Raw genomic sequence first — 57048 nt, forward strand, 5'->3', positions numbered from 1 at the left:
AATTCTTTCCTTAATCTCTGGATAAGCAGTGATTAGCAGGGCGATATTTGTTAAAGGAGCCATCGGTACGAGCGTAATCTTCTCCTCCGAAGAACGGATAATATTCAGCATAAATTCCACAGCGCCTTCTTCTACAGGCCGGAATTTACTTGGTGGCAACATTGGGCCGTCCATGCCTGATTCACCATGTGCTTCCTCACCAGTAACAAGCTTGCCGAACAGCGGACCCGCAGCCCCCTTGGCTACAGGAATATCAGCATTCACAAAGCTGATCACTTTAAGTGCGTTTTCTGTAATTTTATCGAGGATCTGGTTTCCACCAACCGTTGTAATCCCGCGCAGATCCAGCTTCTCCGAATTTGCTATTGCAAGCAGGATAGCGATTGCGTCATCATGCCCTGGATCGCAGTCAATAATAATAGGTGTTCGCATAGTCATTCACTCCTTAGTTGTATAAATCCTCGTTATTTCTATCGCTATTTCATTAGCGGGCTCTTTAGCTTTTTGTTCTTCTTCCGTGTCTCAGATACGGCATAGATCACTAGTCCAATTACCGTTGCTACATAAGGAAGCGTGCCGATTAGCTCCGCAGGAATTTTCAGCACCTGAAGCGCATTCGACAATGCATCTGCGGTACCAAATAAAACAGAAGTTAACGCCGTACCTACTGTCGTACTTCTCCCCATAGACTCTGCCGCAATGGCAATCCAGCCCCGACCAGCGATCATATCGCGAGTGAACAGTGACAGGTAACCCATCGACATGTATGCCCCACCCAAACCAGCGAAAAATCCACTAAGCAGCAAAGCCATATACTGTATTTTCACAACACTTACACCTACAGATTGAGCTGCGTGTGGATTTTCACCCACTGAACGAATGCGCAGACCAAGCGGTGTACGGTTTAAGAGATAGTAGACAACAAACACAGCAATGATAGATACATAGGTCAAAATGTGATGCCCTGATAAAATCGGCCCCAGCACCGGAATATCCTTCAGCAAAGGAATCTCTACACTAGGTAGCACTTTACTCGCCAGAGAAGTAGAAGATCCCTTGTCTCCACTAAGTAGATAAAGAATAAACACGGTTCCTCCCGAGGCGAACATATTAATAGCTACACCACCGAGTATGATATGTGTTTTGAATTTCAGTGTGAAAAAAGCTAAGATTCCAGCGATCAATGTTCCGGACATCACGGCCCCGAGTAAACCTACCCACGCGCTATGCGTGTAGCTGCTTACAATGACACCGGCTAACGCCGCGACAAGCATTATGCCTTCCATACCAATGTTGATGATACCAGCCCTATTAGAGATTAACGCTCCCAATGCGGCGAATAGAATCGGTGTCGTCACCCGAAGAACAGAAAACGCAAAGTCAGTCGTAAAAATTACATCAAACAAGCTGTTCACGCTTCCTTCGCCTCCTTCAAGAGCATCCGATTTTTCCAGAACTTCAGAAATTGCTCTGCTGAAATCAGAAGAATGATAATCGCCTGTATAATAGAAATCATCTCTGAAGGTACATCAGACAGACGTGCCATCATATCGGCTCCGATCCGGATATACGCAAGGAATAATGCTGCACCGATTACGGATAGCGGATTATTCTTGGCTAACATCGCTACAAGAGCACCATCTAAACCATAACCTGGTAACGAGGTCCATTGGAATCGGTTGTACATCCCTAGCACTTCTACGGAACCCCCCATCCCCGCGATAAAACCAGCAATCAAGTGAACCAGTATAATAACCTTCGCGGTCTTCATGCCTGAATAACGTGCAAAGTTCCGGTTGATGCCTGTCATTCGCAGCTCATATCCCCATTTAGTCTTGTATAGGAATAAATGTGCTGCAATAATAAGCACGATAACGATAATAAGTCCGGTATGAATACGGGTGCCAGGTACCATTTTACTCAGCAGTGCCGTTTTCTCGAATTTGTAGGATACATTGGCAAATGCTTTTGCATCACGTAAGTGATAGTTCAATAGATATAAACCTACTCCAAACAAAATATTATTGAACATCAAGGATGTAACCAGCTCATTGGCATTCCATTTGGCTTTGAGGATGCCGGGTATTGCCGAGAGCAATGCTCCTACAATAGAACCCGCAGCAATAGCTACGATCGGATGAAGCCACCCGTCCAGCGTTAAATGAATAGCCAACACGGAAGTCACAACACCGGAGAAATAGAAAATCCCTTCAGCTCCCAAGTTGAACATATTTGCCCGGAACAACAAAGAAACTGCTAATCCAGTGAACATGAGCGGAATGGCCATCTCAATCACATTACCGATATGGCCTTTACTGGATAGCGGCTCAAATAGGAATATCCCAATTGTCTTCACCGGCTGATTACTGACCAATGAGATGATCAGAAAAGCAATAGCGAGTGCAATTACGATGACTGCCGATGTTCGAATGTATTCAAAATATTTTACTTTAAACATGATTTACGGCCCTCCTGATTTGCTCCTCGTCCTGTCGATGAATCCCTAGCATATAAAGCCCTAATTCTTCTTCACTAACCTTGGAAGGCTCCTCGAAAAAGGCAACAATCTTTCCTTCATACATCACTAGTAGACTATCGCTGATCTCCAAGATCTCATTTAAGTCTGCTGACACTAGCAAAATAGCGCAATCGTCTGAGCGCAGCTCCAACAGCTTTTGATGTATGAACTGCGCCGCGCCTATATCTACGCCCCTTGTCGGCTGCTCTGCAATAAGCAGTTGCGGTTCTGTAGAACACTCTCTTGCCACTACTACCTTCTGCATGTTACCACCTGATAACATTCCTATTGGCTGAGAAGGTCCCGAACAGCGGACTTTAAATTCTTCTACAAGTGATACTGCAAGCTTGGCAATTCGTGATCCATTTAAAAAGGGACCTTTATTCATAGCTTTTGTACGATACTGAGTAGACAGCAGATTATCCGCTATGCTCGCATCACTGGCTATCCCTTGATGCATCCGATCCTCTGGGATATAGGAAACGCCTAGCTTACGAATATCCAAAATATCCGATTCACGAATATCTTTTCCCTTCACTAGCACAGAGCCTTGGCTTGAGACCCCTCTTAGGCTACCCGTAAGAGCCTCAATGAGCTGTGTCTGCCCATTCCCTTCTACACCAGCAATCCCGATAATTTGTCCCCCGCGTACTGCAAAGTTGATATCTGTTAGCAACGCTTTGCCGTGTGCATCATTTACACCTAGAGCTTGCACAGTGAGTACCGGCTCGCCAATAGACAGAATCTCCTTGTCGTATTTCAACACGACGTCTCTGCCCACCATAAGGCGTGAGATTTCTTGCTCCGTGACATCCTTCGTTTGGAAAACACCTTCACTACGTCCACTACGCATGATCGTAATTCTGTCGCAGATCGCTTTCACTTCTTTCAATTTGTGTGAAATAAAAACAATCGTATGTCCCTGCTCTCTTAACTGCTTAAGCTCCCGGAACAATTCCTCTGTTTCCTGCGGGGTCAACACTGCGGTCGGCTCATCCAGAACGAGGATTTTTGCACCTCGCAGCAGCGCCTTCAGAATTTCAACCTTTTGCTTCATACTAACCGTGAGATCCTCCACTTTTGCTTTTGGATCCACTGCCAAATTGTATTTCTTCGCAGTCTCTTCGGTCATGCGTACAGCTTCTGCATAATGGATGCCAACCCCCTTACGGGGCTCCATACCCAGCACCATGTTCTCTGCTACCGTAAAAGAAGGGACCAGCATAAAATGCTGGTGGACCATACCAATTCCTCTATCAATGGCATCCTGAGCAGATTGCAGCTTCACTTTTTCACCCTTGATAAAGATTTCACCTTCACTAGGCTCTTCCATGCCGAACATGATCTTCATTAAAGTTGATTTACCAGCGCCGTTTTCGCCCGCAATCGCATGAATTTCTCCCTCACGTAAAGAAAAATGCACGTCTTTATTTGCAACGACACCATTGGGATACACCTTGGTAATTCCCCGCATTTCCAGCAGAGCTTTGTTCATAGGTCTCAACGCCTTTCGACTTGGAGGTCTGCAAAAATATACAGCTGGAATTCTTCTGAAAGAAGAATCTCCAACTGTAGGTTTATCACTTTATAGCTATACTTAAGGCTTAACTGCGTTACGAATGGCTTCTACTTCAGAGGTTTCCATTCCCATAGCATTATCTACTGTAATTTCTTTGTTGATCAGCTTTTGCTTCACTTCTTCAACTTTAGCCTGAAGATCAGCAGGGAAGATATTTTTATAGATATCATTTTCTGCAATGCCCACACCATCATCTACAAAGCTCAACACATCACGTTTACCCATTTCAAGCGTACCCTCTTGTAATTTCTTCACGGCACCCAGAATAGCCATATCAATCTTTTTAATAGAAGAAGTAACAATCAAGTTTGCTTTTTCGCTATCTGTTGTGTTAAGCAACATCGCCTGATCGGAGTCTACGCCAATAGCGTATTTCTTCTTCTCTTTAGCTGCATCAAAGATCCCAAGACCTGTACCGCCAGCTACGTTAAAAATAACATCTACACCGGAGTTGTATTGAATCAACGAAAGCTCCTTACCTTTAGCCGGGTTAACGAAATCACCAGCATAGGATACAGCGACCTTCACCTCAGGATCAACATATTGAGCGCCCTGAATGTAGCCTACCAGGAAAGCGTTAATTCCTGGAATGTCCATGCCGCCTACAAATCCGATCACATTCTCAGGATTAGCATTAGCCATATCAGATTGAGTAGCTAGTGCTGCTACAGCACCTGCCAGAAAAGATACTTCATTTGTCGCATAAGACATGTTGTACATATTCTCTGGTGCTTCATCTATATCGGTATCATAGTTAATGAATTTTTTGTCTGGATATAATTCAGCCGTTGCATTAAACATCTCTGTAATTTCTGATCCGCCAGAAATAATAACATCCCAGTCCTCAGCGGCGATATCGTTAAACGTAGGCTCCCATTTCGTTTTATCGACACCCATTTCTACAACCTTTGTTTCTGCACCAAGTTCATCCTTAACCTTTTGCAAACCGCTATTCGCAGAGTCAAAGAATGATTTATCCCCAAGCGTACCTGGAATCAGAAGTACAACTTTGAGTTTATCCCCTGAACCCGGTTCTCCACCTTCAGCTGCATTAGATCCTGCATCCGTGGAAGACCCATTACTCGACGTATTATTTCCACAGGCTGTGACCATTACCATTACTACTAGTAACAACAAAGAAAGAACTTTCTTTTTCACTTTTCTATTCCCCCTATTTATAGTTGGTTAGTAATTTGAGAGATTCTCCTTCTTAGTCCATTGCATGTTTCACGATTTAGATGGAAACTCTCATATTGCAGGTTACATTGTTAATAATTCAATGATTTTAACGAATAGACTCTAAAATAGAGATAAAATTATCATTTTCACAAATAATCCGACTAATTCCCGAACGAGATGGCCAGTCAGGTTGCTAATTTCCGGATTTATTGATACGATCATATCAAATATTAATGAAAATAATTATATGATTTCGGTCATATTTTTGTACGATTCGGCTAAAACATAATTAATGGAGGGTCATCATGGATCGTGTTCTATATATTGTAAATGCAGCACATGAGGTTAATACCTATATTCCACCACACCAGCATGAATGTTATGAACTAGTCTATTATTTAAACGGATTAGGAACTACTAATGTAGGTTCGCGAAGTTATCATTTTCGTTCTTCTTCATTCGCGCTGATACCACCCAATCATAAACATGACGAGAATCATCGCGAGGATGCTACTATACTATTTGTAGGCTTCCATTCAAATCACCCAAATATGGAGAATTTGCAAGGCGTATATGAAGATGATAAAGACCATACTGTTCTAGAGATCTTGCTTCGAATGAAAGCAGAGTTTACGCGCAAACAAGATGGATTCTCTGAACTATTGAACCTGCAAATGAGCGAAATCACTGTTCATCTGATACGGCTTCTTAGCGCATCTGGATTTCAATCGCCAACGGAAGACAGAGTCCAATATGTTCTAAACTATATGAATGAGCATTACCGCCATAAGCTATCGGTCGCAACACTTTCTGAGATGTCTGGATACAGCTATGATCGTTTCCGCCATTTATTTAAAGAGCGATTCGGTGCTTCACCTCTACGCTATCTACTATTGAAACGTCTGGATTATGCAAAGTCTCTCTTGCAACATACCCAAATGCATATCTCTGAAGTATCAGCTGCTGCTGGGTTTGTGAATGACGCCCAATTTTGCAATATGTTTAAACGTGAAATTGGTCTCACTCCACGAGCATTCCGCCTAAGCAGTCAATAAAACAACACTCCACACAAAAAGGCCGTTGAATTAGAGACGCCTCTAATTCAACGGCTTAAGAATAAAAGCTCAAAGACAAAGAAAAAAGGTTTGTAAAGTTGCTTATACAAGCGACTTTACAAACCTTTTTGATATACCGGCGAGAGGACTCGAACCTCCACGGTTTCCCTCTCGATTTTGAGTCGAGCGCGTCTGCCATTCCGCCACGCCGGCACATATGAACTTAATGGAGGCGCCACCCAGATTTGAACTGGGGATAAAGCTTTTGCAGAGCTTTGCCTTACCACTTGGCTATGGCGCCATGTAAAATATGGAGCGGACGACGGGAATCGAACCCGCGACCCTCGCCTTGGCAAGGCGATGCTCTACCGCTGAGCCACGTCCGCATAAAATGGCTGGGGATATAGGATTTGAACCTATGCATGACGGAGTCAAAGTCCGTTGCCTTACCGCTTGGCTAATCCCCAATAACATTTTAAAGTAAAATGGGGCGACTGATGGGTCTCGAACCCACGAATGCCGGAACCACAATCCGGTGCGTTAACCCCTTCGCCACAGTCGCCATATTAAACTGAAATTCGTTGCCATTCTTCTTTGTTAAAGTAAATGGGGCGACCGATGGGTCTCGAACCCACGAATGCCGGAACCACAATCCGGTGCGTTAACCCCTTCGCCACGATCGCCATATTAAACTTTAGAAAGAATTTGGCAGGGGCAGCAGGAATTGAACCCACACCAACGGTTTTGGAGACCGTTGTTCTACCTTTAAACTATGCCCCTAAAACTGGTGGAGGATGATGGATTCGAACCACCGAACACTTACGTGAGCAGATTTACAGTCTGATGCGTTTGGCCACTTCGCTAATCCTCCAAGGATGGTGCCGGCGAGAGGACTTGAACCCCCAACCTACTGATTACAAGTCAGTTGCTCTACCAATTGAGCTACACCGGCATGGCACTCATTCTATTGTGAAAATCATGGTGGCTCGAGACGGATTCGAACCGCCGACACGAGGATTTTCAGTCCTCTGCTCTACCGACTGAGCTATCGAGCCAAGGTAAAAATGGCGGAACCGACGAGATTCGAACTCGCGATCTCCTGCGTGACAGGCAGGCATGTTAGGCCAACTACACCACGGTTCCAAAAGATATAATTTCTTGATGAAAATTGGTTGCGGGGGCAGGATTTGAACCTGCGGCCTTCGGGTTATGAGCCCGACGAGCTACCGGGCTGCTCCACCCCGCGTCGTTCTTAAATGAATATGGTGGAGGCTGAGGGGATCGAACCCCCGACCCTCTGCTTGTAAGGCAGATGCTCTCCCAGCTGAGCTAAGCCTCCATAAACAACAATTGTTATTGTACCAAAGTCCACTATGTAAAATCAAGTGAAAATTTGGTGACCCGTATGGGATTCGAACCCATGTTACCTCCGTGAAAGGGAGGTGTCTTAACCCCTTGACCAACGGGCCATACTAAGTAAAAATTTGTGGCGGAGAGAGAGGGATTCGAACCCTCGAGACGCTTGTGGCGCCTACACGATTTCCAATCGTGCTCCTTCGGCCAAACTCGGACACCTCTCCATATGGCTCCCCGAACAGGACTCGAACCTGTGACAACTCGATTAACAGTCGAGTGCTCTACCAACTGAGCTATCAGGGAATATTCATACCAGGCTTGATGCCTGAAAACTGAATCCGAATTGAATTTGCGTTTTAAGTATAGGATAAGCCCTCGACCGATTAGTATTGGTCAGCTCCATGCATTACTGCACTTCCACCTCCAACCTATCTACCTCGTCGTCTTCAAGGGGTCTTACTAATTGGGAAATCTCATCTTGAGGGGGGCTTCACGCTTAGATGCTTTCAGCGCTTATCCCGTCCGTACGTAGCTACTCAGCCATGCTCCTGGCGGAACAACTGATGCACCAGCGGTACGTCCATCCCGGTCCTCTCGTACTAAGGACAGCTCCTCTCAAATTTCCTGCGCCCACGACAGATAGGGACCGAACTGTCTCACGACGTTCTGAACCCAGCTCGCGTACCGCTTTAATGGGCGAACAGCCCAACCCTTGGGACCTACTTCAGCCCCAGGATGCGATGAGCCGACATCGAGGTGCCAAACCTCCCCGTCGATGTGGACTCTTGGGGGAGATAAGCCTGTTATCCCCAGGGTAGCTTTTATCCGTTGAGCGATGGCCCTTCCATGCGGTACCACCGGATCACTAAGTCCGACTTTCGTCCCTGCTCGACTTGTAGGTCTCGCAGTCAAGCTCCCTTATGCCTTTGCACTCTTCGAATGATTTCCAACCATTCTGAGGGAACCTTGGAACGCCTCCGTTACTCTTTAGGAGGCGACCGCCCCAGTCAAACTGCCCGCCTGACACGGTCCCCGTACCGGATTACGGTACTAGGTTAGAACCTAGATACGATCAGGGTGGTATCCCAACGGCGCCTCCACCGAAGCTTGCGCTCCGATTTCTACGGCTCCCACCTATCCTGTACAGATCGTACCCAAATTCAATATCAAGCTGCAGTAAAGCTCCATGGGGTCTTTCCGTCTTGTCGCGGGTAACCTGCATCTTCACAGGTATTAAAATTTCACCGGATCTCTCGTTGAGACAGCGCCCAAGTCGTTACGCCATTCGTGCGGGTCAGAATTTACCTGACAAGGAATTTCGCTACCTTAGGACCGTTATAGTTACGGCCGCCGTTTACTGGGGCTTCGGTTCATAGCTTCGGGTTACCCCTAACCACTCCCCTTAACCTTCCAGCACCGGGCAGGCGTCAGCCCGTATACTTCGCCTTGCGGCTTCGCACAGACCTGTGTTTTTGCTAAACAGTCGCTTGGGCCTTTTCACTGCGGCCCCCTCGTGCTATTCACACTACCGGGGCACCCCTTCTCCCGAAGTTACGGGGTCATTTTGCCGAGTTCCTTAACGAGAGTTCTTCCGCGCGCCTTAGAATTCTCTTCTCGCCTACCTGTGTCGGTTTGCGGTACGGGCACCTTCTCCTGGCTAGAGGCTTTTCTTGGCAGTGTGAGATCATGACCTTCGCTACTGTAATTTTCGCTCCCCATCACAGCCCAGCCTTAACGATGTGCGGATTTGCCTACACATCAGCCTCACTGCTTAGACGGACATATCCATCAGTCCGCGTCACTACCCTCCTGCGTCACCCCATCGCTCATAGCGGATTACGGTGGTACAGTAATTTCAAACTGTTGTCCTTCGACTACGCCTTTCGGCCTCGCCTTAGGTCCCGACTTACCCTGAGCGGACGAGCCTTCCTCAGGAAACCTTGGGCTTTCGGCGGATCAGATTCTCACTGATCTTTTCGTTACTCATACCGGCATTCTCACTTGTATGCTGTCCAGCGCTCCTTACGGTACACCTTCAACCCACATACAACGCTCCCCTACCCCAGATACATAGTATCTAGCCATAGCTTCGGTGGTGTGTTTAGCCCCGTTACATTTTCGGCGCAGAGTCACTCGACCAGTGAGCTATTACGCACTCTTTCAATGGTGGCTGCTTCTAAGCCAACATCCTGGTTGTCTGTGCAACTCCACATCCTTTCCCACTTAACACACACTTGGGGACCTTAGCTGATGGTCTGGGCTGTTTCCCTTTTGACAATGGATCTTAGCACTCACTGTCTGACTCCCGGCAATAAGTATATGGCATTCGGAGTTTGACTGAGCTTGGTAATCCTTGCGGACCCCGCACCCAATCAGTGCTCTACCTCCACTACTCTTATACCGAGGCTAGCCCTAAAGCTATTTCGGGGAGAACCAGCTATCTCCGAGTTCGATTGGAATTTCTCCGCTACCCCCACCTCATCCCCGCATTTTTCAACATGCGTGGGTTCGGGCCTCCAGTGCGTGTTACCGCACCTTCACCCTGGACAGGGGTAGATCACACGGTTTCGGGTCTACGTCCACATACTCATTCGCCCTATTCAGACTCGCTTTCGCTGCGGCTCCGTCTTCTCGACTTAACCTTGCATGTTAAACGTAACTCGCCGGTTCATTCTACAAAAGGCACGCCATCACCCATTAATAGGGCTCTGACTTTTTGTAAGCACACGGTTTCAGGTTCTATTTCACTCCCCTTCCGGGGTGCTTTTCACCTTTCCCTCACGGTACTGTTTCACTATCGGTCGCCAGGTAGTATTTAGCCTTAGCAGATGGTCCTGCTGGATTCATACGGGGTTTCACGTGCCCCGCACTACTCGGGATCCGTCTCGGAGAGAACACAGTTTAGGCTACAGGGCTTTTACCTCTATCGCGGGCCTTTCCAGACCTCTTCACCTACCATATTCCTTTGTAACTCCATGTGAGACGTCCCACAACCCCTAAGAGCAAGCTCTTAGGTTTAGGCTGTTCCGCGTTCGCTCGCCGCTACTGACGGAATCACTATTGTTTTCTCTTCCTCAGGGTACTTAGATGTTTCAGTTCCCCTGGTCTGCCTCTACATCTCCTATGTGTTCAGAGATGAGTAACTGCGAATTACCACAGCTGGGTTTCCCCATTCGGACACCCCCGGATCAAAGCTTGCTTACAGCTCCCCGAGGCAGTTTCGTTGTTCGCCACGTCCTTCGTCGGCTCCTGGCGCCTAGGCATCCTCCGTGTGCTCTTATTAGCTTAACCTTGATTTTTCCTAAGAAAAATCTCACTAATAACATTTACTTGTTTGCACAAGTTGCTAAAAGATGTTCTAAAACGCAAATTCGTTTCGGTATCCAGTTTTCAAGGATCAAGTCTTACTTGAGAGCTTAAACTCTCAAAACTGAGCAACGAGTGAGTAACAGGCCTAAACCTGAGATTGTGGAAGTTTAACTTCCGATTTGAATGTCTCCATTGCAGGAAACGATTCTCCATAGAAAGGAGGTGATCCAGCCGCACCTTCCGATACGGCTACCTTGTTACGACTTCACCCCAATCATCTACCCCACCTTCGGCGGCTGGCTCCCTTGCGGGTTACCCCACCGACTTCGGGTGTTGTAAACTCTCGTGGTGTGACGGGCGGTGTGTACAAGACCCGGGAACGTATTCACCGCGGCATGCTGATCCGCGATTACTAGCAATTCCGACTTCATGCAGGCGAGTTGCAGCCTGCAATCCGAACTGAGACCGGCTTTGATGGGATTGGCTTCACCTCGCGGCTTCGCTTCCCGTTGTACCGGCCATTGTAGTACGTGTGTAGCCCAGGTCATAAGGGGCATGATGATTTGACGTCATCCCCACCTTCCTCCGGTTTGTCACCGGCAGTCACTCTAGAGTGCCCAACATTACTTGCTGGCAACTAAAGTTAAGGGTTGCGCTCGTTGCGGGACTTAACCCAACATCTCACGACACGAGCTGACGACAACCATGCACCACCTGTCTCCTCTGTCCCGAAGGCCGCCACTATCTCTAGTGGATTCAGAGGGATGTCAAGACCTGGTAAGGTTCTTCGCGTTGCTTCGAATTAAACCACATACTCCACTGCTTGTGCGGGTCCCCGTCAATTCCTTTGAGTTTCAGTCTTGCGACCGTACTCCCCAGGCGGAGTGCTTACTGTGTTAACTTCGGCACCAAGGGTATCGAAACCCCTAACACCTAGCACTCATCGTTTACGGCGTGGACTACCAGGGTATCTAATCCTGTTTGCTCCCCACGCTTTCGCGCCTCAGCGTCAGTTACAGCCCAGAAAGTCGCCTTCGCCACTGGTGTTCCTCCACATATCTACGCATTTCACCGCTACACGTGGAATTCCACTTTCCTCTTCTGTACTCAAGTCACCCAGTTTCCAGTGCGACCTCAGGTTGAGCCCAAGGTTTAAACACCAGACTTAAATGACCGCCTGCGCGCGCTTTACGCCCAATAATTCCGGACAACGCTTGCCCCCTACGTATTACCGCGGCTGCTGGCACGTAGTTAGCCGGGGCTTTCTTCTCAGGTACCGTCACTCCGATAGCAGTTACTCTACCGGACGTTCTTCCCTGGCAACAGAGCTTTACGATCCGAAAACCTTCATCACTCACGCGGCGTTGCTCCGTCAGACTTTCGTCCATTGCGGAAGATTCCCTACTGCTGCCTCCCGTAGGAGTCTGGGCCGTGTCTCAGTCCCAGTGTGGCCGTTCACCCTCTCAGGTCGGCTACGCATCGTCGCCTTGGTGGGCCGTTACCCCACCAACTAGCTAATGCGCCGCAGGCCCATCCCTCAGTGACAGATTGCTCCGTCTTTCATTCTCTCTTCAGGAGAAAAAAGAAATTATCCGGTATTAGCTACCGTTTCCGGTAGTTATCCCAGTCTAAGGGGCAGGTTGCCTACGTGTTACTCACCCGTCCGCCGCTAAATTACTTTGAAAGCAAGCTTTCAAAGTAATTCCGCTCGACTTGCATGTATTAGGCACGCCGCCAGCGTTCGTCCTGAGCCAGGATCAAACTCTCCAATTAGTATTGAAAAGAGCGATATGCTCATTTTGAAACATCTGACGAGAAAATTAATTCTCTTTTTTTTGGATTTCACTTTTGTGATTTCCTACTCACTCGTTGTTCAGTTTTCAAAGATCAAGCTGTTTGTTTCGTCGTTGTGTTGTTCAGCAGCGACCTTTATAATATATCACAGCGTCCTCGTTTTAGTCAACCTTTTTTTTAATTTCTTTTTTCGGTTGTCTTTCGAATGTTTTCGAAAGCACATCTCTGTGTCAGAGGGACGAGTTATAATTTAACACATGAACTATGAAAGAGTCAACCATAAATTTATTAGAATAAATATGAGCGTTTCATAATAGCGTGCAAACAAAAAAGAGAGTGCTTAGCCTCTCCCTATCCCTACTTATTTTATCTATAGATTACCGGCAAATCCTGCATCTAATTTCTTCTCTATAAGGTATATCGGATCGCATGACCCTCTCCCCCATGACCGTCAGCCCATAAAGTAATCTCACGGATTAGCGATCGAGAAACAAGCTTTCGTAAAACTAGGGGCAACTCAGCCTCTAATTGACACAGGCCAGAATGCTGTAGTAATTCTTTTATACTCCACGCTTCCTTACGGCTATTCAGAATATTAAAAAGCAATGCACAACAATCCGTCATTTTGGACATGATCCCAAATTCACACGCTAGAAGTACAAGCTCTACTCTTTGTTCTAAGGTCTCCGTGCTGATGGTTAGTTCCTCATATAGTTTATGGACTGAGGTGTTCATACTTTTAACCTGCTCCCAAATAGCCGGCTCTGGAAATGAACCAGATTCACTCACTTCTATTCTTGCCCAATGATATAGTGCCATCAATACACAGTTATACGAATCCATAATGTAGCCAGCTTCTATATACCGTTTAGATTTCATATACAAATGCAAGAATCGTGCAAACTCCATGAACTCCACTCGTTCCTTAAGAGGCCCTTCAAATTGTAAAATCTCCCGTCGCATATCCCCTAGTATTCCTTTGGGATCCCAAATCACTTCCCCAATCATCAAACTAGTAAGGAGCTCGTTATTATCTCCCGCCATGACAGCCCTCTCCAAAGCGGAAAGGCCAATATGGACTGACTGGGTCCGTGTGTCACCGGCAATGGTGTGGCGAACAATACGTTCTAAATCCTGTTCCTCATGTAAAACTAACACAACCATATCAAAATCGTGAAGTAGTGCGCTTTGAAAAGGAGTACTCCCTTTCTGCCGCAAAGCGACAGCTCCTAAAACATTTTCTTCAAACGTTTCTCCACTCAACAAAGTTACATTGGATAATTCCATGCTTCCCTCCATTAAATTTGGCGAATTTGCGTCCAGTCAGTTATAATTCAGTTATAATTATTATTCTACATATGAAAGACAGTTCCTTCTGGACAACCCAACTATATTTAGTTAGGAGCAAACACTCATGAAGTTTAAAACGGCTAAGATCAACGCTTTTCGCACATGGGGATTACTGCTCACAATGCTCGGAATGGGACTTATGGTTTTGGGTACAGCAGGCATCGTATTCTGGGGATCAACCGGGAAAGTATTCGCCGGAATCGGACTTGTAATCGGTTTAATTTCCATGATGGCAAGTCTTGCGATCTATTTCTGGGCTGGTATGCTCTCAACGAGTGCTGTTCAGCTAGAGTGCCCTGAATGTCACAAGCTGACCAAGATGCTCGGTAAAACAGACCGCTGTATGTTCTGTCACACCATTCTTACTATGGATCCTGCTGAGGCCACCATTACTGCGGATCAGCTTGAGCATCAGCAACTAAACCGCTAAACACACCTTACAGAGGCTCATTACTAACTAGTTAAAATGCACTCAAATATTTGCTAATACAACAAAGAGGCCCCCGATATGGGAGCCTCTTTGTTTGCTATAAATAATTATGATTACTTATGAATCTCTTGTAATGCTTCCCATGCTGACGGATTGCTAAAGCTCCGATTCCATGATCCGATGCCTCCAAGCCCCATGGACTCAGCAAGCTCAACTCTTGATTTTAAGCTCACCTTATCTTCTATCCATATTTTCTTAAGAGCGCCATCTTCCTTGTACTCTACGTAATTCTGCCCAGCATCCTTATCAAATGTAGGAGTTAGCTTCTTCTCTTTGATAATTTTTTCAACGGCATTCATACTAACCGATTTGGAGCTTACCTTTGTCTTACCATCTACTTGTGCCTCAGTCCAGATGCGGGTGTACAATGGGATCCCCAAAATCACCTTCTCAGGCGGCACATTGTCTTCCTCTATGATCCGGCTTATTGAATTCTCTACCCAAGGTAAGGAGGCAACAGAGCCCGCGATAGGGCTAGCCGCCCAATGTTCATCATAAGCCATCACGATTAGATAATCGACTAATGACCCCAGAGCCTTACGATCAAGGAATGCTGACCACATCTCGCTATTAGATTTAGGTGTCACGTCTATGGAGACGATTAGATTCTTAGCCTGAGCCATCGGTTTTAGCTCTCTCATAAATTGAGTGACATTCTCTCCGTCCTTCGTATACACATTCTCAAAATCGATATTAATTCCATCCAAATTATATAAATCCGAATACTCTAAGATCTGCACGATTGCATTCATCCGTTTCTCATAGGTGGACAATGCCTCAGTAGTCATGTCTGGCTCGAAGCTATTGCTAAGCAACCCCCATACCTCTAATCCGCGCCCATGCGCCCACTGCACATACGCACTGTCGGCCTGACTGCGCACATTGCCATCACCATCTATAATACTAAACCAGGTGGGGCTAGCCACGTTAACGCCTGGTAGCTCACCGAAGGTTTCTGGGTTAGGTTTGCGTTGGTAAACAGCCTCCCAATACAAATTCACTGACTTCCCTTTCCAGTTACGTTCAGCACGTGTTGGTGTGGATTTTTTCGGTTCCACTGTCTTTTGACCATCCCGAACAATGTCACTTGCCTTGGCATAACCTGCATACCCGCTGCTTAATTGTACAAATAGCCAGTCCTTATTTTCTTCATTCCAAATATTCACGACTGCCCCTGGAGACATATCCGCAACTATAGGTGCGTGAATGGATGCCTCATTTCGTAGAGCTACTGACTTGTCGCCTTTTTCACCTTTAACTTTTCCTAGCGAGACAGACTCTCCTGCCGTCATTAGTAATATTGCTCCGGTATTTGTATCCTCCTGTATTTCAAACCCATATAGATCTTCTAATACATCCGCAGGAAGGTAGGTCACTTTCTCCTTTACTTCAGGCGCTAACCGCAGCTGCAACGGACGATTATTCAGACTAGCATCAGTTTTATCCTCCTGCATGTAAAGGAGCTCACTATCCGTTGATAAAATGACCGATTTGGTCTTCTCTTCATAACGAATGGAAGGATCCACATACTCTTGCAACAATGGTAATGGTAATAGCATGCTATCCCCAGTTCCAGAGGCAGAATAACCTGTATGCTCTCCTTTTACAAAGATGGGATGCGCTTGAGCTTTCCAATCTACATCTATGTGCTGACGATTTGGCAATACATAAAACACTACCCAATATGCTGCTGCTACAATGATTAAGAGTCCAAATAAACGCCTAAAAAAACCTCCGCGCTTTTTGACGCGCCTCTGTCCCAGTCTTCTGTCCAAAATATATCCTCCAGATAATAATATGATTTTTAATAGATTCTAACATTACGATTATAACATCCACTTGGTTTCGTATAACCAGTAGAAAATAGTCATTTATCCTACAAATTGTTATATTCAAGTAGAAACGACATTGTCGTCTTTATATTTTTATAAAAATAAAAACGTGAGTCCTCCGCTTTCGGATTTCGCACGTTTATTGTGGCCACTTGGTATATCACCTTGACACCGTTCTATTCTAGTCTTAATACTGCTTCTCTTTACAACTTTCGCAAAATCCATGCAGTTCCATACGCAATCCTGTAATCTTAAAGCCTGTAGCTTGCTCAGCATGCAGCTCTACATCCCTAAGCGAAGGATAACTGAAATCCTCAATCTTACCGCATTGTTGACAGATAACATGATAATGATCAGACACATTGGCATCAAAACGGCTGGAGCTATCCCCATAGGTCAACTCACGAACCATGCCAGCTTCCATAAACATCTTGAGATTATTATATACGGTTGCCACGCTCATGCTCGGAAATTTAGGCTCTAATGCCCGATATATATCGTCAGCTGTAGGATGATTCATTGCTTCCATCAAATACGTAAGAATCGCATGACGCTGGGGCGTTATACGGACACCTGTTGTTTTTAATTGTTCCAATGCATGTTGTACGCCACTCCCCATGACTGTCACCGCCTTTTAAATTTAAAAATAAAAGAAATATTTCTTATAATTGTAAGACTGGGTTTTCAATCTTGTCAACGAAGTCGATACATTATATTCATTATTATATAAGAAAAATTACTTTTTTCAATAACCTCTCACATTTAAGTTGCTGTTTCCCTCAACCTGAATCTTGAACTCACCTGTGCCCACTTCACCAGATATCTTCTTCTTATCAATGGTTAAGATAGGTAAATCTGAAATAATATCGCCATATCCACTTGAGCCATTCAACTTATAGTTCCCTAACTGCGGCAAATACAATTGAATATCGCCAACTGCACTATAAATGTCCCAGTCTCCTCCGACTTCATGTGAACGAACATCAATGATGCCATTCAAGGATTCTGCATGCAGCTTCGACCTAGCTCCATCAATCTCTAAATTACCATTTTTGCTAGAAATATCGATCTCGGCTTCATTCCCGGATGCACCGATATTGCCAACAGCCGTTGATAATTTCAAGGCTCCTGTGACATTCCATGCATTCATATTGCCACCGCTCGTTGATAAATCAACACTGCCCTGGACGGATCTCGCACGCACAGCTCCATTCAGTGATTTGCCTTTCACATTACCAAAGATACGATGAAGAATAAGTTCTCCATTCCCCGTTTCCAGCGAAATATCTTCGATCGCTTCTATGTTCTGCAGGGTGATCCCACCATTCATAGTACGAACATCGAGGTTAAACCGGCGGTCCTCCGGCAAAGAAATGTCCAAATCCATTCGCGGCTGACGCTTACCTGATTCTCCATAAGCCTTGCTGTTTGAAGTGATTTTTATGGTTGGTCCTTCAACAACGTCCACAAAGGACTGCTCCGAAATGGCTTCAGCCATCGGACCCTCCAATTGATCTACCCAAACTGTAGTAGTAATTTGAATATTATCTACAGGTGCCCGATGCAATAAAATATCCCCATTAATACCATCAACGGATATTTTAGCTGTATTTAACTTCACTGGAACAATAAGCGGAGCTTTCTGAAATTTGCTTCCCTTCGCCTCGCCATAGTCGACTGCAGCTGCTGTAAGGTTGAGACTCACATTTTTCCACAGATATAAATAATGTTCTTGTTCGGCAACGATAAACACACTCGCAGCAAGCAATATAGCAGATAAAAGGCCGCGTAAATCTAATCTGATTCTTGTTCCCTTCTGTACAGAGCCTGAACGACCAGAGAAGAAATACATGAACAGGAACTCAATCCCCCATAACACTGGGATGACCGGCCACCACTTCAAGAGTAAAAGCATATAATCCGACCCGTCTCTCCAATCCAGAAACAACGGGATGGCAATAGCAATAAGCAAGACCGATGCCGTATATCTTCCTACACGCCGGTTATGAGACTCATTTTTTTTGCGCGAAACGATTCCTCTGACAATTTCTCTTACTCCTATATATATACCACCACATAATAAAACGGCAGACACGGCCACTTCGGAGTAATGCTCAATAAAAAATTGCAGCCATGCCGGCTTTTGGCGAAACAAAATGAGAACTGCTCCCCCTAAAAGAAGTAGAAATCCAAAGGATACGCCAGGTTCACTGACGATACTACGACGCTTAGGAGGTGTATTTATATTTGCCATAGGATCATCAAGCTCTTGATCTTCAGGGTAACGAAGAATCTTGTCCGCTGATTGCAGTACATCATACACATTATAGAAATATATCGCCGGAATAATTAGTGCAAGTAAAATCAGCAATGGAACATTAATCTGCATTCCAATGGATGAGAAATATATTAAAGCTGAGATATCCAATAGTATCAAGAATATAAAGGTAATTCCTTTGCGGAGAAGCCCAAAGTATAAGTGCCCAGTTCCCGGGATGAGAGCTGCCAATAGTCCAGCGATAAATTTGCGTTTGCGGCGGCGCCGCTTTGGACGTGGAGGGATTATCTTCTTCTGAATCTCACTCTCCGTAGTCTCAAGAACGGCTGAACCCCGCTGCTCTTCCTGCGCTGAGAGCATTGCAGAATCATTTGTCATATCTCGGCTCCTCCTTTCGTAAACAACGATCTGTGTAAATGCTTCTTCAAAGTGAACCACTCCGATAAAAATCAATCAATTCCACACCGGGAGCAACTTCCTGCGATCCCATAGGTACAAAACCATGCTTGCTGTACAAAGATACGGCAGGCAAGTTTAGCTTCCCCGTAGATACGATATATTGCTCCATCCCTGAAAAATGTTCAAATACATATTCCAAAAGACTGCTTGCAATCCCTCTACGGAAAAAGTCCGGTCCCACCATCATCCGCGTAATCGTGAGTTTACCCGGGGATTCTTCTTCTATAGCAATAGCACCCATCAGTTCTTCATCTTCATCAAAGCAGCCGTAAAAATCCTCTTTAGAGTGGCTGAGCATCTCTCTCGTCTCCATAAGCGGTGGGATCTCACGGAACCCTATTAATTCAGCTTCTAGTCGGTAGGCCTTATGCTGGAGGCTCCATAGTTCATTAATGGTACTATCATCCTGGAGGTTTAGCTTAATAATTGTATTCATCCCTACTAGTCCCCTTATATGCCGCTAAGGGCCTGCCGTTGCCGACAAGCCCTTAGCTTATTACATAAGTATTTTACCCCAAGTCTAAACACCTTTGGCGTCCTTTTATGGACGGCAAGCGTTTATACGAGAAATATAAGGTTTAGCTGCTCAATACCTCGATCAGAAGTTTATTCGCAAGACCTGGATTTGCCTTACCTTTACTTTCTTTCATAACTTGTCCTACGAGGAAACCGATTGCTTTCTGTTTACCTGCTTTATAATCTTCCACTGATTGTGGATTAGCAGCTACGACAGCTTCCACAATTCCTTTAATGGCACCTTCATCACTGATTTGTACCAGACCTTTTTCCTCAACGATTGCAGCAGGCAATTTACCGCTTTCTAGCATTTCTTTAAATACCGTTTTAGCGATCTTGTTGCTGATTGTTCCGCCTGCAATGAGGCCAATCATTTCCCCGAGCCCTTGCGGCGTAATTTTGACCTGAGGCAATTCCAGGTTATTACTATTCAAATAAGCAAGCAGTTCACCCATGATCCAGTTAGCTACAGCCTTGGCATCCTGCGTATAAGTAAGACATTCTTCGAAAAAGTCCGCTAAAGGTTTAGAGGAAGTGATCACACCAGCATCATAAGCTGTAAGACCCAGTTCTTCACTGTAGCGAGCTTGTCTTGCATCCGGTAATTCCGGGATCGTCGAACGAATGGATTCTTTCCAGGCATCGTCAATATGCAGCACGATCAGATCCGGATCTGGGAAGTAACGATAATCGTGCGCTTCCTCTTTCCCACGCATAGATAAAGTTTTCCCTTGGGCTTCATCCCAGCGGCGAGTCTCTTGTACAACTACTCCACCATCATCCAGGATCTCAGCCTGACGATATTGTTCATACTCCAGTCCACGCAGCACACCGCGGAAGGAGTTCATGTTCTTAAGCTCTGCTCTAATACCGAATTCCTCTTGGCCTTCTGGGCGTAGACTGATGTTCGCGTCACAGCGCATCGATCCTTCTTCCATCTTCACATCCGATACGTCGCAGTATTGCATAATGGCACGGATTTTTTCCAGATAAGCACGAGCTTCCTCTGGGGAGCGCAAGTCTGGCTCAGATACGATTTCGATAAGTGGAGTTCCCACCCGGTTAAAATCGACAAGCGAAGCAAAACCGCCATCTACGTGCGTCAGCTTACCCGCATCCTCTTCCAAATGTAGACGAGTAATGCCGATCCGTTTGGTCTCTCCATTGACTTCAATGTCAATCCAGCCGTTCAAACCGATAGGTTGATCAAATTGTGAGATCTGATAGGCTTTCGGAGAATCGGGGTAAAAATAGTTCTTGCGGTCAAATTTACTAACATCACCGATGGTGCAGTTCAGCGCCATCGCTGCTTTCATAGCGTAATTTACCGCTTGTTTGTTGAGCACTGGCAATACGCCGGGGTGACCCAGGCAGACAGGACAGGTATGCGTGTTAGGCGGGGCTCCAAATTCAGTGGAGCATCCGCAAAAGATTTTGGAGTTGGTATGAAGCTCTACGTGAACCTCTAAGCCGATGACCGTTTCGTATTTAGACATAAGTAATCCCATTCCCTCCTTTACTACAGCTGTGGACGCTGCTTATGATGATCAGTATTTTGTTCAAAAGCGTGAGCAACACGCAGAATCGTACTCTCGTCAAACTCTTTACCGATTATTTGCAGGCCTACTGGCATGCCTTCCGCAAAGCCGCAAGGAACGCTAACGGCAGGAATACCCGCCAAGCTCACAGGAATCGTAAGAATATCGTTCAGATACATAGTCAGCGGATCTTCCGTTTGTGAACCTAATTTGAATGCTGTAGTAGGCGCTGTTGGGCCGATGACCACATCATATTTTTTAAAGATGTCATCAAAATCCTGTTTAATCAAAGTGCGCACCTTTTGCGCTTTTAAATAATAAGCATCATAATATCCAGAGCTTAGTGCATAAGTCCCCAGCATAATACGACGTTTTACCTCAGGACCAAAGCCGCGACTGCGGGAATTTTGATACAGATCGAGCAATCCTCCACCTTCATCTACACGTACGCCATAACGTACACCGTCAAACCGGGCAAGGTTCGATGAAGCTTCCGATGAAGACAGCAAATAATAAGCCGCTACTGCATATTCCGTATGTGGTAATGAAACTTCCTCCCAGACAGCGCCCATTCCTTCCAGCACCTTAAGTGCGGACAAGACCGTCTCACGAACAGAAGCATCGACACCCGCTCCCAAGTATTCCTTAGGTACAGCGATACGAAGACCGGAAACATCACCAGTCAGCGAACTCAAATAATCAGGAATGTCTACCTTAGCTGAAGTAGAGTCCTGTGCATCATAACCAGCAATCGCTTGAAGAACATATGCAGAATCTTCTACATTACGCGTAAGCGGGCCAATCTGATCCAGAGAGGAAGCAAAGGCTACCAAACCGTAACGTGACACAAGGCCGTAGGTAGGTTTGAGACCTACAACGCCGCAATAGGAGGCTGGCTGGCGGATGGAACCCCCAGTATCAGAACCTAATGAGAAGAACACTTCACCCGCAGCTACGGCTGCAGCAGATCCACCGCTGGAACCGCCAGGCACACGCTCTAGATCCCAAGGATTGCGTACGGGACCAAAGCTTGAGTTCTCGTTAGAACCGCCCATCGCGAATTCATCCATATTCAACTTACCAATGGTTACGGCATCTGCTTGCTGCAGTTTTGAAGCAACAGTAGCGTTGTAAATCGGTTGGAAATTGTTTAGAAATTGGCTGGCACAGGTCGTACGCAGTCCTTTCGTTACAATATTATCCTTAATTCCCGCAGGAAGACCAAAAAGCAACCCACGTGCTGCTCCGGATGCCAGTTTGTCGTCCAAAGCGCGTGCGGTGCTACGAGCGCCCTCCTCGTTCAAGGTCAAAAATGCATTTACTTTCTTATCCCGCTCAGCGATAACCGCCAGCGATTCTTCAGTCAGTTCACTGACCGATACCTCTTTAGCAGTTAACATGCGATGTACTTCAGGCAATCGATTTTGAAACAGGCTCAAGATTCTTCCCCCTTTCTAATTATGTAGTTATTCCAAAACAGCCGGAACCTTGAAATGTCCGTCTTCATCATCAGGTGCGTTAAGAAGTGCTTCCGCTTGCGTTAGGCTTTCCTTCACAACATCCTCACGCATCACATTACTGACCTGCAGTACATGCGTGGTCGGCTTCACATTCTCCGTATCTAGCTCATTCAACTTCTCAGCATATTGTAAAATAGCATTCATTTGTTCTGTAAAGGTTGCCTCTTCTTCCGGGCTCAATTGCAGACGAGCCAGCTTGGCCACATGCTGCACATCTTTAACGGTAATGCTCATAAGATAAATCCCTCCTAATTAAAGGGCTAAAGTGCCCGGATAACGTTTTTAATTATATTGTAGAAGCTTAGACAATTCAATGATGGGGTTATAACAAAAAAGCCGGCTTTCGCCGGCCTTCCTTAAATCCAAGCTCTAAGATTCACTTGTTTAATGAAATCTGCTTGGGACATGCTTTCGCTTGACGTTGTTTCCGTCTCTTCTGTATCCATATCTTCACCGTTCATCAAATGATGGAACAGCTTCTCATTGTACGTGGACAAAGCATAATCAATTAACGCTTCATGCGTTGCTCTTTCAGCCTCAGCTACTAATAAATGTTCTTCCGCCTCAATGTCTTCAGCCGGAACATAAAAGTTCCTATTGGCTTCCGGTACACGTATAACATAGTCAAACGCATTATCGGGATTGCGGTCGTAAGCAATTAGGTAGCCGTATTCCCCGATAGGAAGACTCTGCTCAAAAGCGTCCGCAACAATGACAATCTTTTCTCCTAAACGCAGCATCGCCCTACCTCCTGACCCCAAAATCTATCATGATTTTGCTTGTTTCAACAGTCTACTAAAAAAAGATAGAACTGTCTAGCGGCAGGCCTGACGATCCTGAAAATTGTACCAAGCAATAACGCCTTCGGCGTCCCCTAAGGACGATACGCGTTTATGCGAGAAATAGAAGGATAATGTATAGCGTGAAACTTATACTTTCTTATATTTTAAAATATACTATATTCGATACAGCACAGCTTAATAATCAATTGGGAAGGTTGTTCTTTCTTGTCAAAAGCGCGGCCCCAACAAGGCAAATTAGGATCAATACACCGGCAGAAAGATATGGACCTGCTCTAAAGCCCTCTCCATCTGTAAGAATTCCTGCTGACAGCCCGGAAAGTCCTGCGGGTGTCCAGTCAAACCATGTAGGCAATAAGCTTAAGCCTAATGACAATCCAGCCATTAACGCCAGTGCTAAAAAAGCGGCTACTGGAGGTCTTAAAAAGGCACTAAACAACAACGTAGCCGAGACAACACATAATAACCACAAACCATATACCCCTGAAGCTGCGATAACCCCGCCCCATGATAGCGATCCAATTAGCTGCTCCGTGTAATAAGCTGCACCCGCTGCACCCAATCCAAGCGCAACAACAAGCAGGGTCAGTTGAGCTGTCCATTTAGCGATCACTATGGCCGCGGGAGAAACCGGTCTTACTAGAATTAACTCCATAGTTCCGCTATAGCGTTCTCCAGCTAAAGTATTCATCGAGCCTAGCGCCAATACCAGCATTCCAATTGTTCCATACTGTCCCAGTGCTTGCGCCATCACAACTGCGGCACTCGGTATTTCATACCCTTCCAGCAGACCTGGTGGCACATCCCCGGAGGCTTTTAATATTTCCGGCAAATAATAAGTGGTTAAAGGCTGCATAATGCCTAAAATGATGAACACGACAGGTATCCAGATTAGCTTATAACTGCGAGCCATCTCGAGCATTTCTTTTCGATAAAGGACCCAGGTGTTGCTCATACGCCCACCACCTTCATAAATAAATCCTCTAATGTGGAAGAGCCTGCTTCAAATTGCAGCAATGGAATTTCGAGCTGCGCTGCTTCTTGCAAAATCGTCTGGCGGGCCTTTTCCACATTATTCACATTAAAAACCGCATGATCTCCAAACAACTCCGACTCCAGTACAAACGGCTTGGAGGCAAGAGATTCCAGCCACTGAATGGCTTCTTTGTGCTTCTCGGTACGTAAACGAATAACAGGAAGGCTGTATTGTGAACGAAGCTGCGACAAAGACCCCTGCTCAGCAATGTGTCCATGATTCATTAAAATAATATCGTCACAAATCTCTTCCGCATCATGCAGCACATGCGTGGAGAAAACTACCGTTGTCTCTTCACGTATTTCTCGCAGCAATTCCATCACTTCCCTGCGGCCGATCGGATCAAGTGCAGATACGGGCTCATCCAGTAAAAGCAGTCGAGGGCGATGCACAAGTGCCTGTGCGAGACCCAACCGCTGCTTCATCCCCCCGGAATACCCACCAATCTTGCGGCGTGCATCGTCTTTGAGGCCTACACGCATAAGCGATTCCAAAGCGCTGCTTGTTGCTTCTTTAGCTCCCATTCCACTAAGCTTTGCAGCAAACACAACATACTCCTGTCCAGTCATCCAACCGTAAAAGGCTGGGGATTGCGGTACATATCCTAGTCCTCTGCGATATTCTGATCCAGGACGGCTCCCCTCAAACGAAATCATTCCAGAGGTAGGTTCTAGAAGACCTGCCAGCATACGTAGTGTGGTCGTCTTGCCTGCACCATTGGGCCCTAGTAAGGCAACACATCTTCCTTTTTCAATATCAAAGCTTATATCATGTACGGAAATATGCGCCCCATAGCTTTTGCGTATATTTGTAACTTGAAGGAGTGACATTAGACATCTTTCCTTCCTATCGTGAAATAAGCTACGCTGCCTAATATATTTCCGAAAATAATGACTATAATCCACAACCATTTTGGACCGCGCATTTTATCTGCTTTGGCTAAAGAAATCAAACCGATAATAGCCAGTAAAGCCTGCAAAATGATCAACGGCATAATTAATCCCCATTTTACATCTTCCATGAATTACCACTCCTTTTGTGTTATGAAAGGAACGAGCTCATATCCCGGACCTTTACAACTTCTTTCGCCTACGTCTTTCCGGTAGAATGACAACAAGTAAATAGACCAAAGCAGGTGAAGGAACTGTAGTTATAGCCCATAGACCCCAGAACCAGGCTTTTCTTCCGCGTCGTCTTGCATCCCGGAATAGCAATGTCCCTTGCAGCATTAATGCTATAGCTATGCAAAACCATAACCATAGGGGCACATCCTGCAGCTCATTCATTCTTGCGCACCTTCTCTGTTTCTCCTAATCCTCGCTATTCCTAGAGCACTGAGTCCCGCAATAGGAATAATCGCTTGAATAATCCAATAGATTATCGGTGCAGAACCGAGAATGGATAGAAATACGCTGACCAGGATCAAAGATATGCCCCAGAATAACAGCAGCTCTTTACGTTCCATGCTCTTTCTATGCACAGAGGCATCAACCATTAACCTCTCCAGTTCCTGTAATGAAGGTGGTGTGATGTCATTATATTGTGCATCTAACCGGTCAAGCTCATTTGAAAGCTTGTGCAAATACATCTCAGGCTCCTTATCTTTATCCTTCTCCATCCTCATTCAGCTCCTTTCGTAGTTGGTTAAGACCAAGGGATACACGCGACTTGACTGTACCTGAAGGAACTCGCATGATCTCGCCAATTTCGTCATAACTATAGCCATAGTAATGCTTCAATAGCACAGCCACTCTTTGTGCAGAGGGTAATCTGGAGAGGGAATCCAGCACTTCACTCCACTCTTCCCCTCTGCTCTCAAATCGCCAACGAATCGAACGGATCCCCTGTTCCTGCTGCTCCCGCTGTTTCCATTCCGCTTCACGCTTCCAGCGCCGCTTGCGATCAATAAATATTCTGGTGGCAATTGTGATTAACCAAGAGGAAAAGGAAGAAGTTCCGTTATAGGTGCTGATCTTCTCCATACATCTGACCATGGTGTCCTGTACAAGATCCTCTGCCAGCAACGGGTCCATGGTCACCTTGATTAAATATTTGAATAAAAAAGTATAGTGTTCTCGCAGCAGTGAAGACAATGCTGAAGTATCTCCCTGCTGTGCCCGTCTGATTCTCTCCAGCGACCGATCGCTCATCTGCCCCTCCATTCAAGATTTCGTTTCTATTTGTAGTACGAATATGTATTATGAATCGTTCATTCCACTTAATAATTATTTTTTGAGATCCCACAACTTGCGCCGCCAGGGCTGAATGATCCCTTCCCTTGCCGGAAAATGCCAAAAAAGAGACGTCCTTCTGATCTCGTCTCCTGAAAACACTGATACTCCCCCGTAAACCCCACTGGTCTCCTGAAGCAAGCCATTACGAAGATCCTTATTTTCAAATTGTATGTCTCTACGTTCTTCGGATGCACAAAAGCCAGCCTTTCCTGGACACTCCGAAAAAAATCGGCAATTACTGCTGCAAAAATGGTTCCATTTCTCCTTGGAGTCATACCAACCATAGTCCAGCGGGTAGTATATATTCTTCTCCATTCTACTTCCCTCCATGCTTTTAAGCCTATATGAAGACAAAAAAAAGAACGCAAACCGGGATTAATTCCGCAGTCTGCGTGCTTCGCGAGGTAAAAGTTACATTTAATTAACCTCATTCTAGTCCTTTTGTAGTCTTTTGTCTATTAAAACTTCCTCGTTTTTTGTCGGTTCTACTAGAACCAACGTTTATTGAGGAACATAAGGGTTGCGAATCTTTTCAAATCCAATAGTTGTCCGTGGACCATGTCCTGGATAAACCTTCACTTCATCATCCATTTTGTATAGCTTGCCACGAATAGAATCAAACAGATCTCGTTCCCTACCACCAGGCAAATCTGTACGTCCAACTCCCATTTTAAAGAGTACATCTCCGGAGAATAGATCATTTCCACAAAGGAAACTTACACTGCCTGGAGAGTGACCAGGTGTATGGTATACACGGAAAGTGTGTCCAATGAACTGCAGAACTTGCCCTTCTGCCAGATCATATTCCGCAGGATCTGTAGCTAGAGGAGGTGACACCTCCGACCACATTAGTGAACCGTTCAGCTTGGGGCTGCTTAGCCATTCACTTTCAAGTGGATGTAAATAAACAGGACATTTCTTAGCTTTACGAATTTCATCCACACCGCCCATATGATCAAAATGTGCATGTGTTAACAAAATAGCTTCGATTTCCATTCCTTCGATACTCCGCACTAACGCAGCAGGATTCATACCGGGATCTATGATGATACCCTTCGCAGGATCCGCACCTGTCAGTAAGTAGGCATTCGTCTGAAGCGGACCCAGATTAAATGAACGAATATTTAGCATCTGCCCTAGAATCCGGAAATCAGACTACGCAGTTCTTTGGCAATCACTGTCTGATATTCCGTTCCTTCCCCATAAGCTTGCCCCATTGCTGTACGTGCTTCTGCGATTTTGCTGTCGTAATCAGCGGCCTCACGATCAGGATTCTCACGTTTGAACTCTCTCATTATACTCTGCACATGCTCTGGTCTAGGACCCCAATGTCCGAGCACATATCCGCCAGTGTCCGCAAAAATCACGACGGGTACAGATCTTCCACCCATGGTCAAGAAATTATCCATAAGATCCAGATTCTCTTCCAAAATGAATACCTCTGTCTTCATACCCGCCGTCTCCAGAATACGGAATACAGCAGGAATGTTGCGTACTACGTCTCCACACCAATCCGCTGCCAGGATTAGTACCCGCAAATCGTCTCGGTGGTTCAGACTTTCGAAATATTCCTTATCGTTCTCATCTTCCCAAGTAAACTTCTCATACCAGGATTCAAAGGCCTGTTGGTTCTTCGTCATACTTTCTACGAATTGGCGCGGTGTTAGGCCTTTTCCAAACTTTTGAGCTACATTCTGCTTCATTTTGTAGTCCCCTTTTTCTTGGATTTGTACCATTTAAACACAAAGTAAATGATGATCAGAGCGATCGCTACAAGAATAATTTCGTTGGTATACTTAGCGGCTACTTGGTCAATATCTTCCCATTTATTCCCCAAGGTCATCCCTAGATATACAAACAATGCACTCCATGGAATAACAGCAAGCGTAGTCAACAAAGTAAACTTACCTAAAGGCATACGAGAAATACCCGCTGGAACAGAAATGGCATGGCGAACAATGGGAATAAAACGTGCTGTAAAGATTACGCCCGTCCCGTATTTATTGAACCACTCTTCCGAATGGTCAATATGCTTCTTTTGAATAAAAATATATTTGCCGTATTTCTCGAGAAAAGGTCTGCCACCGTAACGACCAATCCAATATACAAAAATCTGTGCAATGACTCCGCCGATCGTACCGAATAATACGGCACCAAAAAAATTAATATCTCCATTCCATACTAAAAAGCCACCGAAAGCCAGTACGATTTCACTCGGGATGACTTCAATCATAAGTCCGATCATAATCCCAAAATAACCAAGACTTTGAATCCATTCAAACAATGTTGAGATCAGATCAGAAATAATATGCAACCGTGCTCCTCCTCCATTTTCTGCAGAATATGGCTATGTATCAAACATAAACATCTTTGACGACTATAAAGACGCTAGACGTTTAAGCGAGAAATATAAGAAATAAAGTATAGATACTAAACTTTTATTTTCTTATATTTATAGAAGCTTTGCCGCTCTGCTTTTTTTCCAGTTTCTCTTAGCCTATTCTAGCACAAGCAACCTTATCACTTCTACTTACAGGAACAAGGCCGTCACCCTATTTCGATCCTCTCTTAAAAAGAGTTGGAACCATCTGATTAACCCCAAAATGAGGAAGGTACACATTGACAGATAAGAATACGAAGGATTATTATATATTTAGATAATTACCTAAATATCGAAAGGCTGGTGGCATATGAATGAGTCTTTCAAAGCACTAGCTGACCCTACCCGTCGCCAAATCATTCGGTTACTAAGGGAAAAAGACCGCACCGCAGGTGAAATCGCCGATTTCTTCAACATGTCTAAACCAAGTATTTCTCACCATCTGAATGCTCTGAAGCATGCCGATCTCGTACAGGATGAACGAAAAGGTCAATTCATTGTGTATTCCTTAAATACGACGGTTCTGGAAGAGGTTCTTGGCTGGCTGCTCGAGCTAACAGGTACAGGAAAGCAAACGGAGACGAAAAGTAAAGCTTTGGACGGAAAGCAAAGCCGTCAGAATATTGATTCTGAGAAGGAGGCTGATTGACGATGAAGGATTTTAAATGGAGATGGCAAGATACACTAATTGTAATATTAGGTTTAGCTTCACTAGCTTATGCTTTAATCAATTACGGTAAGCTGCCGCAAGAGTTGCCTGCCCAGTTCGGAATTACCGGCAAGGTCAACCGCTATTGGGATAAAAACATAGCTATTCCCATGTGGGGTATTCTGGGCATTGTGCTCCCCCTGATATTGCAGTTCACACGCAGCATCGACCCTAAGCGAGAAAATTACAAGAAGTTCGAAAATGCTTATGCCATGAGCAGACTCACTATTGGGGTGCTTTTTAATCTCATGCTTGTGCTCACAGTTGCTTACGGATTGGGAAAAGATATTAACGTGGGCAAAATTGCTATAGGAGCCGTCGGAGTGATGTTTATTGCGCTCGGCAACTTCATGCCACAGATAAAAGATAATTATTTGTTCGGTGTTCGTACAGCATGGACACTTTCCAGCCCAGAGGTGTGGCGAAAAACACATCGTCTCTCGGGAAGAATGTGGATGATCGGTGGGTTGCTCATTTTTGGAGGAGCCTTTTGGAGCGGAATCTTGTCTCAGGTCCTTATTATTACGGCACTTGTGCTTGCTATTATCGTTCCCGTTCTGTACTCTTGGATCATTTCGCGTCAGTTAAAATCGTGAAGCTAATCCCCTAAGCCGCCGACTCAGGTCGTCGGCTTGTTCTGTCATTTGGAACTTTCGATCATTATGCTGCTCACCTTTTCCAGCCTCGTAGTCTGCCAACACTCTATACTGCCGCAAAAGCTCATTTCCTGAGGCAAAACAGTTTATAGCCTCCACTCGATTCCCTTCCGCTAACTTTTTTCGGCCCATCATTAGCATGCCTTCAATTCCTTTGACCCACTTAGCGTTGTTGTATTTATCCAACCGAATACTTCGATGTATCCAATACAGTGCAGCTCCCGGATCATCACTGTACATCCATCGCCCAGCCATTTCCCAGCTTAAACGTGCATTCCTCGGGGAGTATAGCAAGCTCTGCTGGAGTATTCTCACGCCCTTCTCGTTCGTAAGCAGCCTGGATAATTCTACCGCTGTTCTAGGAGACCGGGGATTCCACGTTAGCGATTGCTGTAGCATATCTATCTTCACCGAGGAATCAACCGTCTGAACTGCTTGCCTGTAGTACCTCTCTCCTTGTGCGGCATGAAGGGACAATACAGATAGCATGAGATAAAGGGAGCAGGCGGCAGTGATGAATAGTCGGCGGGGATATAGATGGGCGAGTTTAGGCGAGGTCGCGGACTCGAGGTGAGTTGACTGTGGGCTCGCGGACGTCGATTGAGTTGGCGGTGGAGTCACGGGTCCAAAATGAGTGGTGAACAAACTTATGGACGTAAAGCGGGTATTCACAGATTGATGTTTCTGCTCATATTCAGACAGGGCAAGTGCTGGCAGCCAAAAAAGCAGCAGCCAGATTAATCCGTAGCTCCAGTCAAAATCGACTGCGCTATGCAAAACGATAACCAAAAATGGCGGCAAGAGACGCAGCGATCTCTTAGCCAGCAACCAGCCTGCTGCCAGCAGCATTAACAGTATGGCTGCGAGGCCGACAAATCCTAGGTTCAACAGGATGTCGAGATAACCGCTATGCACTTGGCTGCCAACATAAGGGCGGGATTGGGCGGCGAGATATGAACTCCGCCAAGTCTCGCCCCCGCGCCCCAGCCAAGGTGCCTCTACCGCCAGCCGCCAGGCGTCGCGGTAGAACAGACCACGCGCGGATACCGTCGTTGACGGTCCGGTGATCCGCTCGCGCACGTGCAGAAGGACGGCGGTGCCCGCCGCCGTCCAACCTGCCGCCGCCAATGCCAGCATGGCGGCTCGGGCACTGCCCGCCGCGCTGCGCTGGCTGCGGCACAGCCATAGGCCGGCTAGCCACGCGCCGGCCCAAAGCCCGGCCAGCCACAGCAGGCCGGGCAGAGGCTCTACCGCCAACCCGGCACGGGCCAGTTGGCGGTAGAGCAGCGCCGCGGCGACCACGGGCGCGGCGCCAGCGGTAAGAAGCGGCGCGATGAGCTGCCGCTTCCAGAGCAAGACGGCGGTGCAGGCACAAGCCGCCGTCAGCCACGCGCCGCGCGACTCGCTGAGGAGCAGCGCGGCGGCGTACGGGAACAGCGGCAGCAAGCGCAGCAGCGCGGCGGCCGTGCTTCCCGCTTCTCGCCGCTCCACTCCTACATTTACGCTTACCTTTTCACTCCCACGCTCCTCTTCTACGCACTCACTCCCATATCCCAACCGGGTATACTCTATCCCTGTCTTTTCAGACTCTCGCCCAACACCGCAACCTCCTGCTGGCGACATCCTCACACTCTTCTGAGGTCTTTCATAATAAGCAGCGACAGCAAACAACCGCTCCAATAGAAAAACAGCCATCACAGCACCAAAAGCATTAGGATATTCCATCACTCCTGCTAATCTGGCCCCAGTGATGCTTACTTCCGGTGAATTGCTGTAGGCTACAGCGAAAGGTAACTCTAGTACCCCGCACACTGCCAGCAAAGCACTTATGCTTAAGAACATGCCCAATATAGTCCATGCGGCAATGATAAGCTGACGCCCCACCCGATTCAACGCACAAAAACAAACCAAAAATGCAAAGCTAGCATACAAGCCCCACCGTAATATTTCATTCATTGTTCCCTGTGCCGAAAGGGGTTCTCTTAGCGAATGAATCAGATAGAGTGATAGAACTATTAAGGGTGCAGCCAACATTATTTTCAAAGCTCTACTTACTCCACTTGCTCCCCCTAAGCTACTTCTCCTATTGCTTACGCCAATGTACAAATAAAGCAAAACAGCAGAACACATCACAAACCATAGGGTCAGAAAGAGGTACATCTCCTCTGTAAAAAAAAATCCACGCAGCAAACAAGCTCCTACTCCGGCTGCGATGACTAAGGCTGCACTAAAATATACGATTATTGAATCCGGATTCCACTCTCTGTTAACGCTCCCCATTTAGATACCCCTATATTCGTTAAGTTATCTCTATCCTTTCCACATTTCCCCTTCGCAAAACTAGAATGCAAAAAGGACAATACCTCTCCACGAAGGAGCTGTACCGTCCCAATTCTCATCAAAAAAGGTTTATTGTTGCAAAAAGTACAACTAACCTCTGATCTTCGCTACTGCGTCCTAATGTAATTGCATAATATACAACTATTTTTCGAAAATCCCGCCAGATGGAGAGAATTGATCGTTATTAATTGTACAGAGTGCAACTAATTCACAGTAAAGCAACTTCAGAGCATATTTAGCTGCACAAAATACAACTAAACCAATATACCGCTCCTCAAACGTCGCGCTACCCCTCCACCGAACTTCCACTCGGAAGCAGGTCCGCACATACGCGCTCAAGGTAAGGTTTCGCCCCTATAAAATCACGGAAGTCGGTGTATTCACGCCATTTGACGGAGTTATCACCACCCGAGCTTTTAACGGCACGGATTAAAATATTCTTCGGTGTATTCTCCAGGTCGATGAATTCCAGCAGCTGGCTGCTATAACCCATCATATCGAGCAATTTGGCACGGATAGCATCCGTAGCCAAGGCAGAGAAACGCTCCTTAAGTATCCCATGTGAAAGCATCGGACTCATTACTTCATTCTCAATCTGCGCGAACAATTCATGCTGACAGCAAGGCACAGACAAAATAACGGAGGCGCCCCAACGTACTGCTTTTTCGAGTGCAGCATCTGTAGCTGTGTCACAAGCATGAAGCGTTATAACCATATCTACCTGATCCAGCTCATCGTACTCGGCAATGTCACCCACAAGGAACTTCAGGTGATTATAACCGATTTTCGTAGCAAGCTCATTACAATGCTCAATTACATCTGCTTTCAAATCAAGTCCAATAATATTAAGCTCCCGCTTCTTGCGGACGGTCAGGTAGTGATAAAGAGCAAAGGTCAAATACGATTTACCACAGCCAAAATCAACAATCGTTAATGGCCGTCCAGTTGGCAGATCGGCAAGCACATCCTCAACCATCTCCAAGAAACGGTTGATCTGCCGGAACTTATCGTATCGCTTGGCCAGCACTTTTCCTTCTCTGTTCATTATGCCAAGCTCCACAAGAAATGGCACAGGTTCTCCATCCTCCAGCACATAGCGCTTGCGCCGGTTGTGTGCTAGATCCGGCTCTTCTTTTTTACTTGGAGACTTGGTAAGGATAGATACTTTGAATTTCTTGCTAATCAGTACCTGATAATCCGCTTCCACCGTGCATAACAAGCCTTGGCGATATGATTCTCTAAATAAAAGGGTCATCTCCTCCGCTGCTAATTCTGCCGGTACGTTGCGATGTTCAACCTTTGTACCAATATAGGACGCAAACTGATAATGCAACTTACCTTTTAGTTCGACAGGTTTAATCTGTACCTTCGTACAGGTCTCCCCTTTGTTACGCACTTGGCTTAAGGTAGCCATAATCAAGGTACGGTCATTAATCAGTTGTTCAATAAGAGCTTTTAAAGATTCCACAACGCACATCTCACTTTCGGGATTAAAAATGGAGATTCTATGTCTCCTAACCAACATCGTTCCATTATATCACGGCTCTACAAGAGTTATCCTATCAGGGCTTCACCTGCAGCTCTCCACTAACAATAGTTATTGCTCGGCCAGACATCTTAATCTGATCTTTGCTTACCTCAAGTTGAAGCAAGCCTCCTCGTTCGGAAGCTTGATAAGCAGTCAGCTGCGTACGGTTAAGTCGACTAGCCCAGAAAGGTGCTAGCGCAGTATGCGCTGAGCCCGTGACCGGATCCTCATTTACCCCCATCTTCGGTGCAAAAAACCGTGACACACAATCTATGCCTTCGGTGGAGCTTTCTGCAGTAACCGCAAAGGCTCTCTCTTCAAGCCGGGATAAAGCCCCGAAGTCTGGGCTAAGTTCGCGAACTAGGGATTCCTGATCGAGCCGTACAAGTACATTGTCAGCATATAGCATAGTTTCTACCACATTTGCTTCTGAAATACCAAGTGCTTCTATAAGAGCCGGAATTGTAGGAGAAGACTTAAGCTCATAAGGCGGGAAGTACAGTGAGATCAGATCATCCGCACGAGAAGCTCTAAGCAACCCACTGCGTGTATAAAATCTAGCTTCCACATCTGGATCCAGCAATCCCAACTCCCATAATATATGTGCACTCGCTAGAGTAGCATGGCCACATAAATCAACCTCAACCTTGGGCGTGAACCAGCGCAGGCGATATCCATCAGTCTCCGGCCAGAGAAATGCCGTCTCTGACAAGTTCATTTCTGCTGCTGTCTTCAGCATAAATGCCTCGTCGACTGGATGCCTCAGCAAGCATACTGCTGCCGGGTTTCCTGAATATGCTTTTCCTGCAAAGGCATCGATAATAAATAAAGGGGTATTCATTAGGCTTCCGACTCCCTCCGAACTTCTGTGATCCGGTGCCACTCTTTCCATCCTTGTTCCACTTCATGGATAGGGAGCAAGCCTTGTTCCAATTCTTCCGGTGATTTAAGCAGCAGCCGTCTGTACAGCTCATCACCTTCCAGTGACACATCTTCCCCCTGCTCCCATAGTCGGTAAAGACCGTCCTCCGCTTTACTATAATGTCCGATAGACTCCATATAAACTAGAAGCAGCCGTTCCGTCTTGGCTGGAAGACGATACGCTTTGACTTCCTCCAAAAGTTCATCAATATCCTCTGTCATCTGCAGTATTTCTCGATCAGCTCCGTGCAAATCTGCGTACAAATATAAGTGCAGTGCTCTCATACTTCTAAATAGTGCCGCATCATGATCACCATTTGCAGCATAAATGCTGCCCTCTTCCTTAAGCAGCTTGGCTACACCTTGAAGCTTATCTGACTCCAACACACCGTTAAACCGGAACATATCTATAATATCTTCTACTGATAATGAATTTAAAAGACGTGAGTTCAGCGGAAAATGACGGTTCAATAGCTCATCAATTTCCCATAAGGCTTCCGTTGTCTTCCGCTCTTGCTTTAGCGTTAGAACCTTGGCAACCATCGCCGTCATATCTTCGATCATTCGGACAATATAGTCTCTTCGGAACATGAACTTCCCCCTTTTCCATTCTGGAACTGTAAATCTTTTGTATCTAGCCATTTCATGTGTGCTATTCATTTATCTTAAACCATTGCACTTCGCTATGCCACTTATGAGCTTGTAGAGAAAGAAGATTGTTCCATCCATCTGCAAATTTCAGTAGTCTCCATGTAAAAGAGGCAACCCACGCCAGTTACTTTGACGCGGAGCTGCCTCTTTTTGAATTATTTTTCAGCGATCATGAATGACTGTTAAAATTAACTGTAGCTTGGGTGAATTCCCTGATAACCTCAGCTAACCGTTCAGGAGCTTCAAAGAGGCTCATGTGGCCCGCTCCAGAAATCATAGCTTGCGTTATATTTGGTTTATCCGAAGTAAAGGTGCGTTCCGCAGGAATCAGTCCATCCTGCTCGCCAGCCACAAGTAGTACCGGCAACGTGGTAGCTGTGATCACATCACGTCGATCCGGACGCTCGCGCATCGCCAGTGCAGCTCCCGCTGCTCCTTGTGGAGGAGTTTTGTAACCAATTTCTTTGGCTCGCTCCAGCAGATGCGGTGATGCAGAAGCAGTTGCTTTAGCAAAAATTCCTGGGACGAAGCTGTCCACAAAAGGAGTAATGCCTTCATTTTGAATTCTGCTGACACTTTTCAATCGATTCTCCCGTGCTTCTTCACTATCCGGATATGCAGTAGAATGGATTAATCCGAAGCCCTTCAATCGAGAGGCATACCGCTGCGCGAACGAAAGTGTAATATATCCACCAAGTGAATGTCCCAGCATGGTGCATTCAGAAATTTCTAGTATATCTAACAAGCCCAGAACATCGTCTGCCATTTGTTCAATCGTATAGGGGCCTAGTGGAGCCTCTGAAGCTCCATGACCACGTAAATCGGGAGCAATCACTCGGTAGTCGCTGCTTAAGATGGGAATGACTTGTTCCCAGTATTCAGCACTTCCACAAAAGCCATGCAATAATACAATAACCTCGCCTTTTCCCTGATCACTGTAGCAAATATTGCTTCCGTCACAACGTACTCTTTCCATGGCTGCTTCCCTCTTTCCAAAATACTAAGATATATTAACTAATATCTATTATTAAGCAAAACAGCTCTTCTTGAAACTGGCATCCTATTCTTAACGCTCAATTCCAAACCCTTTTGCTGCTGCGGCGGCAATTTGTTCAGCCATAACCATAACTCTATGTAGTGGAGTCGTCTGCAGCGTCCGATATGGCTTGGGACCGTTGATATCTACAATCGCCGCCAAGCTATAATGCCCCACTGCGGGAAGGCATACCCCCACCGATTGTGCTGGCTGAAGCGGCTCATTCGAAACGAAGTAATATCCAAGAGCTATTGGAGGTCCTAGGCAAGCATCCACAGCAATAATGATATGCTCAGATGGAATCTCAGCGACTCTGGCCACCAAATTATCTGCATCGCAAGGAGATGGCAACGTACCGATTACGTGTGGAAAGCCATATTCCAGAAGTTTGCTGCCTGTTAATGGACCGAGAGCATCACCTGTAGATCGATCCGTTCCGATACACAGAAAGGTAACTTTCTTAGCTGAATGCAGCGCTGCAATTTCCATAAAAAAGGACACCAATCCTACATCGTCCATTTTGCTTCGTTTACTGCTTCCCTGTTCTCTAATTGCCAATACCTTTCCTCCCTTCGATGATATTTTTGATTTCATGCCTTTAATTTAACATGATTTCTTTGAGCCCGACAAAAAAATGGTGATCAAGCTCACAATCATGGTAAAATACATGAATCAGTGTACAGAAAGGATGTTAATAACCCTATGGATTTAACACAACCTAGTCAGGAAAATGTTGAATATATGATCGAGGCCATCAAGAACAAACTGAAGATGGCAAGTGCTGCTGCAATGCAAGCCTCCGCTTTTTCAGTAGATAAATATGAAGATATCTTCGATGTCTATGAGGTAGCCATGGGCAGCGATAGACTCAGTATTTCTCAGGTAGAAGCGCTCGTCTCCGAACTCGGCCGTCTGCGTCAGAAATAATTGTTCTTCGATTACAAAAGGAGCCCGTCGCTGCGAATCCGAGATGGATGCGCAGCGACGGGCTCCTTTTTAAGTTCCTATTTCATGAGATGAAGCTGAAATTCTGTATCTGCATGACCTACCCGCGTACCACCATCATTGTAGATCACACCTGAAAATGCATTACGCAGCTTTTCCAAAGTATTTTTCTGGCTGTATCCAATCTGATTTAAGATCCCCTGTACAATAAGTCCCCACTCTTCTTCTGATCCATCCAGAATCTTGAAGGCAATGCCCAGTCGCTCGCGGCGCAACCCAAAGCAATATACGCCTTTAAATCCACCCTTAGCAATAATATTTTCATCTTCCAAAAGGATTGAATCAAGGCGTCCAGACCCAGAAACCATCTCCGGATGAGCATTCATGGCCGCAGTGATCGTAGTGACCGCTCTGCGAGTTGCCTCGTCAGCAATTAAATCAGGATTGGCTAATTTCAAATACGCAGTCGCCAAGGCTGTCAAAGGCATGGCGAATACCGGTAGACCGCATCCATCCGTACCTAGACCAATACTGTCTGGTGCTACACCAGCCATATAAGCAATCGTATCTATAATCTCACGCTGAACCGTTTGCTCCGGCTGAGCGTATTCTTCAAGTGGTAGTCCTTTGAGCTTACTATACGATAAAATCCCCATGTGCTTGCCCGCACAGTTATGATAGAACTTTCTTTTGCCCGCGCCGCGAATGGCATTCTCTCTACTCGTATAATCCAGTGGATAGCTAGTGGCACATATCATTTGTTGCTCATCGATCCCAATCTTGGAGGAAATACTCTCTAGCGCTGCAACATGGTAGCTCTCTCCTCGGTGAGAAGCAGTCATTAGGGCAACCTCAGCGGGTGTAAAACCATAATGCTCCACGATTCCTCCACGAATGCCTGGGATAGCCTGAAGTGGCTTAGCCGCAGAACGGGTAAAGGACACAAACTCAGGATCACCTGCATATCCCTTTACGTTCCCGTTTTCTCCTACGATAGCAATATGTCCGCTATGGACACATTCCAGCAAATCTGACCGATATTCTCGTACTAATACTGTTTCCATGGTAACTCTCCTCTTTTCTCTTGCTGCTCTATAACCCACAAGGATTTATTAGAATTCTACATTTAATAAATGCTAGAAAATAACCCCGTGCTCCGGGGATTTTTTGTACATCACAAACTCCCTTAAGTGTTAGTTCCATGAGGAATTCTACTCCTATTTTCATCATTCTTCAATCCTCTCCACACCAAGAAGATTTTAGAAACCACACAAAAACAATACCATCAGCAATAAATCCAGAGTGACGCCTCCTCAGATTATTGCTTTTCTGAAAAATTACTACATCTCAATCTGCCCGAATTCGTTCTATGTGGTATTCCAAGCTGTTAATAAATAGTCTAGAACAAGTGACTCTCGCCATCGTCCCCTTATTCATCAATTGTTTCAGCCTATACGCCAAAGTTTAAATACGAAGTAAGATAACTTATAAGGAGTGATTGGTGATGAGTAACGTAGAACATAAAGTAGAGCATGAAGTAGAAAACGGAAGCAACTTTTTCAAAGGCATCTTTATTGGTAGCTTAATAGGTGCTGCCGCAGCCCTGTTATTTGCACCAAAGCCTGGCCGTGAAATGCGTAGTGATCTGTCTGATAAACTTACGCTTGCTACTGACAAAACCAAAGAAGTGGCTGGCGTCGTAACTGACAAAACCAAAGCCATTGCCACAACGGTAGGTGAAAAAGCAACCGATCTGGCTAGTACGGTTTCAGTCAAAGCCTCTGATATCTACACAACTGTCAGTGACAGCAAGCAGCAAATTGCCGCTACCCTTCAAGACGCAGGCAGCAAAATTGGTGACACTGTAAGTGAAGCCTCAAATAATGTAGCCTCTGATGTGAAAGACGCTTCTAAAGAAGTCGCTGACGAAGCCAAAGCATCCTCTAAAGAAGTCGCCGATGAGGCTAAAGATGCAAAAGAGGATGTTAAATCCTCCTATAAATCCAGTTACTAATCTGCGGCATAATACAGCTATCATTTCATCCGACAACAGCCAGCTGTCCGCAGCTGGCTGTTGTTTAGTTATACCCTCAATAAAGATTCATCTGACTGAATAGATCCTTAATAAATGCCCGTTCGGGCTACAGAAAGCAGGGGTGCTCCATGGGAGAAACAAATAGCCAAACAAAAGCATATGAAATTGATGAACATCCTTTCGAATTACGGCATGAGGTCAAACGCTTAAACAATCGTCTGGATAAGATTGCTGACTCACTCGAAAAATCAGAATTTAAGGACATCCTCGATAACTACTCAGATCCAAAAAAAAGAATTATCACAAACTTAATGGCCGGTATATCCCGAGGTCTTGGCCTATCTCTCGGAACGTTCGTAGTCCTTGGTGTCCTGGGTTACATTCTCAGCCTATTTCTTGATGTTCCCGTGATCGGTGAGTACCTTGGTGAGATCAAAAAATACATCGATGCGAACAGCTAACAACTGGGCTATCTATCACCCATCTATCACCGCTCCCCCTTACCCCGCTTGTCCGTCTAATCCTTCAAGGTTAGCCGGACAAGCGGGGTAAGAGCTTTGTAGAACACAAATAAAGGACATGCTATTCTCCAGGCACGGAGAGAGGCATGTCCTTATCGTCGAACAGTAAAATTCAAATCCAGGTAATGTATATTACACATAAAGGAGCTCAATAGGATGAGTTGGCCATAATCTGCTTTAACTTCTCAGTGGCCCGCTTCTGTATCCGTGAAACGCTCATCTGTGAAACCCCCAGCTTCTGAGCGATTGCCCGCTGGGATTGACCATCTTGGAAGGCTAGCAATAATACCTGCTGCTCTTGCTCCTTCAATTGTCCTAGTGCTTGCTGCAGATCCATTCGTTTCTCTACAGTCTCGTAATCGTTCGCATCAGAGCTGATAAGCTCCCCTAGCGTAGCTCCAGTCTCCTCTTGGGAAAGCGGTGAATCCAGAGATACGTAATGGTAACATTCTCTGCCTGCCAGTACTTCTACAGTTTCTTCAACAGACAGATCAAGATAATGAGCGATCTCATCGACCGCAGGAGAACGCTCAAGCTTCACTGTAAGTTCATCAATCGCGTGTTGAACAAGCGCTCCTTTTTCTTTAATCCGTCTAGGAACCTGTATGTACCAAGATTTATCACGTAAATAATTCTTCATATGTCCAATCATGCTTTTCATCGCATAGGGCTCAAAAGGGATTCCGAGACTGATATCATATTGCTGCAGTAACCGGATGAGCGCCATTTGCCCGACCTGATATAAATCCTCATACAAGTCGGGGCGATTACGGGAAATTTTCCCAGCAGCCATTTTTACCATAGGCTCATATTTCTGTATCAGCAACGTCGCCTGATCGTTATCCTTGGTCTGCTGATACTCCCAAATTTGGGTGACTGCTTCATTCATGGACTCGGGGGGAGTCACTTTGTCACTCATACTTTCTCCTCGCTAAAATTAAGGTGCTTCTTCAAAGTTACCACCGTCCCTTTTCCGGCTTCACTTACAACACTAACGTCATCCATCAACGCTTGCATTAAGTAGAACCCTAACCCGCCAACCTGAACGTCACTTAACTCCTTATCGTGCAGTGTCATACGTTCATTAGACTTGTCCAAGCCGTCAAAGCTCTCCCCTTCGTCTTTGACTGTAATGGATAAGGAGCTTTCCTCTACCTCAAAAATAACATCTACTACTCCGTCTTTTTGGCCATAAGCATATAATACTGAATTGTTACACGCCTCTGATACTGCCACTTTCATGTCTTCTATATCCTCATAGGTGAAACCCATTTTCGAGGCAATGCCGTATAAATTCAACCTAACAATATCCACATACTCTGCGCTAGCAGGCAACTGAAGAATTACTTTTTGCACATCATCACTCATTCTTTGTTCTATCCTTTCCTAGTGGGAATTCTCTTGGGAGGCAAAAAACTTGGAAATACCAGTCATGTCAAACAGCTTCTGAATTTGTGGAGGAACATCCTCAACCATAAACTTAACGTCCATTCCTTGTCTTGATTTCAGGATCGAAAGTAGAATACCAATCCCTGTGCTATCAATGTATTTTAATTCTTTTAGATTAATAACTAAATCTAGTTTGGTATCTCCCACAAGTGGCTCCATAACCAGGCGGAAATCGGAAGCCACTGATAAATCAAGTTCACCACTCAGGAAAACTGTGCATACATTCCCTTTGGTTTCTGTCTTAGCATGGAACTTGTTACTTTTATGCGTATTCATTAGACGATCTCTCCTGAACAAATATTTTCTATATTAATAACCTTAATGATATACCTTTGAATCAGATAACGTTAAAAAAATGAATTGGTAAATACTAGATTACGCTTGAAAAATAGATATATCAGGTTCTACTAATACATTGTCGCTACTAGAATATCGAGAAATAATTTGTTTTATACTACTCATCTTCAGCGGTTTGCTGATGTAATCATCCATTCCAGAGGCCTTACAGCGATTCTGAATCCCTTCCATGACGTTCGCCGTCATTGCAATGATAACGGTCTTCTCGGCAGCAGGACCGCCCTCTCGACGAATTTGAGCGGTTGCCTCCAAGCCATCCATCACTGGCATCTGAAGGTCCATAAAGATAAAATCATAAGGACGTTTAATCGCCATCTCCACAGCCTGTTGACCATCTTCAGCCATATCGGCCGCATAGCCCAGCTTATCCAGCATGCTGACCATTAGACGCTGATTAATCGGATGGTCATCCACAACAAGGATTCTACTTCTCCCCTCTTGATTGGGAACAAGATGCGTGGATTCCTCTTCTTGATATCCACCTATCAAATCTTCTCCTGGCATGGATGCCTGAATCGTAAATATAAAAGTGGCTCCTTTTTGCTCCATCGATTCTACCCGGATTTCTCCGCCCATCATTCCGACAAGAGATTTACATATAGCTAATCCCAGACCTGTTCCCCCATATTTCCGTGTCATGGAAGAATCAAGCTGCGAGAAGGGCTCAAATAATCGGTCACATTTCTCCGGAGAAATACCAATCCCCGTATCCATAATTGTGAATTCAACTTCCATCTTATGATCCGCAACGCTCTTGATCGAGGCGACTAGATAAACCCCACCTTGATTTGTGAACTTCACTGCGTTAGCGATCAGATTAATTAGAACTTGGCGTAAACGAGCCATATCCCCATATAAAAGCCGAGGCAATTTCTGATCAATAAAATAAGCGAGCTCCAGGTTCTTCTTTCCCGCTTCTATCGAAAAGAGACTGAACACCTCTTGAATACAATTTCGGAGTTCAAATAAGTGCTCTTCAACTTCCATTTTTCCGGATTCCATTTTAGTAAAATCAAGAATGTCGTTAATTACCGTAATCAACGTGTCTGCACTTTTCCGAATGATCTCTGAATATTCCTTTTGCTCAGAAGTAAGATCCGTCTCCATTAATAGATCGATCATACCAACTACGCCGTTCATAGGTGTACGAATTTCATGACTCATCATGGCTAGAAATTCCGACTTTGCTTTCGAGGCGATCTCCGCCTCTTCTTTTGCCTTGATAAGCTCACTATTAATGATTTCCAGTTCTTTCGTCTTTTGCTGCAGCAGCATGGTTTGAGTCTGATGCTTCTTGCTCGTGATGTACATTTCGACAAAGCCTTGTATCTTAGAGTTCAAAATTTGTGGAATGAACGGCTTGACCATATAATCAATAGCCCCTGCCGAATAGCCAGCGAATAAATGCTCCGCTTCTTTGCTATTGGCAGAGATAAAAATAATCGGAATTTCCTTCGTTTTCTCTCTGGCCTTGATCAATTTTGCAGTTTCAATTCCATCCATACCCGGCATCTGTACATCTAGTACAATGACAGCAAAATCATACCTTAACAAACAGCGCAACGCTTCTTCACCGGAGGTAGCTTTAATTAGCTCGTAATGCTGGCTCTCAAGCACTGCCTCCAGCGCCAGCAAATTTTCAGGACGGTCGTCTACTAGTAGTATATGAATTGGTTCTTGAAACCCCATAGGACCACCCTCCCACATGCGTTATTTTATGTTACGGTATATTTTCTCCACTCTGTCTAAAGATTCATAGCAATCGCTATATTTCGTAAAGTGAATGGACTCCTTAGAGCCCAGAACAAGGATTCCAAAGCGACTTAGACTTTCATGAAACAACCCGTGAACATGATCACGAAGCTCATCATTGAAATAGATCATTACATTTCGGCAGAAAATAACATTAAATTCATTAAATGAAGTGTCAGTAGCTAAATTATGCTCAGCAAAAATAATATTTTTGCGTAAATAAGGTTGTAAAATAACTGAATTATACTTCGCAGTATAGTATTCGGAAAATGCCCGAGTACCTCCTGCCTCCAAATAATTCTTTGTGTATTGCTTCATTCTGCTAATATCATAAACGCCTTCCTTAGCCTGCTGTAAAGAACGCTCATTCATATCTGTGGCATAAATTCGAGCCTTATCATAAAGCCCTTCTTCATGAAGCAGGATGGCCATGGAATAAACTTCCTCCCCAGTGGAACATCCAGCATGCCAGATACGAATATAGGGATAGGTTCTTAACAATGGAACTACCTTCTGGCGAAAAGTTAGAAATAATCCCGGATCCCTGAACATTTCAGTAACAGGAATAGAGAGACTGTAGACAAATCGTTCAAAACAAGCCCGATCATGCAGAACCTTCTCTTGCAGCGCGGATATGGTGAGTACATTCTCCGCATGAACATGATGCCAGATGCGTCGTTTTAATGAAGGCAACGCATAATTCCGGAAATCATAGCCATATAAACGGTGTACCCCATCAAGAAGCAGCTCAATCTCAATTTGCTCCAGTTCGTCACTTCCCGCCAGAACGGGTTGCTCTTCATATCCGTGTTCTATTGCTTTCATTGTTATCCCGACTCCCTTATCAACACGCCGTACTTTTGAAGAATGGCTTTTTGTTAGTTCTTTTAAAGTATTACCCCAATATTGAGGTTACGAATACAGCCAGACTCGCATTAAAGATAGAAGTTGACCCGTTGCGATTGGCTTCTTCATATAGTCAGAGGCCCCCGCTTCAATGCATTTGGCACGATCCTCTTTCATAGCTTTGGCGGTAAGCGCAATAATAGGCAGTTTCTTGTACTGCGGCATCTCGCGAATCCGGCGCATAGCCTCATATCCGTCCATCTCCGGCATCATCATATCCATTAGTACAAGATCGAAATCTTCTTGCTCTACCAGCATTTCCAGCGCCTCGCGTCCATTCTCCGCAAACTTCACTTCCATATGATACTCTTCGAGTACACTGGAGAGCGCAAACACATTGCGAATATCATCATCGACGAGCAGTATTTTCTTTCCTTCGAACAATTCTTCTTTATTATGAAGCTTCTGCAGTATCTTACGTTTATCTTCCGGAAGATTGGCTTCTACCCGGTGCAAGAACAGCGTAGTCTCATCTAATAACCGTTCTGGAGAACGTACATCCTTGATAATAATTGATTCCGCATATTTGCGTAGCTGTGTCTCTTCTTTGCCATCCAAATCCTTACCCGTATAAATAATAATAGGTAGATCATTTAATTCCTCATCATCACGAATTTGATCCAGCAGATCGAAACCAGTCATATCCTCAAGCATCAGATCCAGAACCATACAATCATATCTCTGCTTCCGTAGCTCACTCAGTGCCTCCCCGCCAGTTGAAACTGCGGTTATAGCCACATCGTCGTGACCGATCAATTCCATGATAGAACGACGCTGAATCTCATCATCCTCAACAATCAGCAAGTATTTCAACGTACTGGAGGTGTAGTTCTCGATTTGCGAGAACGCCCGCTCTAGAGCTTCTCTAGAAGATGGTTTTCTTAAATAAGCCATAGCCCCCATCATAAGCCCCTGCTTCACTTCATCATTTACAGAGATGACATGGACAGGAATGTGGCGGGTCTGAGATGCGCTTTTTAACTCTCTAAGGATGGTCCAACCGTCCATTACAGGCAGCTGAATGTCTAGAATAATTGCATCAGGTAGATAAGTCTTCGCCATCTGCAGTCCAGTATCGCCTTGAAGGGCTACAAGCCCTTTGAAATTGCGGCCATGAGCCATATCCAGTAATATTTTCGCAAAGCTCTCATCGTCTTCAATAATAAGCAGAACCTTATCATTTGCAGTCAAATGATCACGGTCATCATCGATCATCAATTGTGGAATAGGTTCATGGACTGGCGTTGGTACAAGGGTTGGAAGCATATCTCCGATATATTCTTCGAAGGCCCGATCCTCTCTAGAAGCAGCAGCTTCTATTACTGCGGGTTGTTTATTATAATTCCCTATAACCGGCAAATACATAGTAAAGGTACTGCCTTGACCCTCACGGGATTCCAGCACAATAGCTCCACCCATTAAACGCGCTAACTCACGGCTAATGGATAAACCTAAGCCTGTCCCCCCAAATTTACGGCTGGTTGTCCCATCCACCTGTTGGAAAGCTTCAAACACAATATCGGTCTTGTCCGCCGGTATACCAATTCCACTGTCCTTCACAGCAATAGCAATATATTCAACTTCACTCGGCAGATCCAGCGGAATAAGATTGTCATCTGCTTGGCTAACCGAGAACTCAATAAACCCTTCCATCGTAAACTTAAAAGCATTAGAAAGTAGATTTCTTAGCACCTGCTTCAACCGATGACCATCGGCAATGACGCTATCTGGTAATGGCTCGTTAAAGGTGATTTTTAAAGAAAGTCCCTTTTTGAGCGCTTGCGGAGCAAAATTCTGCTTCACAAAGCTCTTCAGCTCCGTTAATTTAATTTCTTCTTGGTTCAGTTCCATCTTGCCAGCGTCAACCTTGGATAAGTCCAAAATCTCATCAATCATCTTAAGCAAGTCTGCACCTGACATATAAATCGTATGTGCAAATTCAACCTGTTTCTCTGACAAGTTGCCATCCTTATTCTCCGTAAGAAGCTGAGATAAAATCAAGAGACTGTTAAGTGGAGTCCGCAATTCATGAGACATATTCGCCAAGAACTCTGATTTATATTTACTTGTCACAGATAATTGTTTGGCCTGTTTCTCTAATTGAATTTTTGCATGCTCAATTTCATCTTTCTTCTCTTCAACCTCTTGCACTTGTTCCTCTAAAGCGCGGGTCTTGGCAATAAGTTCCGTATTATAATGCTCCAGTTCTTCCTGCTGACGCTGGAGCAGTTCTTCCGAACGTTTAAGCGCATCCGTCTGCTCTTCCAAGTTCTCATTGGAACGACGCAATTCCTCTTGCTGAGTCTGTAATTCCTCCGACTGACACTGCAGCTCTTCCGTAAGAGCTTGTGAATCACGCAATAATTTCTCCACGATCAAACGACGGCTAATATTATTAAAAATAATACTTAAATTATTCGCAAGTTGTTGCAGCAAATCATTTTTCAAACTGCTAAAAGGTTGGAATGAAGCAAATTCTACTACACCCAGCAGTTCGTCTTCAAAAATAAGCGGATGGATAGAAATATATCTAGGTTGCGCATCCACAAATCCGGACTTGACGGATGAATAGTCTTCAGGAGCCTTCTCCAGTCTAATGGGGTGCATATCGAGCGCACTTTGTCCTACTAGCCCTTCTCCAATCATAAACCCGTCCTTAGGTTTCTTATCGTTATCTACTGCATAATATCCACTGCTTCGTAAAAAATCAGGACGATTGGCATCTTTTAAATATACAGCTCCGAACTGTGCTCCCAGCACAGGGGTAAACTCATTGATGAAGGTCTGTGAGACCTGATCCAAGGAGCTAACACCTCGCAATAGTTCCGTCACCTGAGCAACATTCGCATTCAGCCAGGATTGGTCATTCTGCGCTTGCGCATAGGCCTGTTCCATTTGCTGCTTCTGTTCAAGATCTAAAGCCATCTTCTTAAAGACGAGAGCAACCTCACCAATTTCATCTTTAGTAGTAACCTTTATACGCCGTATGGCTCTCACTTTACCGTTGCCAAAGCTGGTAATCATCATCGAAACGACATTAAGCCCCCGTGTGATGCTAGGGATGATCCAAAGAACTACTCCAAGTCCGAGAAGTAAGCCCAGAATCATCATAAGAACTACCATCTGAGTCGAACTTTTATAAGCTTCGTTGGCCTTCGTACTCTCTTCGTTCATAATAAACGCATTATAATCAGAGAGACTGTTCAGAGCGTTTAACACGGCATTCTGAATCGCTTGTCCCTCTGTGTTGGAATATGTGCTGGCATTTTGAAAATAACCAGCCGATAGCAGTTTCAATACCTTTTCCTGATAATTTAAATAAGAGGTGTACGCATCATCTATTTGACTAACCATTTGCATCTCTTCAGCGCTGGTCATCGACGCTTTTATTTTCTCGTAGTGCTCATTCGCTTTATTAATCTTTTTATCAATCTCATTCTTTTGAGATTCTACCGATGATGCATCTGCACTTAGCATGGTCGTGGTCAATATTCGCGCCATATCATTGACTTCTCCACGCATCCCCGAAGAAGACCGCCCCTTCATATATCTGTCCTGATAACCTTCCAGTTGGTCATTCATATAATTTAAGCGGTCGTATCCTATCATCGTAAGTGCAAGCATAATCGCTAACATGGCACTGAAGCCAATTAAGAGTTTAGCCTTTATCTTCATTCTCTATCTGTTCCCTTCTTCAGTGAGATCCACACAATACATTTATCATCATCACGCTCTTTAGGAACCTCTACATTGAAAAATGCAGCCCGAATAGCTTCTTCGTTCCACTTATGTTCAACATTTAAATGTTGAATCATAAATTTAAGCTGCTCTTCTTGTTCACCCTCAACCAGTTCCAATAGACCATCTGTATAAAGAACTAAATGCCCTTCATCTTCATAGGTTAAGCTCTGTGGCTGAATATCGATCCGTTCAAACAGACCTACTGGGTGACAGTTACTCTCCAGCATGACTGGAGTCTTAGCCTCGCCTTCAAAAAACAGCGCTGGTGGATGCCCGGCGTTAACGTAGTCAATACGTTTCATACGGGTATCTATCACAAGATAAATGGTCGTAAAGTAGTATTGGATCAACTTTTTCTCAATATAGAGCTGATTAAACCTTCGATTGAGCTCCTGAATTACCTTTTCCGGCTCTACATACGTAGTTACCGTGTCCTTTAATACAGAAGCAAGAAACATACAAAAAAGAGATGACGATATTCCGTGTCCCATAATGTCCAGCAGGATCACGCCATATCGGCCATCACCAAGGGGGTACCACGCGTATAAATCACCGGCAAGCTCAGAGGATGGCTGATAGATGGCATTGACCTCAAAATTCTCTTCCTGAAGAGGCGAGCTCAACACAGCATTCTGAACAAGTGCGGCCAGTCTCAATTCTTCTTGAATTCGCTGATCTCGTTCCTTATGCCAATCTTTCTCTCGCTTCAACCGCAGCGCGAGCCTAATTCGGGCCATCAGTTCCACTTTGTTAATGGGTTTCGTAACATAATCTACTGCACCTGCATCCAGTGCTTCTGCCAGCTTCTTGGAATCTCCAACAGCTGTAACCATTATTATTGGAATATCCTTCAGGTGTTCGTATTGCTGCACAACACGACATGCCTCGATTCCATCCATTTCCGGCATCATCATATCCAGTAAAATCAGATCGATATCTGACATCCGAGGACGTCCATCTTCACTCACAGAACCGATACCCAACCGCGTAAGCATCTCTTTTGCTGAGGATGCGGTTACGAAATTTCGGTAATCTTCTTTTTTCAGGATTTCACGGATAATGATAACATTAGTCGGATTGTCATCTACGATTAAGATTCTCATCATCTTCACCTCACACGAATAGTATTACGAACGAAAAATTCTGCGACTCATTACCTATATCATACGCTATTTAAATGTGTTATTTCTATTTTTAATATATGTAAATATAGTAATAGGTTCATTTACGCCTTCAGCAAAGTAACCTCCCGAGCCACTACATGTAGTGGTTCGGGAGGTTACTCTATGGTAAAGACAGCCCCTATTTATTAACCAAAATGATCAAAAGTGAAACATATTAAGAAGAAATACTATCAAATAAATCAATACCTTCAAATTCACCTGCTAAATTTCGATATATTTTGAGCGCATTATTTCCTCTCATATACACATCTCCATCTTCGGCTATAAAATACGGTTTACCCAAGGTAGATTGCACATTATCCTTCATGGGATCAATTCCCGCCCCATTTACCTGTAGACCAAACTGCTGTGCTTGAGATGGTGAGACATGCACATACAGCACAAACCCCTCACCAACACCCACTGTCACATCTGCATATTGGTACTCCTCTGTCCCTTGCAATGGATCATTTGTTACCGCAAGCGGATCACCCTTGGCCAGAAGCAATTCTTCCTTCGTAGCATATAAAGCAACACCTTGCAGTGAATCAAACCGGTTTATAGAAGGGCTCGTTTCTGAGGAATATTCAAATGTGAGAACTGTCTTAGGCTGATCACTAAAAGTTGAGATAGGCGTCAACTGTGGAGACGCATCAAAGTATGGGGAAAGTAGACTAAACAAAAGAATGATAATGTTCATGTTGTTATCCCACCTTTCTTATCTGCAGCCGCCATTTACAGAGGACTTGCTGCCTTAACTTTAATGACGGAATTTTTTCCAAAGAGTTGCAGCTACATCTACACTTTTTAACACAGTAGCTATTTTCCCCGGTGCTTTCTCGTTATTAACAGCATCATAAGAGTTTACCGTACGTTCCTCAGCTGGAGTCAGCGGAGCTTCTTTTAAGGATACCCCCTTACGCTTCTCCCTCAATTCATGTGATTTACGATATCTTTCAATCACAGTTACTGAAACTTGCTTAACGGTTAAGGTCAACTCATTCATAACTTCTCCCAAATTCTTCACAGAATCTATGACAGGATCAATCTTCTGAATTTTATTCTGTACATCAGCGGTAATTTCATTTGCATGTCTGACTGTAGTCTTCACTTCATAAGTCAGTTCATCCATCGTCTTCTGCACTTCCACCAAGGTCTGGCTTACTTTGTCAAGAGATTGCTTCGCTGACTGCAATGTCTTAATTAGAAAGAAAACAAGTATTGCGAATGCGATGGCAACGAGAGCTACACTAAGTTCAATGATCATATTCATAACCCCTTCCAAATCTCATAAATAGTGGCTAATCAGCCTTGTATACTGCATAGTTACCCCTACTACCATATGCCGAAACAATCTGTCGAGCGTTGTCAAAACTCCCTGCTCCCCTTTGTTTCAGAATCAAAGTCCCCGTTTATACAATGACTACAAATCAAAAAAAGGATAGGTGATATGTAATGTTAAAATGGTCCGCAATTCTGCTAGTTGTAGCTGTAATCGCTGGTATCTTTGGTTTCTTCAATCTTGTAGCAGCCGCTGCTGGTCTTGCAAAGATACTATTCTTCGTATTCTTGGTTCTGTTTGTTGTTTCCCTCTTCACGGGACGCAGAGGTAGATCGATGTAGCCTCCTCCCATAACTATCCATATATCTTATTCATCATGCAGAAAGTATAGGTCATTCCCACACAGATGTCACTTGAGAAAATAAGAAAAAGTTTTGAAATTAGATCATAATGAGGAGGAACTTAACATGAAAAAATTCGCCAGCATTACAGTTGCCTTGGGACTTATGGCTTCAATAGCAGCTACAGCATCAGCCGCAGAGGTAACAGGGACAACTACAGATTCTACGACCGCAAATGGAAGCACTTACACAACATCTTTTGAAACGATCATTACCCCATCGGATATTACTCCAGCCACACCACAAATTGTTCTAACCGAAAAAACAGCTTTCCACTTTTCAGTTGGCAGTATGATTCCCGCAGGCTGGCTTAGCGCTCAAACGCTAGATACCACAGGTGAAGTGATTACGGATACTTGGGGCAATGAATGGAGAGAAATCTACACTTGGCTAGGAAAAGCGTGGGTAAAGGTTCCTGTTGCTGCAAATGTAATTATGTAATTAGTACAAAAAAGATAATAACAAGCATAAATGCCTTCGGCGTCCCTATAAGGACGGCAAGTGTTTAAGCAAGAAATATAAAGATAATTTATAGAACGGAACATATAAACTCTTATATATACAAAAAGCTACCCCCTCAGTAGATCATTCTACTGAGGGGGTAGCTTTTGCGCTTACGCCGCCTTTGTTCACCCGTCACAAACATGCGATGCTGCCGCTTCTGTATACCTATATAATTATCGGATGACCGATCCCCCGAAGAGGAAACGATTCGTCCAAGAAGCGCTTAATTTATCTACTTTCACCCCGCCTGAAGCTACGGAATACGTATGGAGAACTTGTCCATCTCCTAGATACATAGCAACATGCGATATTCTTGCCTTAGATTTGTCGACCCCTTCATACGCTGAAGCGGAGTTCCCTTTATAATCCATAAAGAACATTAGATCGCCGCGTTTCAAACCGGAAATAGACGTAACTACCGTACTATTCGATTTCACCCAATCTCCCTGTTGACGGGAATCAGCAGGCAGTTTCAGATTCACACCATCCATGAAAATTTGCCGGATAAAATCAGAACAATCGAAGGTACTTGTATCATATCTGCTGGAACCAAACTCATAAGGTGTCCCAAGATAGCCCATACCTGCTGAGATTACACTCTCGATTTGGGCAGAAGCCCCAGGTGTAGAAATAGGTGGTACTGGTGCTGGCGGCGTCGGTGTCGGCGTTACCGTCCCAGTCCCCCCATTATTAGCGAACGAAGTATATTGATCATTTGAACTTATATATCCAATGCTACCATCAGAGGTTTGAATTTGATACCAGGAGCTGTTCGGCTGTGCCAGAAGCTGTACTTGTTCTCCCTTCTTCAGAAGTCTCAGTACTTTTCCGCTTGTAGAAGGTGTAGTTCGAAGATTCACTCCGTACTTTATGGTTCCCGTTTGTGCTGATGGTGCTGATGGTGTTGTTGGTGTACCTACTGATGATGAATTTACGCTGATATACTTATCATCTGCACTTGTATAGCCTACGGATCCATCCGCTGCTTTCACCTGATACCAATAGCTATTCGGTTGTGCCACAATCTGCACTTGATCTCCCTTTTGCAAATACTTCACTACTTCTCCACTTGTAGAAGGTGTACTGCGAAGGCGAACACTTGCCTCGATGACCGCTGTTTGACCGGCTGCTGCTGCCATAACTGAATTTGATGGACTTGAGGCTGCTGCTGCATTTCCAAGAGCAGATACTCCTAAACCTGCAACAATTGCAGCTGAAACCAATAAGGATGCTGTTAATTGCTTATGTGATTTAATCATACGTTCCCCCAATACCATGATGAGATTTCAACAAAGGTGTGTACTACATTCCTTTATGCCCTCATTATAGGCTTGCCCGGGATTTGGAACATGCTCCAAATTGCACATATAATCATGCCACTTTATGGTAAAACACAGGACTAAAGTCTTGAATCCTCCTTGAATATGTTTGTTTTTTCCTTAAAATAGAATTTTTCAATTTAATCTTTAGGTTCCACATGCACCTGTACATTCATAATATTGTGTAGCTTGCTCATTCTCTCTTCAATGGAATCACTAATCCTATGACCTTCCACCACTGTAATATTCGCGTCTACCTCCACTACAACATCCACGTGTACATGGTTCCCGTGCACCCGTGCCTTCACATCTTTAATCCCCTCTACTCCCGGTGTTCGAGCAATCGTACTACGTAGATCCATCAATCTATCTTCATCAAAGCCATCCGTAAGCCGGTAGGTCGAGTCACGAAAAATATCCCATGCCGTCTTAGAGATAATTAGTCCGACAACTACTGCCGCCGCAGAATCAATCCACGGCAGTCCGAACTGCGCACCTACAATCCCAACAGCAGCACCTATACTAACCATAGCATCCGAAAAATTATCTTTCGCCGCTGCCATGAGTGCACTGCTATTTATCTGCTTAGCCAGCCTTTTGTTGTATATGTATACTCCCATCATTGCTACTGCACACACTAGGGCCACACCAGCAGACCATAGCTGCGGGGTTTCCTTTGCACGATCGAAAAAGGACCGCACCGCCTCCACAATCACTTGAATACCTACTACCGCCATAATAAATGAAGCCAACAATGCAGCTACTGTCTCTGCCCGAAAATGTCCATAAGCATGGTCAGAGTCAGGTGGCTTCCGCGAAATCTTTAGACCAACCAACACGGCTGCAGATGCTACGATGTCAGTTAAATTATTGACACCGTCCGCGACCAATGCACTAGAGGCGAATAGATAACCGCTAACCAGCTTGAATGTCGATAAAATGAGGTAAGCGGCTATACTAACCCAAGCGCCACGCTCGCCTTTACGTATATCTTCGTAAATATCAACCATTTTGGCTATCTCCTCGTTTTCTGTTTTGTTAGAAAAGAATTCTTTCAATTATTCTTGCCCTTGTAGCAGCATTTAAAAACAATTAGAATAAAGTGAAGGACTTGCTTCAAAGGAGGTTATCATAATGAGCGAAAACAATGAAAAAGGAAAAATCAATTTAGCTGAAGCTATCCGGCAAAAGCTGGAGCAGAAGAAACAACAATCTTCCTCTAAACCTGGATCAACTTTCCAGGCCGGATCCGCTAAACCCCTAAAAAGTCAGAATAACAAAAAGCCTAGCAACCAACGCCGTCGTACCGGCGGATCCTAGCACTATTTTATAAACATAAAAGGCTGCGTATCCCTCAGGGACAACGCAGCCTTTTATGCGTTCGTCTGCCTTAATGGATGGGCTAGAACTCATCAAATTCATAACTGATTCTCTTTATTGTATAATTAGCCAACTGAAAACATGCGCTTTGGGAAACCTCAAGTGATAAGGCGTCCTGTCTTGCAAGCCCCGCGTATACTCCCCGTAGAATTCTACTTGTTAATCCATGTGTAACCGCAATGACCCGCGGAGTGGAGGACAAGCTATCAAGCCAGTCTGTGACACGCTCCTGAACCGCTTCATAGCTCTCTCCATCTGGTGAACGAAAATACCAATCATACATAGTCGTATCTTCAAGACTATTCGGCCAGCCCTGCTCAATTTCCTTAAGCGTTAACCCTGACCAAGAACCAACGGAAACCTCACTTAACCTAGAATCCGTTTCTACTTTATTGAAATCATAACCTAAGATATCACACAAAATTTGTGTGCTTTGCAGCGCTCTCCCAAGTGGACTTGAAATCACCTTCCATTCGGAGGGATGATCCACCGAATAACGAAGCAGCCTGCCCATTTGTCTGACTTGATCCATTCCATGCTCAGTCAGAGGTGAATCCAATTGGCCTTGGTAACGACCTTCCGTATTAAATTCGGTCTCCCCATGCCTCATAATAAAAATAGTTCTGTCCACAAGCATCACCTGCCGTTATCTTTTCAAAATAGAAATTATAAAGACAGCTACTCCAATCCTATTAGGATTAGAGTAGCTGCTTAACGGGTTCCTTCCGCATAACGGCGGAAAGTAAATATTATACTTCTACAGGATACATGCGTTGGCGCATTTCCTTAATTTCTGGATTCTCTAAATACTCATCGTATGTCATCGTGCGATCAATTACACCTGTAGGTGTGATCTCAATGATACGGTTAGCAATCGTTTGGATGAACTGATGGTCATGGGAAGTGAATAGAATAGTCCCGTCGAAATCGATCAGTCCGTTATTCAGTGCCGTAATGGATTCCAAATCCAAGTGATTGGTAGGTTCATCGAATACAAGCACGTTCGCACCGTTCAGCATCATCTTCGCCAGCATACAGCGAACCTTCTCGCCCCCGGACAATACGCTTGCTTTCTTCAGTGCTTCTTCTCCGGCGAACAGCATCCGTCCAAGGAATCCACGTAGGAACGTCTCATCTTGATCTTTAGAATACTGACGCAGCCATTCTACGAGATTCATGTCCACGCCATCGAAATAGCTGGAGTTGTCTTTCGGGAAATAAGCTTGAGTTGTAGTGACTCCCCATGCATATTCACCTGCATCCGCTTCCTGCTCACCCATGATCACATCAAACAGCAGCGATTTAGGCTGGGAGTAAGGACCCACGAAAGCAATCTTATCACCTTTGTTAACTACAAAGCTGATTTCATCAAGAACCTTCTCACCTTCAACCGATTTGGTCAATCCACTGATTGTCAGAAGCTGCTTACCTGCTTCACGTTCAGGTTTGAAGTTGAGGAACGGATATTTACGGTTAGATGGACGAATGTCATCCAACGTAATTTTCTCGAGTTGTTTCTTACGAGAAGTCGCCTGCTTAGACTTGGAAGCATTGGCCGAGAAACGCTGAATAAAGGCTTGCAGTTCCTTGATCTTGTCTTCCTTCTTCTTGTTCGAATCACGCTGCAAAGCTTGAGCAAGCTGACTGGACTCATACCAGAAGTCGTAGTTACCAACGTACATCTGGATTTTGCCAAAATCAATATCCGCAATATGCGTACATACTTTGTTCAAGAAGTGACGGTCATGGGATACGACGATAACAGTACCTTCATAATCCATGAGAAAGTTCTCTAACCAGCCAATCGATTCTAGATCCAAGTGGTTGGTAGGCTCATCGAGCAGGAGGTTATTTGGACGGCCAAACAAGGCTTGTGCCAAGAGTACCCGTACCTTCTCATTGCCGCTCAGTTCGGCCATTTTCTTATCATGCAGTTCACGCATAATACCAAGACCGATCAGCATAGCTGCCGCATCCGGCTCTGCATCCCAGCCATTAAGTTCTGCAAATTCGCCTTCAAGCTCACCGGCACGTAGGCCATCTGCTTCCGTGAAATCTGACTTCGCATAAAGCGCGTCCTTTTCTTTCATGATTTCATAAAGACGAGTGTGACCCATAATTACTGTTTCAAGTACCGGGAATTCATCGTACTCGAAATGATTCTGCTTCAGAACTGCAAGGCGTTCACCTGGTGTTATATGAACATCACCCGTGTTCGCTTCAATCTCC

At 44.9% G+C, this 57048-nt stretch carries 54 protein-coding genes, 16 tRNA genes and 2 rRNA genes (2 of these 72 only partly in view); 10 read left to right on the forward strand and 62 right to left on the reverse strand.

The features are described from left to right. The 5 genes from ACN6KS_RS26085 to ACN6KS_RS26105 form a co-directional block, all read right to left on the reverse strand. Positions 1-432 carry the 5' end (the start) of a nucleoside hydrolase gene (locus ACN6KS_RS26085; protein WP_094874517.1) on the reverse strand. Its footprint begins 522 nt before the window's first position, so 432 of the gene's 954 nt are visible here — the first part of the coding sequence; its start codon is at positions 430-432; its stop codon lies beyond the left edge, outside the window. 44 nt (positions 433-476) lie between these two features. After that, on the reverse strand, positions 477-1415 hold the full coding sequence (locus ACN6KS_RS26090) for an ABC transporter permease (protein WP_440960802.1): 939 nt from the start codon (positions 1413-1415) through the stop codon (positions 477-479). Further along, positions 1412-2458, reverse strand: a complete 1047-nt coding sequence (locus ACN6KS_RS26095; RefSeq protein WP_042131006.1) for an ABC transporter permease — start codon at positions 2456-2458, stop codon at positions 1412-1414. The genes ACN6KS_RS26090 and ACN6KS_RS26095 overlap by 4 nt, the downstream gene beginning before the upstream one ends. Next, positions 2451-4013: an ABC transporter ATP-binding protein gene (locus ACN6KS_RS26100; RefSeq protein WP_440960803.1), complete on the reverse strand. Its 1563-nt coding sequence runs from the start codon at positions 4011-4013 to the stop codon at positions 2451-2453. The genes ACN6KS_RS26095 and ACN6KS_RS26100 overlap by 8 nt, the downstream gene beginning before the upstream one ends. A 102-nt stretch (positions 4014-4115) precedes the next feature. Continuing rightward, positions 4116-5255, reverse strand: coding sequence for a BMP family ABC transporter substrate-binding protein (locus tag ACN6KS_RS26105; RefSeq protein ID WP_094874520.1), 1140 nt, complete (start codon positions 5253-5255; stop codon positions 4116-4118). Between the two features lie 326 nt (positions 5256-5581). Here ACN6KS_RS26105 and ACN6KS_RS26110 point away from each other — a divergent pair, with 326 nt between their 5' ends. After that, positions 5582-6331 (forward strand): AraC family transcriptional regulator, encoded by a 750-nt coding sequence (locus ACN6KS_RS26110; protein WP_094874521.1) that lies wholly within the window; start codon positions 5582-5584, stop codon positions 6329-6331. A 134-nt stretch (positions 6332-6465) separates the two neighbouring features. On the opposite strand, the gene ACN6KS_RS26115 is transcribed toward ACN6KS_RS26110, so the two are convergent. From ACN6KS_RS26115 to ACN6KS_RS26205, 19 genes are all read right to left on the reverse strand, one after another. Continuing rightward, positions 6466-6544 (reverse strand) — tRNA-Leu (locus ACN6KS_RS26115). A 14-nt stretch (positions 6545-6558) separates the two neighbouring features. Further along, positions 6559-6632, reverse strand: a tRNA-Cys gene (locus tag ACN6KS_RS26120). 10 nt (positions 6633-6642) lie between these two features. Then, positions 6643-6717, reverse strand: a tRNA-Gly gene (locus ACN6KS_RS26125). Positions 6718-6723: 6 nt separating this feature from the next. Further along, positions 6724-6798 (reverse strand) — tRNA-Gln (locus ACN6KS_RS26130). Between the two features lie 19 nt (positions 6799-6817). Next, a tRNA-His gene (locus ACN6KS_RS26135) sits at positions 6818-6893 on the reverse strand. A 45-nt stretch (positions 6894-6938) separates the two neighbouring features. Continuing rightward, positions 6939-7014, reverse strand: a tRNA-His gene (locus ACN6KS_RS26140). Positions 7015-7037: 23 nt separating this feature from the next. Further along, positions 7038-7111 (reverse strand) — tRNA-Trp (locus tag ACN6KS_RS26145). A gap of 5 nt (positions 7112-7116) precedes the next feature. Further along, positions 7117-7202, reverse strand: a tRNA-Tyr gene (locus tag ACN6KS_RS26150). A 5-nt stretch (positions 7203-7207) separates the two neighbouring features. Continuing rightward, a tRNA-Thr gene (locus ACN6KS_RS26155) sits at positions 7208-7283 on the reverse strand. A 27-nt stretch (positions 7284-7310) separates the two neighbouring features. Beyond that, positions 7311-7386 (reverse strand) — tRNA-Phe (locus ACN6KS_RS26160). Positions 7387-7396: 10 nt separating this feature from the next. Then, a tRNA-Asp gene (locus tag ACN6KS_RS26165) sits at positions 7397-7474 on the reverse strand. Positions 7475-7500: 26 nt separating this feature from the next. Beyond that, positions 7501-7577, reverse strand: a tRNA-Met gene (locus ACN6KS_RS26170). Between the two features lie 17 nt (positions 7578-7594). Then, a tRNA-Val gene (locus ACN6KS_RS26175) sits at positions 7595-7670 on the reverse strand. 55 nt (positions 7671-7725) lie between these two features. Then, positions 7726-7800, reverse strand: a tRNA-Glu gene (locus ACN6KS_RS26180). An 18-nt stretch (positions 7801-7818) separates the two neighbouring features. Beyond that, positions 7819-7911 (reverse strand) — tRNA-Ser (locus ACN6KS_RS26185). Between the two features lie 3 nt (positions 7912-7914). Further along, a tRNA-Asn gene (locus tag ACN6KS_RS26190) sits at positions 7915-7990 on the reverse strand. 60 nt (positions 7991-8050) lie between these two features. After that, positions 8051-10978 (reverse strand): 23S ribosomal RNA (locus tag ACN6KS_RS26195). A gap of 233 nt (positions 10979-11211) precedes the next feature. Beyond that, positions 11212-12769: ribosomal RNA gene (locus ACN6KS_RS26200) — 16S ribosomal RNA — on the reverse strand. Together the 16S and 23S rRNA genes with 16 tRNA genes alongside form the textbook arrangement of a ribosomal RNA operon. Positions 12770-13198: 429 nt before the next feature. Next, positions 13199-14077 carry a nucleotidyltransferase-like protein gene (locus tag ACN6KS_RS26205; RefSeq protein ID WP_341135740.1) on the reverse strand — a complete coding sequence of 293 codons (879 nt, stop codon included), beginning with the start codon at positions 14075-14077 and terminating at the stop codon, positions 13199-13201. A 127-nt stretch (positions 14078-14204) separates the two neighbouring features. On the opposite strand from ACN6KS_RS26205, the gene ACN6KS_RS26210 reads away from it, so the two are divergent. After that, positions 14205-14570, forward strand: a complete 366-nt coding sequence (locus ACN6KS_RS26210) for a DUF2614 family zinc ribbon-containing protein (RefSeq protein ID WP_094872397.1) — start codon at positions 14205-14207, stop codon at positions 14568-14570. A 113-nt stretch (positions 14571-14683) separates the two neighbouring features. Here ACN6KS_RS26210 and ACN6KS_RS26215 read toward each other — a convergent pair whose 3' ends face one another. The 18 genes from ACN6KS_RS26215 to ACN6KS_RS26300 form a co-directional block, all read right to left on the reverse strand. Further along, entirely contained in the window at positions 14684-16405 is a 1722-nt protein-coding gene (locus tag ACN6KS_RS26215; RefSeq protein WP_440960804.1) for a glycosyl hydrolase family 18 protein, read from the reverse strand. Between the two features lie 244 nt (positions 16406-16649). Next, positions 16650-17081, reverse strand: a complete 432-nt coding sequence (locus tag ACN6KS_RS26220) for a Fur family transcriptional regulator (RefSeq protein ID WP_440960805.1) — start codon at positions 17079-17081, stop codon at positions 16650-16652. 126 nt (positions 17082-17207) lie between these two features. Further along, positions 17208-19118 (reverse strand): DUF4097 family beta strand repeat-containing protein, encoded by a 1911-nt coding sequence (locus tag ACN6KS_RS26225; protein ID WP_440960806.1) that lies wholly within the window; start codon positions 19116-19118, stop codon positions 17208-17210. 46 nt (positions 19119-19164) lie between these two features. Further along, entirely contained in the window at positions 19165-19635 is a 471-nt protein-coding gene (locus ACN6KS_RS26230) for a GNAT family N-acetyltransferase (protein WP_280787914.1), read from the reverse strand. Positions 19636-19777: 142 nt separating this feature from the next. Beyond that, complete coding sequence (gatB, locus tag ACN6KS_RS26235; RefSeq protein WP_440960807.1) at positions 19778-21223, reverse strand: Asp-tRNA(Asn)/Glu-tRNA(Gln) amidotransferase subunit GatB; 1446 nt, start codon at positions 21221-21223, stop codon at positions 19778-19780. An 11-nt stretch (positions 21224-21234) separates the two neighbouring features. After that, complete coding sequence (gene gatA, locus ACN6KS_RS26240; protein WP_094872405.1) at positions 21235-22692, reverse strand: Asp-tRNA(Asn)/Glu-tRNA(Gln) amidotransferase subunit GatA; 1458 nt, start codon at positions 22690-22692, stop codon at positions 21235-21237. Positions 22693-22719: 27 nt separating this feature from the next. Then, entirely contained in the window at positions 22720-23007 is a 288-nt protein-coding gene (gene gatC, locus ACN6KS_RS26245; protein ID WP_094878640.1) for an Asp-tRNA(Asn)/Glu-tRNA(Gln) amidotransferase subunit GatC, read from the reverse strand. 122 nt (positions 23008-23129) lie between these two features. Next, complete coding sequence (locus tag ACN6KS_RS26250) at positions 23130-23513, reverse strand: ATPase (RefSeq protein WP_094872408.1); 384 nt, start codon at positions 23511-23513, stop codon at positions 23130-23132. A gap of 244 nt (positions 23514-23757) precedes the next feature. Next, positions 23758-24528: an ABC transporter permease subunit gene (locus ACN6KS_RS26255; protein ID WP_440960808.1), complete on the reverse strand. Its 771-nt coding sequence runs from the start codon at positions 24526-24528 to the stop codon at positions 23758-23760. Further along, a complete protein-coding gene (locus ACN6KS_RS26260) occupies positions 24525-25439 on the reverse strand; it encodes an ABC transporter ATP-binding protein (protein WP_094872411.1) in 915 nt (304 codons plus the stop codon). Before ACN6KS_RS26260 ends, ACN6KS_RS26255 begins: the two co-directional genes overlap by 4 nt. Further along, positions 25439-25630: a PLD nuclease N-terminal domain-containing protein gene (locus ACN6KS_RS26265; protein ID WP_440960809.1), complete on the reverse strand. Its 192-nt coding sequence runs from the start codon at positions 25628-25630 to the stop codon at positions 25439-25441. The genes ACN6KS_RS26260 and ACN6KS_RS26265 overlap by 1 nt, the downstream gene beginning before the upstream one ends. 52 nt (positions 25631-25682) lie before the next feature. After that, positions 25683-25895, reverse strand: coding sequence for a hypothetical protein (locus ACN6KS_RS26270; protein ID WP_341051673.1), 213 nt, complete (start codon positions 25893-25895; stop codon positions 25683-25685). Beyond that, positions 25892-26227, reverse strand: coding sequence for a YxlC family protein (locus ACN6KS_RS26275; protein ID WP_094872416.1), 336 nt, complete (start codon positions 26225-26227; stop codon positions 25892-25894). The genes ACN6KS_RS26270 and ACN6KS_RS26275 overlap by 4 nt, the downstream gene beginning before the upstream one ends. Continuing rightward, positions 26214-26759, reverse strand: coding sequence for an RNA polymerase sigma factor SigY (gene sigY, locus ACN6KS_RS26280; RefSeq protein WP_440960810.1), 546 nt, complete (start codon positions 26757-26759; stop codon positions 26214-26216). The genes ACN6KS_RS26275 and sigY overlap by 14 nt, the downstream gene beginning before the upstream one ends. A gap of 75 nt (positions 26760-26834) precedes the next feature. After that, positions 26835-27158, reverse strand: coding sequence for a hypothetical protein (locus ACN6KS_RS26285; protein ID WP_280787918.1), 324 nt, complete (start codon positions 27156-27158; stop codon positions 26835-26837). Between the two features lie 186 nt (positions 27159-27344). Beyond that, positions 27345-27974 carry an MBL fold metallo-hydrolase gene (locus tag ACN6KS_RS26290; protein ID WP_094872421.1) on the reverse strand — a complete coding sequence of 210 codons (630 nt, stop codon included), beginning with the start codon at positions 27972-27974 and terminating at the stop codon, positions 27345-27347. A gap of 5 nt (positions 27975-27979) precedes the next feature. Next, on the reverse strand, positions 27980-28546 hold the full coding sequence (locus ACN6KS_RS26295) for a thioredoxin family protein (protein ID WP_094877853.1): 567 nt from the start codon (positions 28544-28546) through the stop codon (positions 27980-27982). Next, positions 28543-29157: a DedA family protein gene (locus tag ACN6KS_RS26300; protein ID WP_094872424.1), complete on the reverse strand. Its 615-nt coding sequence runs from the start codon at positions 29155-29157 to the stop codon at positions 28543-28545. Before ACN6KS_RS26300 ends, ACN6KS_RS26295 begins: the two co-directional genes overlap by 4 nt. A gap of 376 nt (positions 29158-29533) precedes the next feature. Between ACN6KS_RS26300 and ACN6KS_RS26305 the strand changes: the two genes are divergently transcribed. Together ACN6KS_RS26305 and ACN6KS_RS26310 are read left to right on the forward strand one after the other, a co-directional pair. Continuing rightward, the gene (locus ACN6KS_RS26305; RefSeq protein WP_440960811.1) at positions 29534-29872 is read left to right on the forward strand and encodes an autorepressor SdpR family transcription factor; all 339 of its coding nucleotides are present in this window, start codon (positions 29534-29536) and stop codon (positions 29870-29872) included. Between the two features lie 2 nt (positions 29873-29874). Next, positions 29875-30528: an SdpI family protein gene (locus tag ACN6KS_RS26310; protein WP_094877855.1), complete on the forward strand. Its 654-nt coding sequence runs from the start codon at positions 29875-29877 to the stop codon at positions 30526-30528. Here ACN6KS_RS26310 and ACN6KS_RS26315 read toward each other — a convergent pair. From ACN6KS_RS26315 to yyaC, 6 genes are all read right to left on the reverse strand, one after another. Continuing rightward, positions 30517-32868, reverse strand: coding sequence for an O-antigen ligase family protein (locus ACN6KS_RS26315; protein ID WP_440960812.1), 2352 nt, complete (start codon positions 32866-32868; stop codon positions 30517-30519). The two genes, ACN6KS_RS26310 and ACN6KS_RS26315, sit on opposite strands and share 12 nt — an antisense overlap. Before the next feature lie 346 nt (positions 32869-33214). Beyond that, positions 33215-34405 carry a class I SAM-dependent methyltransferase gene (locus ACN6KS_RS26320; protein WP_440960813.1) on the reverse strand — a complete coding sequence of 397 codons (1191 nt, stop codon included), beginning with the start codon at positions 34403-34405 and terminating at the stop codon, positions 33215-33217. An 85-nt stretch (positions 34406-34490) separates the two neighbouring features. Further along, on the reverse strand, positions 34491-35297 hold the full coding sequence (locus ACN6KS_RS26325; protein WP_440960814.1) for a PhzF family phenazine biosynthesis protein: 807 nt from the start codon (positions 35295-35297) through the stop codon (positions 34491-34493). Continuing rightward, on the reverse strand, positions 35297-35968 hold the full coding sequence (locus tag ACN6KS_RS26330) for a DUF6483 family protein (RefSeq protein ID WP_094872432.1): 672 nt from the start codon (positions 35966-35968) through the stop codon (positions 35297-35299). The genes ACN6KS_RS26325 and ACN6KS_RS26330 overlap by 1 nt, the downstream gene beginning before the upstream one ends. A gap of 229 nt (positions 35969-36197) precedes the next feature. After that, positions 36198-37004 (reverse strand): alpha/beta fold hydrolase, encoded by an 807-nt coding sequence (locus tag ACN6KS_RS26335; RefSeq protein WP_440960815.1) that lies wholly within the window; start codon positions 37002-37004, stop codon positions 36198-36200. A 90-nt stretch (positions 37005-37094) separates the two neighbouring features. Further along, a complete protein-coding gene (yyaC, locus tag ACN6KS_RS26340) occupies positions 37095-37622 on the reverse strand; it encodes a spore protease YyaC (protein WP_440960816.1) in 528 nt (175 codons plus the stop codon). 144 nt (positions 37623-37766) lie between these two features. Here yyaC and ACN6KS_RS26345 point away from each other — a divergent pair, with 144 nt between their 5' ends. Further along, entirely contained in the window at positions 37767-37991 is a 225-nt protein-coding gene (locus ACN6KS_RS26345) for a DUF1128 domain-containing protein (protein WP_042191840.1), read from the forward strand. A gap of 77 nt (positions 37992-38068) precedes the next feature. Here ACN6KS_RS26345 and ACN6KS_RS26350 read toward each other — a convergent pair whose 3' ends face one another. Beyond that, complete coding sequence (locus ACN6KS_RS26350) at positions 38069-39073, reverse strand: asparaginase (protein ID WP_440960817.1); 1005 nt, start codon at positions 39071-39073, stop codon at positions 38069-38071. A 440-nt stretch (positions 39074-39513) separates the two neighbouring features. Here ACN6KS_RS26350 and ACN6KS_RS26355 point away from each other — a divergent pair, with 440 nt between their 5' ends. Both ACN6KS_RS26355 and ACN6KS_RS26360 read left to right on the forward strand, forming a co-directional pair. Further along, positions 39514-40023 (forward strand): YtxH domain-containing protein, encoded by a 510-nt coding sequence (locus tag ACN6KS_RS26355; RefSeq protein ID WP_076285477.1) that lies wholly within the window; start codon positions 39514-39516, stop codon positions 40021-40023. 149 nt (positions 40024-40172) lie between these two features. Further along, positions 40173-40505, forward strand: coding sequence for a DUF5665 domain-containing protein (locus ACN6KS_RS26360; RefSeq protein WP_094872436.1), 333 nt, complete (start codon positions 40173-40175; stop codon positions 40503-40505). Between the two features lie 208 nt (positions 40506-40713). Here ACN6KS_RS26360 and ACN6KS_RS26365 read toward each other — a convergent pair whose 3' ends face one another. From ACN6KS_RS26365 to ACN6KS_RS26405, 9 genes are all read right to left on the reverse strand, one after another. Then, positions 40714-41484: a sigma-70 family RNA polymerase sigma factor gene (locus ACN6KS_RS26365; RefSeq protein WP_042131042.1), complete on the reverse strand. Its 771-nt coding sequence runs from the start codon at positions 41482-41484 to the stop codon at positions 40714-40716. Beyond that, positions 41481-41933, reverse strand: coding sequence for an anti-sigma B factor RsbW (rsbW, locus tag ACN6KS_RS26370; protein ID WP_042191848.1), 453 nt, complete (start codon positions 41931-41933; stop codon positions 41481-41483). The genes ACN6KS_RS26365 and rsbW overlap by 4 nt, the downstream gene beginning before the upstream one ends. An 18-nt stretch (positions 41934-41951) precedes the next feature. After that, positions 41952-42290, reverse strand: coding sequence for an STAS domain-containing protein (locus ACN6KS_RS26375; protein ID WP_042131044.1), 339 nt, complete (start codon positions 42288-42290; stop codon positions 41952-41954). A 99-nt stretch (positions 42291-42389) separates the two neighbouring features. Continuing rightward, the gene (locus tag ACN6KS_RS26380) at positions 42390-44060 is read right to left on the reverse strand and encodes a response regulator (RefSeq protein WP_094872438.1); all 1671 of its coding nucleotides are present in this window, start codon (positions 44058-44060) and stop codon (positions 42390-42392) included. Between the two features lie 21 nt (positions 44061-44081). After that, complete coding sequence (locus tag ACN6KS_RS26385; protein WP_076300661.1) at positions 44082-44948, reverse strand: CheR family methyltransferase; 867 nt, start codon at positions 44946-44948, stop codon at positions 44082-44084. 87 nt (positions 44949-45035) lie between these two features. Then, on the reverse strand, positions 45036-48704 hold the full coding sequence (locus ACN6KS_RS26390; RefSeq protein WP_094872440.1) for a response regulator: 3669 nt from the start codon (positions 48702-48704) through the stop codon (positions 45036-45038). Then, on the reverse strand, positions 48701-49873 hold the full coding sequence (locus ACN6KS_RS26395; protein WP_094872441.1) for a SpoIIE family protein phosphatase: 1173 nt from the start codon (positions 49871-49873) through the stop codon (positions 48701-48703). The genes ACN6KS_RS26390 and ACN6KS_RS26395 overlap by 4 nt, the downstream gene beginning before the upstream one ends. A gap of 235 nt (positions 49874-50108) precedes the next feature. After that, positions 50109-50633, reverse strand: coding sequence for a hypothetical protein (locus ACN6KS_RS26400; RefSeq protein WP_440960818.1), 525 nt, complete (start codon positions 50631-50633; stop codon positions 50109-50111). Positions 50634-50693: 60 nt separating this feature from the next. Beyond that, positions 50694-51200, reverse strand: coding sequence for a DUF948 domain-containing protein (locus ACN6KS_RS26405; RefSeq protein ID WP_094872444.1), 507 nt, complete (start codon positions 51198-51200; stop codon positions 50694-50696). A gap of 188 nt (positions 51201-51388) precedes the next feature. On the opposite strand from ACN6KS_RS26405, the gene ACN6KS_RS26410 reads away from it, so the two are divergent. Together ACN6KS_RS26410 and ACN6KS_RS26415 are read left to right on the forward strand one after the other, a co-directional pair. Next, positions 51389-51556: a DUF1328 family protein gene (locus ACN6KS_RS26410; RefSeq protein ID WP_042131050.1), complete on the forward strand. Its 168-nt coding sequence runs from the start codon at positions 51389-51391 to the stop codon at positions 51554-51556. 126 nt (positions 51557-51682) lie between these two features. After that, positions 51683-52057: a hypothetical protein gene (locus ACN6KS_RS26415; protein WP_094872446.1), complete on the forward strand. Its 375-nt coding sequence runs from the start codon at positions 51683-51685 to the stop codon at positions 52055-52057. A gap of 236 nt (positions 52058-52293) precedes the next feature. On the opposite strand, the gene ACN6KS_RS26420 is transcribed toward ACN6KS_RS26415, so the two are convergent. Then, positions 52294-53379 carry a C40 family peptidase gene (locus ACN6KS_RS26420; RefSeq protein ID WP_440960819.1) on the reverse strand — a complete coding sequence of 362 codons (1086 nt, stop codon included), beginning with the start codon at positions 53377-53379 and terminating at the stop codon, positions 52294-52296. Positions 53380-53579: 200 nt separating this feature from the next. Further along, on the reverse strand, positions 53580-54449 hold the full coding sequence (locus ACN6KS_RS26425) for a cation diffusion facilitator family transporter (protein ID WP_042191865.1): 870 nt from the start codon (positions 54447-54449) through the stop codon (positions 53580-53582). Between the two features lie 124 nt (positions 54450-54573). Here ACN6KS_RS26425 and ACN6KS_RS26430 point away from each other — a divergent pair, with 124 nt between their 5' ends. Further along, positions 54574-54759 (forward strand): hypothetical protein, encoded by a 186-nt coding sequence (locus ACN6KS_RS26430; protein ID WP_094872449.1) that lies wholly within the window; start codon positions 54574-54576, stop codon positions 54757-54759. A gap of 82 nt (positions 54760-54841) precedes the next feature. On the opposite strand, the gene ACN6KS_RS26435 is transcribed toward ACN6KS_RS26430, so the two are convergent. Together ACN6KS_RS26435 and ACN6KS_RS26440 are read right to left on the reverse strand one after the other, a co-directional pair. Continuing rightward, positions 54842-55450 carry a histidine phosphatase family protein gene (locus ACN6KS_RS26435; protein ID WP_341135754.1) on the reverse strand — a complete coding sequence of 203 codons (609 nt, stop codon included), beginning with the start codon at positions 55448-55450 and terminating at the stop codon, positions 54842-54844. Between the two features lie 118 nt (positions 55451-55568). Further along, positions 55569-57048: the 3' portion of an ABC-F family ATP-binding cassette domain-containing protein gene (locus tag ACN6KS_RS26440; protein WP_094872450.1), read on the reverse strand. 146 nt of this gene lie beyond the right edge of the window; the window shows 1480 of its 1626 coding nt (coding positions 147-1626); its start codon lies off the right edge, out of view — the gene reads right to left on this strand; the stop codon is at positions 55569-55571.

Source organism: Paenibacillus nitricinens, from assembly GCF_052056485.1.
Lineage (GTDB): Bacteria > Bacillota > Bacilli > Paenibacillales > Paenibacillaceae > Paenibacillus_AQ > Paenibacillus_AQ nitricinens.

Bases quoted from the DNA above. Each gene is read 5' to 3' on its own strand.
- ACN6KS_RS26255 (WP_440960808.1), bottom strand. From the start codon at position 24,528: ATGAGCAACACCTGGGTCCTTTATCGAAAAGAAATGCTCGAGATGGCT.
- ACN6KS_RS26425 (WP_042191865.1), bottom strand. From the start codon at position 54,449: ATGGTTGATATTTACGAAGATATACGTAAAGGCGAGCGTGGCGCTTGG.
- ACN6KS_RS26095 (WP_042131006.1), bottom strand. From the start codon at position 2,458: ATGTTTAAAGTAAAATATTTTGAATACATTCGAACATCGGCAGTCATC.
- ACN6KS_RS26320 (WP_440960813.1), bottom strand. From the start codon at position 34,405: ATGTGCGTTGTGGAATCTTTAAAAGCTCTTATTGAACAACTGATTAAT.
- rsbW (WP_042191848.1), bottom strand. From the start codon at position 41,933: ATGAGTGATGATGTGCAAAAAGTAATTCTTCAGTTGCCTGCTAGCGCA.
- ACN6KS_RS26210 (WP_094872397.1), top strand. From the start codon at position 14,205: ATGAAGTTTAAAACGGCTAAGATCAACGCTTTTCGCACATGGGGATTA.
- ACN6KS_RS26325 (WP_440960814.1), bottom strand. From the start codon at position 35,297: ATGAATACCCCTTTATTTATTATCGATGCCTTTGCAGGAAAAGCATAT.
- ACN6KS_RS26385 (WP_076300661.1), bottom strand. From the start codon at position 44,948: ATGAAAGCAATAGAACACGGATATGAAGAGCAACCCGTTCTGGCGGGA.
- ACN6KS_RS26110 (WP_094874521.1), top strand. From the start codon at position 5,582: ATGGATCGTGTTCTATATATTGTAAATGCAGCACATGAGGTTAATACC.
- sigY (WP_440960810.1), bottom strand. From the start codon at position 26,759: ATGAGCGATCGGTCGCTGGAGAGAATCAGACGGGCACAGCAGGGAGAT.
- ACN6KS_RS26100 (WP_440960803.1), bottom strand. From the start codon at position 4,013: ATGAACAAAGCTCTGCTGGAAATGCGGGGAATTACCAAGGTGTATCCC.
- ACN6KS_RS26415 (WP_094872446.1), top strand. From the start codon at position 51,683: ATGAAAAAATTCGCCAGCATTACAGTTGCCTTGGGACTTATGGCTTCA.
- ACN6KS_RS26230 (WP_280787914.1), bottom strand. From the start codon at position 19,635: ATGAATACAATTATTAAGCTAAACCTCCAGGATGATAGTACCATTAAT.
- ACN6KS_RS26390 (WP_094872440.1), bottom strand. From the start codon at position 48,704: ATGAAGATAAAGGCTAAACTCTTAATTGGCTTCAGTGCCATGTTAGCG.
- ACN6KS_RS26270 (WP_341051673.1), bottom strand. From the start codon at position 25,895: ATGAATGAGCTGCAGGATGTGCCCCTATGGTTATGGTTTTGCATAGCT.
- ACN6KS_RS26290 (WP_094872421.1), bottom strand. From the start codon at position 27,974: ATGCTAAATATTCGTTCATTTAATCTGGGTCCGCTTCAGACGAATGCC.
- ACN6KS_RS26315 (WP_440960812.1), bottom strand. From the start codon at position 32,868: ATGGGGAGCGTTAACAGAGAGTGGAATCCGGATTCAATAATCGTATAT.
- ACN6KS_RS26405 (WP_094872444.1), bottom strand. From the start codon at position 51,200: ATGATCATTGAACTTAGTGTAGCTCTCGTTGCCATCGCATTCGCAATA.
- ACN6KS_RS26355 (WP_076285477.1), top strand. From the start codon at position 39,514: ATGAGTAACGTAGAACATAAAGTAGAGCATGAAGTAGAAAACGGAAGC.
- ACN6KS_RS26400 (WP_440960818.1), bottom strand. From the start codon at position 50,633: ATGAACATTATCATTCTTTTGTTTAGTCTACTTTCCCCATACTTTGAT.
- ACN6KS_RS26225 (WP_440960806.1), bottom strand. From the start codon at position 19,118: ATGACAAATGATTCTGCAATGCTCTCAGCGCAGGAAGAGCAGCGGGGT.
- ACN6KS_RS26335 (WP_440960815.1), bottom strand. From the start codon at position 37,004: ATGGAAAGAGTACGTTGTGACGGAAGCAATATTTGCTACAGTGATCAG.
- ACN6KS_RS26265 (WP_440960809.1), bottom strand. From the start codon at position 25,630: ATGGAAGATGTAAAATGGGGATTAATTATGCCGTTGATCATTTTGCAG.
- ACN6KS_RS26365 (WP_042131042.1), bottom strand. From the start codon at position 41,484: ATGAGTGACAAAGTGACTCCCCCCGAGTCCATGAATGAAGCAGTCACC.
- ACN6KS_RS26330 (WP_094872432.1), bottom strand. From the start codon at position 35,968: ATGTTCCGAAGAGACTATATTGTCCGAATGATCGAAGATATGACGGCG.
- ACN6KS_RS26305 (WP_440960811.1), top strand. From the start codon at position 29,534: ATGAATGAGTCTTTCAAAGCACTAGCTGACCCTACCCGTCGCCAAATC.
- ACN6KS_RS26260 (WP_094872411.1), bottom strand. From the start codon at position 25,439: ATGTCACTCCTTCAAGTTACAAATATACGCAAAAGCTATGGGGCGCAT.
- gatB (WP_440960807.1), bottom strand. From the start codon at position 21,223: ATGGGATTACTTATGTCTAAATACGAAACGGTCATCGGCTTAGAGGTT.
- ACN6KS_RS26350 (WP_440960817.1), bottom strand. From the start codon at position 39,073: ATGGAAACAGTATTAGTACGAGAATATCGGTCAGATTTGCTGGAATGT.
- ACN6KS_RS26310 (WP_094877855.1), top strand. From the start codon at position 29,875: ATGAAGGATTTTAAATGGAGATGGCAAGATACACTAATTGTAATATTA.
- ACN6KS_RS26285 (WP_280787918.1), bottom strand. From the start codon at position 27,158: ATGGAGAAGAATATATACTACCCGCTGGACTATGGTTGGTATGACTCC.
- ACN6KS_RS26345 (WP_042191840.1), top strand. From the start codon at position 37,767: ATGGATTTAACACAACCTAGTCAGGAAAATGTTGAATATATGATCGAG.
- ACN6KS_RS26430 (WP_094872449.1), top strand. From the start codon at position 54,574: ATGAGCGAAAACAATGAAAAAGGAAAAATCAATTTAGCTGAAGCTATC.
- ACN6KS_RS26375 (WP_042131044.1), bottom strand. From the start codon at position 42,290: ATGAATACGCATAAAAGTAACAAGTTCCATGCTAAGACAGAAACCAAA.
- ACN6KS_RS26420 (WP_440960819.1), bottom strand. From the start codon at position 53,379: ATGATTAAATCACATAAGCAATTAACAGCATCCTTATTGGTTTCAGCT.
- ACN6KS_RS26250 (WP_094872408.1), bottom strand. From the start codon at position 23,513: ATGCTGCGTTTAGGAGAAAAGATTGTCATTGTTGCGGACGCTTTTGAG.
- ACN6KS_RS26395 (WP_094872441.1), bottom strand. From the start codon at position 49,873: ATGAGAATCTTAATCGTAGATGACAATCCGACTAATGTTATCATTATC.
- ACN6KS_RS26275 (WP_094872416.1), bottom strand. From the start codon at position 26,227: ATGGAGAAGGATAAAGATAAGGAGCCTGAGATGTATTTGCACAAGCTT.
- ACN6KS_RS26410 (WP_042131050.1), top strand. From the start codon at position 51,389: ATGTTAAAATGGTCCGCAATTCTGCTAGTTGTAGCTGTAATCGCTGGT.
- ACN6KS_RS26295 (WP_094877853.1), bottom strand. From the start codon at position 28,546: ATGAAGCAGAATGTAGCTCAAAAGTTTGGAAAAGGCCTAACACCGCGC.
- ACN6KS_RS26205 (WP_341135740.1), bottom strand. From the start codon at position 14,077: ATGGAATTATCCAATGTAACTTTGTTGAGTGGAGAAACGTTTGAAGAA.
- ACN6KS_RS26380 (WP_094872438.1), bottom strand. From the start codon at position 44,060: ATGGGGTTTCAAGAACCAATTCATATACTACTAGTAGACGACCGTCCT.
- gatC (WP_094878640.1), bottom strand. From the start codon at position 23,007: ATGAGCATTACCGTTAAAGATGTGCAGCATGTGGCCAAGCTGGCTCGT.
- ACN6KS_RS26220 (WP_440960805.1), bottom strand. From the start codon at position 17,081: ATGGGGAGTGGCGTACAACATGCATTGGAACAATTAAAAACAACAGGT.
- ACN6KS_RS26360 (WP_094872436.1), top strand. From the start codon at position 40,173: ATGGGAGAAACAAATAGCCAAACAAAAGCATATGAAATTGATGAACAT.